The organism is Agrobacterium sp. B1(2019) (assembly GCF_008274755.1).
GTDB classification, from domain to species: domain Bacteria; phylum Pseudomonadota; class Alphaproteobacteria; order Rhizobiales; family Rhizobiaceae; genus Agrobacterium; species Agrobacterium salinitolerans.
In genome coordinates, this window is record NZ_VTPB01000001.1 from 451557 (window position 1) to 507266 (window position 55710).

52 protein-coding genes (2 of these 52 running past the window's edge) are annotated in these 55710 nt (G+C 59.2%); 22 read left to right on the forward strand and 30 right to left on the reverse strand.

The window, feature by feature from the left end:
• The 5 genes from AGR1_RS02210 to lgt form a co-directional block, all read right to left on the reverse strand.
• Window positions 1-401, reverse strand: the 5' portion of a protein-coding gene (locus AGR1_RS02210) for a hypothetical protein (RefSeq protein ID WP_149146062.1). Its footprint begins 334 nt before the window's first position; 401 of the gene's 735 nt are visible here — the first part of the coding sequence; it begins with the start codon at window positions 399-401; its stop codon lies off the left edge, out of view.
• Between the two features lie 89 nt (window positions 402-490).
• Window positions 491-1642: a Xaa-Pro peptidase family protein gene (locus tag AGR1_RS02215; protein ID WP_149146063.1), complete on the reverse strand. Its 1152-nt coding sequence runs from the start codon at window positions 1640-1642 to the stop codon at window positions 491-493.
• Between the two features lies 1 nt (window position 1643).
• The gene (pgeF, locus tag AGR1_RS02220) at window positions 1644-2438 is read right to left on the reverse strand and encodes a peptidoglycan editing factor PgeF (protein ID WP_080790157.1); all 795 of its coding nucleotides are present in this window, start codon (window positions 2436-2438) and stop codon (window positions 1644-1646) included.
• Between the two features lie 150 nt (window positions 2439-2588).
• Window positions 2589-3689, reverse strand: coding sequence for a class I SAM-dependent methyltransferase (locus AGR1_RS02225; protein ID WP_149146064.1), 1101 nt, complete (start codon window positions 3687-3689; stop codon window positions 2589-2591).
• A 15-nt stretch (window positions 3690-3704) separates the two neighbouring features.
• Window positions 3705-4517: a prolipoprotein diacylglyceryl transferase gene (lgt, locus tag AGR1_RS02230; protein ID WP_162927498.1), complete on the reverse strand. Its 813-nt coding sequence runs from the start codon at window positions 4515-4517 to the stop codon at window positions 3705-3707.
• 309 nt (window positions 4518-4826) lie between these two features.
• Between lgt and AGR1_RS02235 the strand changes: the two genes are divergently transcribed.
• The 4 genes from AGR1_RS02235 to AGR1_RS02250 all read left to right on the forward strand — a co-directional run bounded on the left by AGR1_RS02235 (window position 4827) and on the right by AGR1_RS02250 (window position 7191).
• On the forward strand, window positions 4827-5090 hold the full coding sequence (locus AGR1_RS02235) for an accessory factor UbiK family protein (RefSeq protein ID WP_003522871.1): 264 nt from the start codon (window positions 4827-4829) through the stop codon (window positions 5088-5090).
• A 426-nt stretch (window positions 5091-5516) separates the two neighbouring features.
• Entirely contained in the window at window positions 5517-6017 is a 501-nt protein-coding gene (locus AGR1_RS02240) for a YbjN domain-containing protein (protein ID WP_052818067.1), read from the forward strand.
• 1 nt (window position 6018) lies between these two features.
• On the forward strand, window positions 6019-6837 hold the full coding sequence (proC, locus tag AGR1_RS02245; RefSeq protein WP_080790167.1) for a pyrroline-5-carboxylate reductase: 819 nt from the start codon (window positions 6019-6021) through the stop codon (window positions 6835-6837).
• Between the two features lie 12 nt (window positions 6838-6849).
• Window positions 6850-7191, forward strand: coding sequence for a tRNA-binding protein (locus AGR1_RS02250; protein ID WP_149146065.1), 342 nt, complete (start codon window positions 6850-6852; stop codon window positions 7189-7191).
• A gap of 15 nt (window positions 7192-7206) precedes the next feature.
• Here the strand turns inward: AGR1_RS02250 and AGR1_RS02255 are convergent, their stop codons facing one another.
• The 4 genes from AGR1_RS02255 to AGR1_RS02275 form a co-directional block, all read right to left on the reverse strand.
• Window positions 7207-8586 (reverse strand): ATP-binding protein, encoded by a 1380-nt coding sequence (locus AGR1_RS02255; protein ID WP_149146066.1) that lies wholly within the window; start codon window positions 8584-8586, stop codon window positions 7207-7209.
• A gap of 31 nt (window positions 8587-8617) precedes the next feature.
• Window positions 8618-9331 carry a response regulator transcription factor gene (locus AGR1_RS02260; protein ID WP_077983101.1) on the reverse strand — a complete coding sequence of 238 codons (714 nt, stop codon included), beginning with the start codon at window positions 9329-9331 and terminating at the stop codon, window positions 8618-8620.
• Window positions 9332-9333: 2 nt separating this feature from the next.
• A complete protein-coding gene (locus tag AGR1_RS02265; RefSeq protein ID WP_077983063.1) occupies window positions 9334-9834 on the reverse strand; it encodes a MarR family transcriptional regulator in 501 nt (166 codons plus the stop codon).
• A gap of 240 nt (window positions 9835-10074) precedes the next feature.
• Entirely contained in the window at window positions 10075-10674 is a 600-nt protein-coding gene (locus AGR1_RS02275; RefSeq protein ID WP_142911723.1) for a DUF1236 domain-containing protein, read from the reverse strand.
• A gap of 231 nt (window positions 10675-10905) precedes the next feature.
• Between AGR1_RS02275 and AGR1_RS02280 the strand changes: the two genes are divergently transcribed.
• A complete protein-coding gene (locus tag AGR1_RS02280) occupies window positions 10906-11550 on the forward strand; it encodes an MBL fold metallo-hydrolase (protein WP_149146067.1) in 645 nt (214 codons plus the stop codon).
• A gap of 152 nt (window positions 11551-11702) precedes the next feature.
• Here AGR1_RS02280 and AGR1_RS02285 read toward each other — a convergent pair whose 3' ends face one another.
• The 4 genes from AGR1_RS02285 to AGR1_RS02300 all read right to left on the reverse strand — a co-directional run bounded on the left by AGR1_RS02285 (window position 11703) and on the right by AGR1_RS02300 (window position 14801).
• Window positions 11703-11918 carry a cold-shock protein gene (locus AGR1_RS02285; protein ID WP_003494703.1) on the reverse strand — a complete coding sequence of 72 codons (216 nt, stop codon included), beginning with the start codon at window positions 11916-11918 and terminating at the stop codon, window positions 11703-11705.
• A gap of 444 nt (window positions 11919-12362) precedes the next feature.
• On the reverse strand, window positions 12363-13265 hold the full coding sequence (locus AGR1_RS02290; RefSeq protein ID WP_149146068.1) for a DMT family transporter: 903 nt from the start codon (window positions 13263-13265) through the stop codon (window positions 12363-12365).
• A 151-nt stretch (window positions 13266-13416) separates the two neighbouring features.
• Window positions 13417-13728, reverse strand: a complete 312-nt coding sequence (locus AGR1_RS02295; protein WP_149146069.1) for a hypothetical protein — start codon at window positions 13726-13728, stop codon at window positions 13417-13419.
• A gap of 146 nt (window positions 13729-13874) precedes the next feature.
• Complete coding sequence (locus AGR1_RS02300; RefSeq protein WP_149146070.1) at window positions 13875-14801, reverse strand: EAL domain-containing protein; 927 nt, start codon at window positions 14799-14801, stop codon at window positions 13875-13877.
• 211 nt (window positions 14802-15012) lie between these two features.
• On the opposite strand from AGR1_RS02300, the gene AGR1_RS02305 reads away from it, so the two are divergent.
• The gene (locus AGR1_RS02305) at window positions 15013-16215 is read left to right on the forward strand and encodes a pyridoxal phosphate-dependent aminotransferase (RefSeq protein WP_149146071.1); all 1203 of its coding nucleotides are present in this window, start codon (window positions 15013-15015) and stop codon (window positions 16213-16215) included.
• 58 nt (window positions 16216-16273) lie between these two features.
• Here AGR1_RS02305 and AGR1_RS02310 read toward each other — a convergent pair whose 3' ends face one another.
• Window positions 16274-17380 carry a calcium:proton antiporter gene (locus AGR1_RS02310; protein WP_149146072.1) on the reverse strand — a complete coding sequence of 369 codons (1107 nt, stop codon included), beginning with the start codon at window positions 17378-17380 and terminating at the stop codon, window positions 16274-16276.
• 193 nt (window positions 17381-17573) lie between these two features.
• On the opposite strand from AGR1_RS02310, the gene AGR1_RS02320 reads away from it, so the two are divergent.
• Window positions 17574-17840 (forward strand): DUF2188 domain-containing protein, encoded by a 267-nt coding sequence (locus tag AGR1_RS02320; protein WP_077983072.1) that lies wholly within the window; start codon window positions 17574-17576, stop codon window positions 17838-17840.
• A gap of 62 nt (window positions 17841-17902) precedes the next feature.
• On the opposite strand, the gene AGR1_RS02325 is transcribed toward AGR1_RS02320, so the two are convergent.
• Complete coding sequence (locus AGR1_RS02325; RefSeq protein WP_149146073.1) at window positions 17903-18847, reverse strand: LysR family transcriptional regulator; 945 nt, start codon at window positions 18845-18847, stop codon at window positions 17903-17905.
• An 88-nt stretch (window positions 18848-18935) separates the two neighbouring features.
• Here AGR1_RS02325 and AGR1_RS02330 point away from each other — a divergent pair, with 88 nt between their 5' ends.
• Entirely contained in the window at window positions 18936-19973 is a 1038-nt protein-coding gene (locus AGR1_RS02330) for an NAD-dependent epimerase/dehydratase family protein (protein ID WP_149146074.1), read from the forward strand.
• Window positions 19973-20362 (forward strand): DUF6220 domain-containing protein, encoded by a 390-nt coding sequence (locus AGR1_RS02335; RefSeq protein ID WP_149146075.1) that lies wholly within the window; start codon window positions 19973-19975, stop codon window positions 20360-20362. Before AGR1_RS02330 ends, AGR1_RS02335 begins: the two co-directional genes overlap by 1 nt.
• Before the next feature lie 54 nt (window positions 20363-20416).
• Here AGR1_RS02335 and AGR1_RS02340 read toward each other — a convergent pair whose 3' ends face one another.
• The 4 genes from AGR1_RS02340 to trxB all read right to left on the reverse strand — a co-directional run bounded on the left by AGR1_RS02340 (window position 20417) and on the right by trxB (window position 24441).
• Window positions 20417-21529, reverse strand: coding sequence for an alkene reductase (locus AGR1_RS02340; protein ID WP_080790195.1), 1113 nt, complete (start codon window positions 21527-21529; stop codon window positions 20417-20419).
• 127 nt (window positions 21530-21656) lie between these two features.
• On the reverse strand, window positions 21657-21947 hold the full coding sequence (locus tag AGR1_RS02345) for a metalloregulator ArsR/SmtB family transcription factor (RefSeq protein WP_080790196.1): 291 nt from the start codon (window positions 21945-21947) through the stop codon (window positions 21657-21659).
• A gap of 598 nt (window positions 21948-22545) precedes the next feature.
• Window positions 22546-23442: a LysR family transcriptional regulator VtlR gene (locus AGR1_RS02350; RefSeq protein WP_020011327.1), complete on the reverse strand. Its 897-nt coding sequence runs from the start codon at window positions 23440-23442 to the stop codon at window positions 22546-22548.
• Between the two features lie 24 nt (window positions 23443-23466).
• On the reverse strand, window positions 23467-24441 hold the full coding sequence (gene trxB / locus AGR1_RS02355; protein ID WP_080790198.1) for a thioredoxin-disulfide reductase: 975 nt from the start codon (window positions 24439-24441) through the stop codon (window positions 23467-23469).
• A gap of 250 nt (window positions 24442-24691) precedes the next feature.
• On the opposite strand from trxB, the gene AGR1_RS02360 reads away from it, so the two are divergent.
• Window positions 24692-25159, forward strand: coding sequence for an Lrp/AsnC family transcriptional regulator (locus AGR1_RS02360; RefSeq protein WP_004430414.1), 468 nt, complete (start codon window positions 24692-24694; stop codon window positions 25157-25159).
• Window positions 25160-25193: 34 nt separating this feature from the next.
• On the opposite strand, the gene AGR1_RS02365 is transcribed toward AGR1_RS02360, so the two are convergent.
• Window positions 25194-26249 carry a glycosyltransferase family 4 protein gene (locus AGR1_RS02365; protein ID WP_149146076.1) on the reverse strand — a complete coding sequence of 352 codons (1056 nt, stop codon included), beginning with the start codon at window positions 26247-26249 and terminating at the stop codon, window positions 25194-25196.
• A 91-nt stretch (window positions 26250-26340) separates the two neighbouring features.
• A complete protein-coding gene (gene greA, locus AGR1_RS02370; RefSeq protein WP_003522847.1) occupies window positions 26341-26817 on the reverse strand; it encodes a transcription elongation factor GreA in 477 nt (158 codons plus the stop codon).
• A 221-nt stretch (window positions 26818-27038) separates the two neighbouring features.
• On the opposite strand from greA, the gene AGR1_RS02375 reads away from it, so the two are divergent.
• The 3 genes from AGR1_RS02375 to AGR1_RS02385 all read left to right on the forward strand — a co-directional run bounded on the left by AGR1_RS02375 (window position 27039) and on the right by AGR1_RS02385 (window position 31010).
• Entirely contained in the window at window positions 27039-28271 is a 1233-nt protein-coding gene (locus tag AGR1_RS02375) for a putative DNA modification/repair radical SAM protein (protein WP_149147262.1), read from the forward strand.
• The gene (locus AGR1_RS02380; protein ID WP_149146077.1) at window positions 28271-29719 is read left to right on the forward strand and encodes a UdgX family uracil-DNA binding protein; all 1449 of its coding nucleotides are present in this window, start codon (window positions 28271-28273) and stop codon (window positions 29717-29719) included. Before AGR1_RS02375 ends, AGR1_RS02380 begins: the two co-directional genes overlap by 1 nt.
• A 151-nt stretch (window positions 29720-29870) precedes the next feature.
• Window positions 29871-31010, forward strand: coding sequence for a GGDEF domain-containing protein (locus AGR1_RS02385; protein WP_080790210.1), 1140 nt, complete (start codon window positions 29871-29873; stop codon window positions 31008-31010).
• A 79-nt stretch (window positions 31011-31089) separates the two neighbouring features.
• Here the strand turns inward: AGR1_RS02385 and AGR1_RS02390 are convergent, their stop codons facing one another.
• From AGR1_RS02390 to AGR1_RS02400, 3 genes are all read right to left on the reverse strand, one after another.
• The gene (locus tag AGR1_RS02390) at window positions 31090-31278 is read right to left on the reverse strand and encodes a hypothetical protein (RefSeq protein WP_149146078.1); all 189 of its coding nucleotides are present in this window, start codon (window positions 31276-31278) and stop codon (window positions 31090-31092) included.
• Window positions 31279-31577: 299 nt separating this feature from the next.
• Window positions 31578-35066 carry a carbamoyl-phosphate synthase large subunit gene (gene carB / locus AGR1_RS02395; RefSeq protein ID WP_149146079.1) on the reverse strand — a complete coding sequence of 1163 codons (3489 nt, stop codon included), beginning with the start codon at window positions 35064-35066 and terminating at the stop codon, window positions 31578-31580.
• Between the two features lie 158 nt (window positions 35067-35224).
• The gene (locus AGR1_RS02400; RefSeq protein ID WP_149146080.1) at window positions 35225-36046 is read right to left on the reverse strand and encodes a LytTR family DNA-binding domain-containing protein; all 822 of its coding nucleotides are present in this window, start codon (window positions 36044-36046) and stop codon (window positions 35225-35227) included.
• Window positions 36047-36138: 92 nt separating this feature from the next.
• Here AGR1_RS02400 and AGR1_RS02405 point away from each other — a divergent pair, with 92 nt between their 5' ends.
• A complete protein-coding gene (locus AGR1_RS02405) occupies window positions 36139-36627 on the forward strand; it encodes a DUF2306 domain-containing protein (RefSeq protein WP_149146081.1) in 489 nt (162 codons plus the stop codon).
• Window positions 36628-36725: 98 nt separating this feature from the next.
• Window positions 36726-37655: a neutral zinc metallopeptidase gene (locus tag AGR1_RS02410; RefSeq protein ID WP_149146082.1), complete on the forward strand. Its 930-nt coding sequence runs from the start codon at window positions 36726-36728 to the stop codon at window positions 37653-37655.
• Window positions 37656-37694: 39 nt separating this feature from the next.
• Here AGR1_RS02410 and AGR1_RS02415 read toward each other — a convergent pair whose 3' ends face one another.
• Both AGR1_RS02415 and AGR1_RS02420 read right to left on the reverse strand, forming a co-directional pair.
• The gene (locus AGR1_RS02415) at window positions 37695-38174 is read right to left on the reverse strand and encodes a DUF2938 domain-containing protein (RefSeq protein ID WP_149146083.1); all 480 of its coding nucleotides are present in this window, start codon (window positions 38172-38174) and stop codon (window positions 37695-37697) included.
• 122 nt (window positions 38175-38296) lie between these two features.
• On the reverse strand, window positions 38297-40387 hold the full coding sequence (locus tag AGR1_RS02420) for a methyl-accepting chemotaxis protein (protein WP_149146084.1): 2091 nt from the start codon (window positions 40385-40387) through the stop codon (window positions 38297-38299).
• 329 nt (window positions 40388-40716) lie between these two features.
• Here AGR1_RS02420 and AGR1_RS02425 point away from each other — a divergent pair, with 329 nt between their 5' ends.
• Window positions 40717-42114 carry an MATE family efflux transporter gene (locus AGR1_RS02425; protein WP_080790222.1) on the forward strand — a complete coding sequence of 466 codons (1398 nt, stop codon included), beginning with the start codon at window positions 40717-40719 and terminating at the stop codon, window positions 42112-42114.
• A 37-nt stretch (window positions 42115-42151) separates the two neighbouring features.
• Here AGR1_RS02425 and carA read toward each other — a convergent pair whose 3' ends face one another.
• Window positions 42152-43357, reverse strand: a complete 1206-nt coding sequence (gene carA / locus AGR1_RS02430; protein ID WP_149146085.1) for a glutamine-hydrolyzing carbamoyl-phosphate synthase small subunit — start codon at window positions 43355-43357, stop codon at window positions 42152-42154.
• A gap of 335 nt (window positions 43358-43692) precedes the next feature.
• On the opposite strand from carA, the gene AGR1_RS02435 reads away from it, so the two are divergent.
• The 4 genes from AGR1_RS02435 (at window position 43693) to AGR1_RS02450 (ending at window position 50168) form a co-directional block, all read left to right on the forward strand.
• On the forward strand, window positions 43693-44145 hold the full coding sequence (locus AGR1_RS02435) for a GatB/YqeY domain-containing protein (protein WP_080790226.1): 453 nt from the start codon (window positions 43693-43695) through the stop codon (window positions 44143-44145).
• Between the two features lie 475 nt (window positions 44146-44620).
• Window positions 44621-46606, forward strand: coding sequence for a DNA primase (gene dnaG, locus AGR1_RS02440; RefSeq protein WP_080790229.1), 1986 nt, complete (start codon window positions 44621-44623; stop codon window positions 46604-46606).
• Window positions 46607-46999: 393 nt separating this feature from the next.
• Window positions 47000-49054, forward strand: coding sequence for an RNA polymerase sigma factor RpoD (gene rpoD / locus AGR1_RS02445; protein ID WP_080790231.1), 2055 nt, complete (start codon window positions 47000-47002; stop codon window positions 49052-49054).
• A 196-nt stretch (window positions 49055-49250) separates the two neighbouring features.
• Complete coding sequence (locus AGR1_RS02450; RefSeq protein ID WP_187772161.1) at window positions 49251-50168, forward strand: DUF930 domain-containing protein; 918 nt, start codon at window positions 49251-49253, stop codon at window positions 50166-50168.
• A 31-nt stretch (window positions 50169-50199) separates the two neighbouring features.
• Here the strand turns inward: AGR1_RS02450 and AGR1_RS02455 are convergent, their stop codons facing one another.
• The gene (locus AGR1_RS02455; protein ID WP_080791142.1) at window positions 50200-51162 is read right to left on the reverse strand and encodes an IS110 family transposase; all 963 of its coding nucleotides are present in this window, start codon (window positions 51160-51162) and stop codon (window positions 50200-50202) included.
• A gap of 410 nt (window positions 51163-51572) precedes the next feature.
• Window positions 51573-54125 (reverse strand): HWE histidine kinase domain-containing protein, encoded by a 2553-nt coding sequence (locus tag AGR1_RS02460; protein WP_149146086.1) that lies wholly within the window; start codon window positions 54123-54125, stop codon window positions 51573-51575.
• Between the two features lie 252 nt (window positions 54126-54377).
• Between AGR1_RS02460 and AGR1_RS02465 the strand changes: the two genes are divergently transcribed.
• Together AGR1_RS02465 and AGR1_RS02470 are read left to right on the forward strand one after the other, a co-directional pair.
• Window positions 54378-54800, forward strand: a complete 423-nt coding sequence (locus AGR1_RS02465) for a secondary thiamine-phosphate synthase enzyme YjbQ (protein ID WP_149146087.1) — start codon at window positions 54378-54380, stop codon at window positions 54798-54800.
• 151 nt (window positions 54801-54951) lie between these two features.
• Window positions 54952-55287 (forward strand): hypothetical protein, encoded by a 336-nt coding sequence (locus AGR1_RS02470; RefSeq protein ID WP_080790234.1) that lies wholly within the window; start codon window positions 54952-54954, stop codon window positions 55285-55287.
• Between the two features lie 167 nt (window positions 55288-55454).
• Here AGR1_RS02470 and AGR1_RS02475 read toward each other — a convergent pair whose 3' ends face one another.
• A protein-coding gene (locus AGR1_RS02475) for an SIMPL domain-containing protein (RefSeq protein ID WP_149146088.1) crosses the window boundary here: on the reverse strand, window positions 55455-55710 show its 3' end. The gene runs 488 nt beyond the window's last position; 256 of the gene's 744 nt are visible here — the last part of the coding sequence; its start codon lies off the right edge, out of view; its stop codon occupies window positions 55455-55457.

Sequence of the window (55710 nt, forward strand, 5' to 3'; positions counted from 1 at the left end):
CCGATGATCGGCAGGAAGCGGATGGAATTACCGGAGGCCGCAGGCGCAAGTGACGCCGTCTGCTGTGCGGGTGCGGGTTGAGCGGCGGCGGTCTGGCTCTGGCGAAGCGGTTCGCCATATTGGCTGCCATTGGACAGGGCTTGCGCCTGCGCCTGCAACGAGTTCTGCGGTGCGTAGGCAGGAACGGATGTCGCGGTTGCCGGAGCGCCAGCGGGCGCGCGGTCGGCGGCAGCTGCCAACTGGTCGAGGTCGCCCTGCGTTACCGGCGTCGATTGCGACGTGTTATGGCCGACATCGACCTGCGGTGTCAGCGCTTCCGTCGTGTTGCAGCCTGACAGGGCCAGCATCATCGCTGGAACAATGATGGCCGGAAAAAGGGGGGGAAACCCCGTCCGGCTCATGCGATTTTCCCTCTCATGTTCCGCTCCTTCTTGCCCAAGGTGGCGCAATGTAAGGGCGGTCTTCCCGCTCTGTCAAACCCGGCGGCGATTTAAGCTGTGAGAAGATCGAGGTTGTGGCGCGAGAGCGGCTCCGGCGCGCCATCGGTGGTAAGATAGGTCTGGCCGAGCGTCATGGCCGTACCGGAATCGGAATCCATCACGATCATATGCACGAAGAGCGTCATGTCGGCGGTGATCTCCTGCGGATTGCCGGTATGGAACATCTGATGCTCCATCCAGGATGGCGAGAAGCGCGCGCCCAGCGAATAACCGCAGGAGTTCAGCCGATGACGCGTCAATCCGCGTTCATCCATCACGCGGGCATGGACGTCGAAGACATCGCCGAAGGTTTTGCCCGGTCGCAGCACCTCTTCGATGGCGGTGAGGTTTTGCAGGCAGGCGCTGTAAAGCTCCTTCTGGCGGAAATCCTGTTCGCCGATTACCAGCGTGCGCATCATGGCGGCATGGTAATGGGCGCTGACACCGGCCCATTCCAGCGTCAGCTGGTCTTTGGCGTCGAGCCTGCGGCGGCCGGCCTTGTAGCGGCACAGCAGCGCATCCGCGCCGGAACCGACGATGAATTCATTGGCGGGGTAATCGCCGCCGCCGGCCAGAACCGCGCCCTGCATCGCTGCCAGGATCGCGGCCTCGTCCGCGCCGGGCCTTATGAGCGGAAGCGCCGCGTCGAGCGCGGCATCGGCGAGTTGGCCCGCCTTGCGCGCATGGGCGATCTCGGCGGGGCTTTTGACCAACCGCAGGGTGCTGACCAGATAGGAAGCGTCGCTCATCTGGCAAAAGCTGGCGAGCTGGTTGTCCAGCAGGCGGGCGACGCGGCCGGTCATGCCGTGTGTGTCGTATTCGACGCCGATCTTTGCACCCAAAAGGTCAAGATCGCTCAGCAGGTTCTTGAGATCGAGCGTCGGGTCGGCATTAGGCCGGTCGGCCCAGATCTGGATATTCTCGATGATGGAGGTATTGCGGGCCTGGCGCAGATCCGCCGAGCGGGTCAGAAGCGTCATGGAGCCGTCCGATTTGACCACCAGCGTCTGGAAGAAGCAGTAGCCGAACGTATCGTAACCGGTCAGCCAATACATGCTTTCCTGTGCGAAAAGCAGAAGGGCGTCCAGCTTCTCCTCGGCCATTTTTGCGAGTAGCCGCTCGCGGCGGGCATCGAATTCCGAAAGCTCGAAATGCAGGGCCATGTCAGTCCTCCAGAATTGCGATTGCGGAAATCTGCCGGCCGTAATCGGGTTCGGCGCGGTGGGTGGTGCGGCGGTAGGAATAGAAGCGATGTTCGTCGGGATAGGTGCAGAGGCCGAGATTCTCCGCTTTCACGCCGGCTTTCGTCAGGCGGTCGACGGTGAATTGCTTGAGGTCGAACAATGCGTGGCCTTGCCTTTCCGTCCCGGCGAAATAATCCGCATAGGCCGGATCGATATCGGTGAAGCGCGCCACATATTCCGGTCCGACCTCATAATTATCCTGGCTGATAGAAGGACCAAGCGAGGCGGCAATGCGCTCGCGGCTGGCGCCGAGCTTCGTCATGGCCTCGATGGTGTTTTCGAGCACGCCGAAGAGCGCGCCCTTCCAGCCCGCATGGGCCGCACCCACGACGCCTGCTTCCGCATCTGCAAACAGGATGGGCCCGCAATCGGCGCTCAGCACGCCCAGCACGAAACCGGGGGTTGCCGTGACCATCGCGTCGGCCTGCGGACGGTTGCCGTCGTAATTGTCATCGACAACGACGACGTCGGGGGAGTGGACCTGATGCACGGTGGCGAGGCGCCCCGGCGGCAGGCCGAACCATTGCGTTACGCGCCGGCGGTTTTCCTGCACTTTTTCGGGTTCGTCATGGGAGCCGAGGCCGACATTGAGGCCCTGATAAAGCCCTTCCGAGACGCCACCCTGCCGGGTGAAGAAACCGTGGCGGACACGGTTTTCGCCTGACGCGGCGAGCAGGGGGGACTGGAGCGGGAGCGGCAGCGTTGCGTTCTGCATGGTGTGGGAATTCCTTGGAGAATGTCGCTGTTGGCCAGTGGAATAGGGTTAAGCGAGATGTTTCCTGTTGCCGCGGCATTGCGCGGCGGTGTGATGCAGTGTGCCTGCTTCGTGTGTCGCGGCGATGTTGGCCCAGAGGCTATTGCGCTGTCAATCCACCGCTCGAAACGGCAAAAGATGAAGCGCGGGACTTGAAACGGCGATGACCTTGAAAAGTTCCCCCATCTTGCCTGCACCTTCGCCGGCGAGGCGATTGACCGCTTCGGCAATTTCAAGCGTCTGGTCGTGCGTCGCCTTGGCGGCAAGCGCGCCGGCTCTTTCCTTGAGGCCGAGGCCATATAGGAAATCGCCCTGTCGTAGCGCGCCATTGACATGTACGCCGGTCGCTTCGGCTGTTTTCACGAGGCTTTCGAAATCGACATGGCTGGTAAGATCGGCCTCGCCGGGATGCGCAAGCGCCGGGTCGAAGGCATGGTTGCGCATGGCCTGCAGCGTATCGCCATAACCGGCGACCAGATGGCCGTAGTCGATCGCAAGCGCAGTGCCGCCATGGGCGGAGAGGCGCTGGCAGATCGCCGTCATCACGGCCTCGCGGGCCGGCGAAATCTCGAATATGGTGCCAAGCGGCTGCCGTTCGGGCAGCGGCGGCAGCAGGGACGGGTCTATGCCGGCAAGCCCGGTCGAGAACACAAGTTCGTCATTGGCGTCGAGGCTTACGACCCGTTCGCGGAAACCCTGCGGTGTCCTGACGAATTGACGGATGGGGATGGCGTCAAAGAGTTCGTTGGCGACAAGCAGGAGGAAACCTTCCGGCACATCATCGAAACTGTCATGCCATGTCAGCCGACCTGAATGTTCGGCCAGCGTTTCCTTCTGGATGGTGGAAAGGCGAGGGCTGGTTTCGACCAGATGCACGCGCATCGACTCGTAAAGCGGCGGCGCGATGCGGCGGATGACGCGCAGCATATCCGACATCATGGTGCCGCGACCGGGGCCGATTTCCACCAGCTGCGTTTGTGCGGGAGCGCCATGCCGTTGCCAGGCATGCACCACGAAGACCCCGAGCATTTCGCCGAAAAGCTGGCTGACCTCTGGCGCGGTGATGAAATCACCCGAACGACCGAAGGGTTCGCGACTCTTGTAATAACCGTGTTCAGGATCGGCGAGGCAGAGCGAAAAATAGTCGGTAACGCTGAGCGGACCGTTGAGCCGGATAAGTGATTTGATACGTTGCGCAAGCGGTGTCGTCATGGGCAATCATACCGCTTAGGCGCTTTTTGTCGCGCTGCGAGCCCGCAGGACCGCCCAGAGGCCCAGAAGGAACATCGGCGTGGACAGCACCATGCCCATGGTCAGCCAGTTGCCGGCGAGATAACCGATCTGGGCGTCTGGTTCGCGGAAAAATTCCACGAAGATGCGCGATAGCGCATAACCGCAGACGAAGATGCCGGTGACGGTGCCGGGCGTCTTCAGCGCCCTGAAGGCATAGATGGCGATTGCAAGAACGATGACGAGCACGAGCCCTTCGAGGCCCGCTTCATAAAGCTGGCTCGGGTGCCGCGCAAAGGGGCCGCCGGTCGGGAAGACGACCGCCCATGGCACATCGGCAATGCGGCCCCACAGTTCGCCATTGATGAAATTGGCGATGCGGCCGAACAGCAGACCGATGGGGGCTACGGCCGCGACGACGTCGAACATGCTCCAGACCGGAATGCCGTTCTTGCGGGCGAAAAGGATCATGGCGATGGTGGTGCCGATCAGGCCGCCATGGAACGACATGCCGCCGTTCCAGATCTCGAACGCCCTGATGGGATTGGCAGCGACAGCGGCGAGATCGTAAAACAGGATGTAACCGATGCGGCCGCCAAGCACGATGCCGCCGGCCGCCCAGAGGATGAAATCGTCAAGATGCTGCGCCGAGATCGGCGACGTTTCGTTCGGCCACAGCCGATCCGTACGGGCGAGGCGGCGGGCGTAGAACCAGCCGAGCATGATGCCGGCGACATAGGCGATGCCGTACCAGTGGATCGAGAGCGGGCCGAGGGACAGCGCCACCGGATCGATATCGGGGAAGGGCATGATGGCGAGTTGGGTGGGAGCGGCTATCAATCCGTATATATTCCGTCATCGTTGTTGGGAGGACAACGGAACGAGCCATTGTCTCAAGGGGCCGGGCGATGATGCTCACCGGTCTCCCTGACGCCAAGGAAAATGGCGATTGCGATGGCGGCGGTCAAGGTGATTCTTCAAGCTCCGGCTCAAGATACCGTAGGTCACGCAAGCCTCGGGATTTTTCGATTTCGCTTGCAAGGCGACGGTGGAGCGCCTACCTGAAGGCTAGCAACAGCGGGCAAGACGATGCCTCTGAACCGACGAAGGATGAGCGCCATGAGCACGACAGGCACCAACCGTTTTCTGGATGAATTCGCCAAGCTGATGACCGATGCGGCAGGTGCCGCGCAGGGTGTGCGCAAGGAAGCCGAAGCGGCGTTTCACGCGCAGGCAGATCGCTGGCTCAACAGTCTGGATGTCGTCCGCCGTGAGGAATTCGACGCTGTTCGCGAAATGGCCATTCAGGCGCGGGATGAAAACGACGCGCTGCGCGCCCGCATCGAGGCTCTGGAAGCGAAGCTTTCGGCAGCGAAGGACTGATTCCTCGTAACTTTTCCAAAAAGCCCCGGATCGCAGGCGATTCCGGGGCTTTTTGTTTTTCGGCTCCCTTTGGCCGACTTGACCTCCGGTTGCCGAAAGTCGTGCCCGGACGCGAATTTTTTGGGCCTGTGGACACTTCCAAAAAACACAATCGGCAGAGTCGCTTAAGACTCTCGCCTGAGGTGATGGGGGAGGAGATATCCACTGTTCAAAAGGCAAAAATGGCGGGGAAGGGGTGGCAGCAGGACTCGGCCATTATACACTGATTTTAAATGATGATTCGAAAAGACCGGTAAGCTCCAGACAGGGTCAATGCGTAATTCTGGTGGTGTCGGGCAATCGTCTCAAATGTTTATCCCGGTTTGTATGTGCGTTTTGTGCCCGGCGTTCAAAACAGGACATCCCTACCGGCTGAGAAGGTGCCGCATGAGTCTGATAGAATTTGAAATTGAGCGTCAGTCCAATCCAGTCGATATGATCGAGATTGTCGCTGCCTCGAATGACTGGTCGTTCGAGCGGTCGGGCGAGGACGAGATTGCCATGACTGTGGCGGGCCACTGGGCCGACTACCATGTTTCCTTTGCGTGGATGGAGGATTTCGAAGCGCTGCATCTTGCCTGCGCCTTCGACATCAAGGTGCCGGACCAGCGGGTCAACGAAGTCATTCGCCTGCTTTCTCAGGTCAACGGTCAGGTGCTGATGGGGCATTTCGATCTGTGGCGCCAGGAAGATGTGGTGATCTTCCGCCAATCCCTGCTTCTGGCGGGCGGCGCCGAGCCGAACAACCAGCAGGTGGAAGTGCTGCTTTCCAGCGCGCTGGAGGCCTGCGAACAATATTATCAGGCATTCCAGTTCGTCGTCTGGTCTGGGCTGGATGCAAAAAGTGCAATCGAAGCGGTGATGTTCGAGACCGTCGGAGAAGCGTAAGATGGCGTATAAGGCATCCGGGCCGCTCGTCCTGGTGGGCGCCGGCAATATGGGCGGCGCCCTGCTTTCAGGCTGGCTGAAAAAGGGTGTGCCGGGATCGCAGGTCATAGTCATCGATCCGCGCCCTTCCGACGCCATGCGGACGACGATTGCGGAAGCCGGAGCCGCCCACAGCGAAAGCGTGCCCGAGGGCGTGAAAGCCGGTATTCTTTTCGTGGCGGTGAAGCCGCAGATGATGGAAGCCGTGCTGCCCTCGCTGAAACCCCTGCTCGGCGCGGATACTGTCGTTGTTTCGATTGCGGCGGGTACGACCATCGGGACGTTCGTTTCGCATTTCGGCAAGGTTGCCGCCGTGCGGGCCATGCCCAACACACCGGCCATGGTCGGCCGTGGCGTCACGGGTGCCTATGCCAACGAGCTGGTGACGCCGGAGCTTAAAACGGTGGTGGACGGGCTGCTGAAAGTCAGCGGCCCGGTCGAATGGGTGGATGCCGAAAGCGATATCGACGCGGTGACTGCGGTTTCGGGTAGCGGCCCGGCCTATGTCTTTTATCTGGTGGAATGCATGGCCGAAGCCGGCCGCAAGGCCGGTCTGCCCGCGGATGTGGCAATGCGTCTGGCGCGCGAGACTGTGGCCGGCGCTGGCGAGCTGCTGCATCAGTCCTCCGACGAGGCGGCGCGCCTGCGCCAGAATGTGACCTCACCGGGCGGCACCACGGCTGCGGCGCTTTCCGTATTGATGGCCGAAGACGGCATGCAGCCTCTGTTCGACAGGGCGGTCGCTGCCGCGAAAGCCCGCGCCGAAGAGCTGGCGGGCTGAAGGGGCAAGGCCATGAGCGGTGAAATTTCCTACGCCGATTTCGAGAAGGTCGATATCCGCGTCGGCACCATCATCGAAGCCGAGCCTTTTCCCGAAGCGCGCAAGGCTGCCTTCAAGGTGAAGATCGATTTCGGGCCGGAGATCGGCGTCAAGAAGTCGTCGGCGCAGATCACGGTGCATTATACGCTGGAAAGCCTTGTCGGCCGGCAGGTTCTGGGTGTGGTGAATTTTCCGCCGCGCCAGATCGGGCCCTTTCGGTCTGAGGTCCTGACGCTCGGTTTTGCCGATGCGAATGGCGATATCGTGCTTGCCGCCGTTGAGCGGTCGGTGCCGAACGGCGAGAAAATGTGCTGACCGGCGCGTTTGCTGCTAAGCCGGAATTTTGACGATTACCCGCAATCCGCCCATCGGGCTTTCATCCAACGATACGTCGCCGCCATGGCTGCGAGCGATGTCGCGAACGATGGAGAGGCCAAGGCCCGTGCCCGAGGCATTGAGGTTGCGCGCTTCGTCCAGCCGGAAGAACGGCTTGAACACATCCTCGCGTGAATTCTCCGGTATGCCCGGCCCGTCATCGTCAAAGGTCATGATGATGGAGCGTGGCGCCTTGCGGATATCGATGTGGAGATTACTGGCGTAGCGCCTTGCATTTTCCGCCAGATTGGCGACGAGCCGGGACAGTGCATTGGGCCGCGCGATGATCCTCTCGATATTATAGAGTTCGTAGCTGAATTTCTTGCCGTGCAGCTCGAAATCATGGCCGATTTTTTCAAGAAGGGCTGGAAGCTCCAGCGTGCCGACATCCTCTTCGACATCGGTGCGGGCGAAGGTCAGATAGGCCTCCAGCATCGACTGCATGTCCTCGACATCCTTGTCGAGCCCCTCGAGATCGGGATTTTCGCCTGCGAGCGCCAGTTGCAGCTTGAAACGGGTGAGAATGGTGCGCAGATCGTGGCTGACGCCGTTCAGCATGGCGGTGCGCTGCTCCATCTGCCGCTCGATACGCTCGCGCATCAGGATGAAGGCGAGGCCGGCGCGCCGCACCTCGTCCGCGCCGCGCGGGGAATAACCGCTGATCTTCTGACCCCTGCCAAAGTTTTCGGCCGCCTTGGCAAGGGCTTCGATCGGCTTGATCTGGCCGCGGAGGAACAGGATCGAAATGGCGATCAGCACCAGCGATGCGCCGACCATCCAGACAAGGAAGATATGTGTGTTCGAGGCATAGGCCGCGCTGCGGCTGGTAAAGACGCGCAGTGTCTTGTCTTCCAGCTGTACGCGGATTTCCACGAGTGAACCGTTGCCATAAGTGTCGATCCAGAAAGGCCTGCCGATCTGCTGGGTGAGTTGATCTGCCAGGATTCTGTCAAGAATGGAAAACAGCGGCTCCGGTCTCGGAGCAGGCAGATCCGTCTTCGGTTCGATATAGACGCTCAGCCCCAGCTTGTCGCGGGCAATGCGGATGACGCGCTGATAGTCGTCTTCCTCCGGGTCCGTCTGCAGGAGCTCGATGAGCGCGGCGATATCGCGCGTCACGGCGGAGGAGAGGCGTTCCGTCACCAGCTGCCAATGCCGTTCCATGAAGACCGCAGCGACCACGCCCTGAAGCAAGATCATCGGCAGGATGATGATGAGCAGAGAGCGTGTGTAAAGGCCGGTTGGCAGCCAGTGGCGCAACCACCTGCCGGAAAGGCGCCAGGCCCTGGCCACGCCGCTTTTTTTGACCGTGCTCAGAAAATCGAGGCTCGCCATGACCGTGCGTCCGCCCTTCGTTGGTTGCTCGTCAGTCCACGCTCAGGCGGTAACCGATGCCGCGTACCGTTTGCAGATAGACAGGATTGGCAGGGTCGTCCTCGATCTTGCGGCGAAGACGGTTGATCTGCACGTCAATGGTTCTTTCGCCCACTTCCGATTCCGCTTCCACCAGTTCGTGGCGGGGAATGGTATCGCCGGCGCGCAGCGCAAAAAGCAGCATGATCTCCTGCTCGCGATCCGTCAGGCGGATTGTTTCGGGGCCGCGCCGCAATTCCTTCTTGGGGATGGAGAAGCTGTAGGGGCCAAACATGATCTGTTCGATCTTGGGCGTATCGGGCGAGGTATTGCGCCGCAGGATATTGTTGATGCGCAGGACGAGTTCGCGCGGGTCGAAGGGTTTCGCGAGATAATCGTCCGCTCCCGCTTCCAGCCCGGCGATGCGCGAATCCGCTTCCGAACGGGCGGTCAGAAGGATGACCGGCACGGATTTGTTCTCGTTCAGCGAGCGGGTCAGCGAAAGCCCGTTCTCGCCCGGCATCATCACGTCGAGGATGAGCAGGTCGAAACGGATGCCCATCATTTTGCGCCGGGCTTCGGCCGCATCGGCCGCCACGGAGATACGATAGCCCTTGTCGCCCAGAAAGCGCTGCAGGAGATCGCGAATGCGGGCGTCATCGTCGACGATCAGGAGATGCGCCGCATCGTCATCCGCCGGTGGACGTTTTGTCGGTGCTTGCGCCATCGTCACTCGTCCTCCACGGTCGTCGTCGGGCTGCGCATCTGCGCCAGAAACTTGCGCACGCAGGCGCGGGCGTCCGGCCCGAGACCTTCCAGCGCGCGGTCGATGCGGCGCGATTGCGGCTCGCTTAGCGCCAGCGCCAGTTCGCGGCCCGTCAGCGTGGGGTAAAGCCTGCGCTGGCGACGGTCTTCCGGGCCCGCCATCTGGCGAATGTAACCGTCATCGATCAATTGCTTCAGCACACGGGCAAGGCTCTGCTTGGTGATCTGCAACGTATCGAGCAAATCCGCCACCGTCATGCCCGGCTGCCGGCTGACGAAATAGACCACCCGGTGATGCGCCCGCCCATATTCCAGTTTCGATAAAATGACATCGGGATCGGAGACGAAATCGCGATAGGCGAAAAACAGCGCCTCGATCGTGTCGAAGTCGATCTTGCCGTCGTCAACCTTCGGGAGTGCCGGTGTTTGCCTGGAGGCGGCGGTTTTGAGCGATTGCGGTGGCACTGCGGTTCCTTCATATCCTGCGGCTGTCTGATCATAGGCTGACAGGCGTCGATGCGCCAATATTCTGTAAACATAGCCGAAAATGCGTCCGCTCGGGAGAATGCCGCCGATCATTTTCTGTTGCGGTGGATAATATGGCGCGGGTGCGGGTGCAACTGGAATCCTGAGTGACACTTACCTGAAATAGAAAAGAGCGCGGAAACTCCGCGCTCTCCTTCATTTTTTGTCGTAATGACGATGTTACTGGTAAACGTAGACAATACGGCGGGTTGAAGGCTCTACGAGAACAGGCACGTCATTCACCCGGACATAGCGGTACTGATAGTCAGGGACCTCCACAAGGCGGGTATCGGCCGGCAGGACGCTACCTATGGCAATATCGCCGTCATAGGTGACGGTATCGGCAGGGTGTTCATCAATATAGGTAATGACCGACTGCGGCGGATCGACTTCACCGACACGGCCAAGGTTCGGGTCACCGGGGTTAGGCTCCGCCTGAACGCTTGAGGTCTTTTCATAGGTTACGACCGGCACGCTCAGTTCCGCGCGGCGTTCCTTCAGAATGACGGGCGAACCTTCATACATGACGTTCAGGTAGTCCGCATGAGCCCAGCCGCGCAGGCCGTTCACCTCAATGCGGCACCAACTGCTGCCATCCATGCAGCCATCAAGCACGGCGTTGCTGCCGCGCGTGGCAAGGCCGATTTCGGGATAATCCTCACCGGGGCCGGAACGAACAGAAATATCCGAGGCGGTTGTTGCGACCATGGCGGCATTTGCATAGCCTGCCATCAAGGCAAAGGCGCCACCAGCGATCAGCATTTTAAGCGTCTTGTCCATGTGTCTCACTCCTTTCAAGACTGGTGCTACAACGTCGCAACCATCCGGGCGTTCCACATTTTTCGGCGAGATGATGCCTACAGACAGGGCGTGTTCGTGCTATCTGCCTGTATGGCATAGGGATTTTCTTAACGAATTCGTGGGCTGAAAATGGGCGTCACCTGTCGCCATTGTGCCGCAACCGGTCGCGGGCTATAGGAGGCGGGAGCTTTCAGGCAGGAGACGCAGGATATGGGAAAGTTGCAGGCGGGCATTATTCCGGTTACGCCATTCGAGCAGAATTGCACTATCCTGTTTGATCAGGACACCAAGGAGGGCGTCGTTGTCGATCCCGGTGGGGATGTGGACGTCATTCTTCAGGTCGTCGCTGAAAATGGCGTCACGCTGAAGGAGATCTGGCTGACGCATGGGCATCTTGACCATGCCGGCGGTGCTGACGAACTGCGTGAAAAGCTGTCGCTACCGGTCATCGGGCCGCATGAGGACGACCGTCCTTTGCTAGAAAGGATTGAGGCGCAGGCCGAAAAATACGGCGTTGGCGGTCTTCGGAATGTCGCGCCCGACAAATGGCTCAAGGACGGCGACAGGGTATCCTTCGGGGACAACGTCTTCGAAGTCTATCATTGTCCGGGCCATGCGCCCGGCCATGTCATATATTATAACCGCGACCAGAACTTCGCCCATGTCGGGGACGTGCTGTTTTCGGGATCGGTGGGGCGGACAGACCTGCCGGGCGGAAACCACGAGCAATTGATGGCGTCCATTCGCGACAAGCTCCTGCCGCTGGGCGACGATGTCGGTTTCATCTGCGGCCACGGCCCGGGTGGACGGCTGGGTGAGGAACGGCTCACCAACCCCTATCTTAAAGGGCTCTGAGCGCCGGCCTACTAGAACTCTTTGTTTTGGCGCATTTCCGGACGGAAAACCGGATTCCACTTTTCCTGGAAATGCTCTAAGACCCGCGGGACCGCACAAAAAAACCCGGCATTCCTGCCGGGCTTCAACTAGAAAAGAAAGCCGTTTTAGGGTCAGCCAGCAATCTGCAGATTGACTGCCTTCGGCCCCTTGCCGCGACGATCCGGTTCCGTGTCGAAGCTCACTTTCTGATTTTCTGAAAGTCCGGACAGGCCGGAAGCCTGTACGGCAGAGATGTGAACAAAGATATCAGCGCCACCATTATCTGGCTTGATGAAGCCGAAGCCTTTGTCTGTATTGAAGAATTTTACGGTGCCAGTTTCGGCCATGCATTAGGTCCTTTTCGCTCTGCCCGCGTTCAGCTACAGGCAGCATTACAGTTTTGCCCCGCGTGGGCGTTGGCAGGCAGTTTTTGACTATTGAGAAAAAGGACCTTCGCAGCGGGAAGTAATGGCGTTCTCATCCAACGTTTTTCGTCCCACCGCCCGAGGTTTATAGCGTCCCCAGTGCGCAAATTTATAGGCCTTCCCATGCTCGCAAATTGCCCGAACCGCGGTAGAGTGATGCGTTTATCGAAAATTGGCAAGCAAAAGTTTTCACGGGCTTTTTGTCAGATAAAAAACCTGCGGTAGAATAACGGCGCGTAATCGCATAATTTTTCCGCAGAAGTGATAATCGATGAAATAATTGCCGTTCTCCGCAGGATTTTGCGGCAAAATTTGAGTGCAGCGCCCGGATTTAGGACGGGATGAGAAAAATGAGTTCTTTTTGCGTCAGGCCGCTCCGGCCATGGATTTTTGCCGTTTTCGCGTCAGTTCCGGCACCAGTTCGACGATCAGGATCGCGACGAATATGATCAGGCAGCCGACATAGCCGGCGCCGGAAATGGTTTCATTCAGGAAAATCGAGGCCAGCAAAGCGCCGAAAAGCGCCTCCGATGACAGGAATATCGCGGCCTGAGGGGCGGTGGTGTAACGTTGGCCGATGACCTGCAGCACGAAGGCGAGGCCGGATGAGACGAGGCCGACATAGAGGATTTCCGCCAGCGACGCTTCGATGGAGGCCAGGCTGATCGGTTCGAACACGACACCGATCATGCAACTAAGAAGGGAGCAAACGGCGAACTGGGTGCAGGAAAGCACGAGCGGCCTTCCGCTTTCGGAGACGAAGCGCCCGGCCAGCGTGATCTGGATCGCCCAGAAAAAGGCGCAGATGATGCTGAGAATATCGCCCGTGGTCAGCGCCTCGAAAGCGCCTCCGGAGAGCAGGAATATGCCGCCCAACATCATCAGCGCGCCCGGCCAGACGATCCAGTGGGGATGGCGGCGGTAAAGCACGACGGCGATCACGGGTACGAAGATGACGTACAGACCGGTCAGGAAGCTGGAATTGGTGACGGTCGTGGTCAGAAGCCCGACCTGCTGGGTGGTGGCCCCGCCGAACAGGGCAAGTCCCACGAGGATGAAGCTGCCGATTTCGCGCCGGCGCGGCGGCGATTTCAGCGATCGTGTTTCCATGAGCGCGAAGGGCAGTACGGCGATGGCGGCGATGGCGAAACGCAGGCCGACGAACCAGAAAGGGCCGATCGAGGCCATGGCGGAGGATTGCGCGACAAAGCCGCCGCCCCAGATTGCTGCGGCGAGCAGAAGCAGCATATTGGCCTGAATACGCGTCATTATTTGGCACCAGCACAGCAGGGCCGGAAGATCACTCAGTCGCGGCCGTGGCAAACAGGGGAGTTTTGAAATATCGATCCGCGAAGCGGATGATTGTTTCCGGCTGCTTTAGCAGCAACATGCCGAGGCCGCAAGTCGAGGGGAGGGCCGCTTATTTATAGCGACGGGCCTCATCCTTCAGACTGCGCCGGGTGAGCATCAGGCCGCCGACGCCAAGGCCGATGAAGGCTGCGGCCGAAAGGACGATGAGCAGGATATGAGGCCCCGCCTGCATGGTCGCCGCTACCTGCGGAATGGCGGACGTATGCAGGGTATCGACCGCCTGCGTGGCGGCGTTGGCCGAGGTTGCTATGCCGGCGGCCATGGTGACGATGACGAGAAAAGCCGCAACGGCCATCCAGAGGGAAAACAGCGTTCTCTGCGCCCTTAACCTTTCAACGGAAGTCCGATCGTTGGTAAACATGGCTATCGCCTCTTGTCCCTGTTCTTAAAGGATAAGAGAGGCTTCGAAATGGACGGCTTGGAGACGGAATTCTGGCGTTCTGGGGTATTTATTGCGGCAATATTGTGGCCAAGCCTGATATGGAAGCCGTTTGGTCGCCCATGGCGTCAGAGGCGGCGTTTTCCGAAGGTGCGGGTCTGGCGCAGCGGGTGCGGATCGGCCGGGCGTTCTTCCCCGAAAAATGCCGGTGGCGCAGCACCCCTCTCCGCCCTTGGCGAGGTGAGATATTCACTGCCGAGTTCCGGGAAACGCGCGTCGAAACTGGTGGGGGCAAGTTCGGGCTTTGCCAGCACGTAGCCCTGCATCAGCAGGACGCCGAGTTCCTCGCACAGATCGACCTGCCATGCGGCTTCCAGTCCCTCGAAGACCGGTTCTATGCCATCGGCGCGAAACTGGCTGACGATGACGCGTAGAAGGGCGGCGCCCGCTGAATTCTGCATGAAATCGCGCACCCAGCCGGCTTCGAATTTCACATAGTCCGGCTTGATGAGCTTTACCCGGTCAATGTCGGAATCGCCGGCGCCATAGTCATCGAGCGCGACGCGAAAACCGATATCGTGCATGTGATAGGCGAAGTCAGCGACCATCTGCGTGTCGGAGGCTTTTTTCTCGGAGATTTCGCATACGATGCGGTCCGCCGTCATGCCGGCCTCGTGAGCGGCAAGACGCATGCGCTCCACTTCCTGGCGCATCTTGGCCGGCGTCTGGAACAGGCCCGGATGGAAATTGACGAAGATGCGGGCGCGGGACCGGTTGAGCCTGCCGGTGTTGAGAATGTGGATCGTGCGCAGGATGCTGTCGATATTTTCGATGTCTTCAGACGCCACAAGCGAGAAGAATTCACCTGGCGTCACCGGCTCGCCGTTGCGGTGCGGCCGCACCAGACCTTCGAAGGAATCGATGTCGAGGACGCCGCTTGCCGTGCGGCGGAAAATCGGCTGCAGGGCCGATTTCAGGTTGAAGGTGCGATAGACCGTGGACCATGTGCCATCGACCTCGCGGACAAGACTGGAAAAGATGCTTTTGGGCGCCATTTTTCAACCAGCTATAGAGACACGACCCCTAGGCTCGCCAATGTAGCGTATCAAGCGTTACTTCCGGGTTAAGGAAGGTTTAAATTCTCCGCTGCGGCACATAAGCCGGCTTTTGACCTTGAAAGAAGGCCTGTCTTTCGACATAGAAAATGCCGCAGATGACAAGTTTTCCAACCTCTGCTGATGTCAACCCCAATAGGACCGATTAAAAATGGCCTTCCTTGCCGACATTCTCTCCCGCGTAAAGCCATCCGCCACTATCGCCGTTACCCAGAAAGCCCGTGAGCTGAAAGCGAAGGGCCGCGATGTGATCAGCCTTGGCGCCGGCGAGCCGGATTTCGATACGCCCGAAAACATCAAGGAAGCGGCCATCGACGCCATCAAGCGCGGCGAAACGAAATACACGCCGGTTTCGGGTATTCCGGAACTGCGCAAGGCCATTGCCGACAAGTTCAAGCGTGAAAACGGCCTGGACTACAAGCCGGAGCAGACGATTGTCGGCACCGGCGGCAAGCAGATTCTCTTCAACGCCTTCATGGCCACGCTGAACCCGGGTGATGAAGTCGTCATTCCGGCGCCCTACTGGGTCAGCTATCCGGAAATGGTGGCGATCTGCGGCGGTACGCCGGTTTTCGTCAACGCCACGCTGGAAGACAATTTCAAACTGAAGCCGGAAGCGTTGGAAAAGGCGATCACGCCGAAGACCAAGTGGTTCGTCTTCAACTCGCCCTCCAACCCGTCGGGTGCGGCCTATTCGCATGATGAGCTGAAGGCGCTGACGGACGTGCTGGTCAAGCATCCGCATGTCTGGGTGCTGACGGATGACATGTACGAGCACCTGACCTATGGCGATTTCAAATTCGTCACCCCTGTCGAAGTCGAGCCTTCGCTCTATGACCGCACGCTGACGATGAACGGTGTCTCCAAGGCCTATGCCATGACGGGCTGGCGTATCGGTTACGCTGCCGGCCCGCTGCCGCTGATCAAGGCCATGGACATGATCCAGGGCCAGCAGACCTCGGGCGCGAGCTCGATTGCACAGTGGGCCGCTGTCGAAGCCTTGAACGGCACGCAGGATTTCATTCCGGCGAACAAGAAAATCTTCGAAGGCCGTCGTGACCTCGTTGTCTCCATGCTCAACCAGGCCAAGGGCATCAGCTGCCCGGCTCCTGAAGGCGCATTCTACGTTTATCCGTCCTGCGCCGGCCTGATCGGCAAGACCGCGCCGTCGGGCAAGGTCATTGAGACGGATACGGATTTCGTGTCCGAGCTTCTGGAAGCCGAAGGCGTCGCCGTCGTGCAGGGATCGGCTTTCGGCCTCGGCCCGAACTTCCGCATCTCCTACGCCACGTCGGAAGCGCTGCTGGAAGAAGCCTGCAAGCGCATCCAGCGCTTCTGCGCCGATTGCCGCTGATCGGTTGTGATCTTAACTGAAGAAGCCCGGCAGCGATGCCGGGCTTTTTTCGTTTCGGTCAAAGCCCCAGAAACAGAAGCATGATGAAGGTGGCGAAGAGAATGAAGTGCGTCATCCCCTCGATCGCATTGGTTTCACCGTCATTGAGGTTGATGGCGGCGGCGATGAGGGTGATGAAAACCATGACGGTCTGAACCGGCGTCATGGCCATAATGAAGGGCTGACCGGTGTAAAGCGCGATGCCCTCCATCACAGGCACGGTCAGGATGACCGTCGACAGCGATGCGCCCATGGCGATATTGACCACGGCCTGCATGCGGTTGCGCAAGGCGGACCGGAGCGCGGTGAGGATTTCCGGCGATGCCGAGATCGTGGCCACCACGACCGCCATCAGCGCCGGCGGCGCGCTTGTGCCCTCGAGGCTTTCGCTTAAGAAGGCCGCCATGAATTCCGCCAGCACACCGATCAACACCACGCCGGCGATGATAAGGCCGATGGAGAGCGGTACGCTGCCCTCGTCCTCCTCTTCCGCATGGCCGTCAGATGCCTGGCCGGCCGGATGTGACTTCCGGGGATAGGCGTAGCTGAAGAAATAGCTGTGCGGGCCGACCTGCATTTTGAGGAAAAGGGCATAAAGCGCGATCATCGCGACGATGGTGAAGGCGGAGTAGACATGCCAGCTTTCCTTGGGAATGAATTCCGGCACGATCATCGAAATACCCATGGCCGTGAGGATCATTACGCCATAGGTCTTGCCGGAATCGTCATTGTAGGGCTGCTCGCCGTGGCGAAGACCGCCGAGCAGCGCCGCGAGACCAAGAATACCGTTGATGTCGATCATCACGGCGGAGTAAATCGTATCCCGAACCAGAGTGGGTGAACTGGACTCGCTCATGATGATGGCGAGGATCAGCACTTCGACGGCAACCGCCGACAGCGTCAGGATCATCGTGCCGTAGGGATCTCCGACTTTGGCCGCGAGGATTTCGGCGTGATGGGCAACCCGCATCGAGATGAGGACGATGAGCCCGATCAGCGCTATCGCGGCAATCAGCGCCGCCGTCTTTCCAGCTTCGAATATTGCATGTTCGGCCAGATAGGCGAGGATTGCCGCCGGTATCGCCAGCAAGAGCATCCGCTCCCGTTTCAAAATAGAACCCACCATTGATTTCCCTTCCCCTTGTCGTCGCAGGCTGTGACGTATCGTCCCTCAGTTCAAGCAGGATTTGCGCTTGAATGCTTTTGGTAGGATAGTGGTGTCGCAGGACATGCTGCTCATGCCGCGCTGTCCCATCGGGTGCAATGCTTGAAACGCGGTTGTGGTTGCCATGTCGCCTACCGATACAGGAGGACCATGCATGACCAAAGTGGTGTACGAGATCGTCGAACATGACGGAGGCTTCGCCTACCGCATGAACGGCGCTTATTCCGAAACATTTCCCACCTATGCCGATGCCCGTGAGGCTGCGCGTATTGTCGCTGCAGAACAGCAGGTGGGCGGCGATGACGAGGAAATCAGCTATCAGGATGAAAGCGGCCACTGGCATGAGGAATACAGCCAGGGTGGCGACCGGCCGGAAGCCGAGGTGGTCGACAAGACGACGCAGCAGGCTAGACCGTTTTGATGAGCGTGCGCGGGATACCCGGTGAGACGAGCCTTACGTGCGACATCGATGCCAAGTCGGCATTAACGCCGTTTGGGCGGAGCACTCGGGTCGGTTTCCTTAAGATGACCCTTGAGGCCTTCGACGAGGGCGCTGAACGCGGCACGGCATCGCGGCGAGGTCTTGAGGTTCTCGTGCATCGCGACCCAGGTATGGAGCGGGATGTCGATGTTTGGGAGAACCTGAACCAGCCGTGGGTCCTTGCGGGCCAAGCCAATCTGACAGACACCGATGCCCGCGCTGGCGCGGATCATGGCAAGCTGGGCGAGATTGCTGTCGGCGCGGATTTCAAAGGAAATTTCCTCAATATCGGGTATGTCCGGATCGAGTGAGCGCATCCGTTGGATAGCTGCCCGGATAAAAGGCGTTTTGCGGTCGAAACCGACCATCCGGTGGCGGTTCAGATCTTCCATGCTCGTCGGGGTGCCGGCTCTTGCCAGATAGTCGCGCGTCGCGTGAAATCCCAGGCGGAAATTGCCGATGTAACGCATGACGATTGCATCCTGCAGCGGCTCGGTCATGCGGATGGCGATATCGGCTTCACGCCTCAAAAGATCTTCAAGTGTATCGGACAGCGAAAGCTCGATCTCAAGCCGGGGGTGAACCTCCTGCATGGCGGTAATGATTGGCGGCAGCATTTCCACGCCGATGATGTCAGAGGCGCTGATGCGCACCGTGCCTTCGATCTTGCCGACTTCGCCGGAGGCCGCGCGCATGAGGGCGGCGGTCGTCGCTGCCAGATTTTCCGCATAGGGACGAAGCGCAAGTGCTGCTTCCGTCGGCATCAACCCATGGGGCGAGCGGATGAACAGCGGAAAACCAACGGCCTCCTCCAGTGCCCCGATATGGCGTCCTGCCGTCGGTTGGGTGATGCCAAGCTCGCGCGCGGCGGCAGACAATGAACCGTCGCTCAGCACGCTGAGGAAGGTGCGGTAGAAATCCCAGCTGATATCGCGGTTCTTCGTCATAATATTTTGTATAGCCGCTCCACTGATTTCGACAATTTCGTATATCGCACATCGGGTCGATACTCCAGACACACAAAGGAGTATGACAATGTCAATCGAGAACGATGCAAGTGCAGTGCAGGATGGGCGGCCTCTGGCTCTCGTCTTGGGAGTGAACGGCGGTGTCGGTGGTCAGGTTTCGCGAATGCTGCTGCAAAGGGGCTGGCGGCTAAGGGCGATGACTCGCCGAAGGCCAGCGTCTGAAGTCGCTGGCGACATCGAATTCGTGACAGGCGATGCGATGAACCGGCAGGATGTTCTCAACGCGGCGCAGGGCGCTCAGCTCATCGTCCATGCCGTTAATCCTCCCGGCTATAGCGATTGGGAAAAGCAGGTCGTGCCGATGCTGGACAACACGATCGCCGCCGCCGAAAGCTGCGGCGCCAGGATAGTCTTTCCCGGTACGGTCTATAATTTTGGTTCGGACGCCTTTCCGTTGCTGACCGAAGAGAGCCCCCAAACGCCGTTTACGCGCAAGGGCGCGTTGCGTGCGGAGATGGAGCGGCGGCTGAAAATGGCGTCGACGCGTGGCGTGCCTATGCTGATTGTTCGGGCGGGGGATTTTTTTGGGCCGGACGCCAGAAACAACTGGTTTTCGCAGATGCTGGTGAAGCCCGGAAAGCCGGTTCGCAGCGTCCAGAATCCCGCCGCCCCTCGTGCGGGACACCAATGGGCCTATCTGCCTGACGTGGCGGAGACGATCGGTCGGCTGCTGGACCGGGCAGATGAGCTTCCGGCTTTTGCCGTCTATCACATGGAGGGTTTCTGGGATTTCGACGGGCTGCAATTGGTTGAAGCCATCGAGCGGGTTGTCGGTCACCCGGTCAAGCGGCGGCGGCTGTCCTGGGCGGGCATCAAATTGGCTGCGCCCTTCGTTCCCCTGTTCCGCGAAGTGCTGGAAATGCAATATCTCTGGCAGATGCCGATCCGGATGAGCAACCGCAAGCTGACGGATTTCCTTGGAGCGGAACCCAGAACACCGATCGATGTCGCGATATCGACGACATTGGCGAGCCTCGGCTGCCTCGAGCAAAGGCGGCGCGCGGCGAGCCTTGCTCAACCGGCCGATGCCGGGGGCAGGGTGTGATGGCGACGGTCGTGATTGGGGTGTCGGTTTGGCGTCGCCTGTTTGTCGTGATCTCGGCAAGTGTGCCGTTACTGATTTTCGCGCAGGTGCTGCTGGCCGGGCTATCTATCTATTATGACGGATCGCTGATTTTGCTGCACAAGGGGCTCGGTCTTCTGATCTCGGTTCCGATCCTGTCACTGGTAATCCTCGCTCTGCGATACGACGAGTTGCGGCCCAATCTTGGCCGCGCGCTGGTCCTGCTCGGTCTCTATTGTCTTCAGGTGGCGCTGATGAGCATTGGCAGGGAAACGGGCAATGGTTTTCTGCAGGCGCTGCATGTGCCCAACGCTTTTGTCATGGGCGCGTTTTCGGACTTCGTCGCGCGGCAGGCGCGAAGCCCGCGCTGAGAGAAAAACGCCGCATCGCTTTCAGGCAATGCGGCGTCTTTGTTTTATCCTCGATCAGGCGAGCGCCGGATAGTCAGTGTAACCCTCGGCCCCGCCGCCATAGAAGGTAGGCTGGTTCGGTTCATTCAAAGGCGCGTTGTCCTTGAAGCGGCGGACCAGATCCGGATTGGCGATGAAGGCCTTGCCGAAGGCGACGGCATCGACCTTGCCACTTTCCACGGCTTCGATGGCGCTCTCGCGGTCATAGCCATTATTGGCGATCCACAGGCCCTTGCCGCCGGCATTGCGATAGGCGGCCTTGAAGGCGGCGTAATCGAAAGGCTTGTCGCCCTGCTTGAAATCGCGCGGGCCGCCAGTTGCGCCCTCGACGACATGGATGAAGGCGAGATTGCGCTTGCCGAGCTGTTCCACCACGTAATTGTAGAGCGGCTGCGGGTCGGCTTCGAAAATATCGTTGGCCGGGGTAACGGGGGAAAGACGGATGCCGGTGCGACCGGCGCCGATCTCCTCCGCAACCGCATCAACGACTTCCAGCAGGAAGCGGGCGCGGTTTTCGATAGAGCCGCCATAATCATCCGTGCGCTGGTTGGTGCTGGATTTCAGGAACTGCTCGATCAGGTAACCATTGGCGGCATGGATTTCGACACCGTCGAAACCGGCTTCCAGCGCTGCGCGTGCGCCGCTGCGGTAATCCTCGAGGATGAGACCGATATCGTCGATGGTGAGCGCGCGGGGCTCGGAGGTTTCGGCAAAGGCCCCGGTGCCGTCATCATTGATGATATAGGTCTTCGACTTCGCCGGAATGGCGGAAGGAGCAACCGGCTGGCCGCCATGCGGCTGTAGTGAGACGTGGGAAATGCGGCCCACATGCCAGATCTGCGCAACGATCTTGCCGCCGGCCGAATGCACGCCGTCGGTGATCTTCTTCCAGCCCTCGATCGCTTCCCGCTTGTAGAGGCCTGGAACGTCTGCGTAGCCCTGACCCTGCTGGGAAATCGGCGTGCCTTCGGTGACGATCAGCCCGGCCGTGGCGCGCTGTTCGTAATAGGTGGCGTTGAGATTGTTGGGAATTGCGCCCGGCGAACGGTTGCGGGTGAGGGGGGCCATGACGATACGGTTGGCGAGCACGATATCCCCGGCCTGTGCCGGTTCGAAAAGACTGGTCATGCGACTTCACTTTCTGGTCGGTTGGCGAAATTGCGCGGTGGACGCGCTGTCTTTCTGTCTGGGCGCCGGAGTGAAAACCACGCTTCGGTTTCCAGCCCGGCGCCTCGAGGCTCAAAGCTTGGGAGGCTCAGAGATTGGCTTGCAGATAATTGCGGAAAGCGTCGATGGTTTCTTCGTTCCGTTCGAAAAACACCCATTGCCCAACCTTTTTCGACCTGATGAGGCCAGCCGCCTGCAATACCGCCAGATGCGACGAGACGGTGGATTGCGACAGGCCGCTGATCTGAAACTGGTTGGCGCACACGCCCATGCTAAGCGGATGCTCCTGACAGAAGTGACTCTCCGGCCGCTTCAGCCATTCCAGAAATTTCAGCCTTGCGGGGTGCGAGAGGGCTTTGAGGATTTCCTCCGGGTTCATCGATGTTTCTTCAATATCTGCCATGTCCGATATTTATATCGGTCTTTATCGATATACAAGTCACGTCTCTGTGAGGCCCCCCGGGCTTGAACGTTCCCCAAAAAAGAAGGCCGCTGGATCTCTCCGCGGCCTGACAAGTTTGAAGGTCAGAAACCTCCAGAGGGGAACAGCTGTCGCGTGCCTTGGGCGAACGTGACAGCCAACTAAGATATGGGTGTGGGAATAATGCAAAACAAGGTTGCATCGTGCGATATTTCGCCAATTCGGAGAAAATTCTTGCGGGTAAAAAAAGAGGGCCGCCGGATAGATCCAGGGCCCTTTAAGTGTGAAGGTCAAAAACCTCCAGAGGGGAACAGCTGATGCGGTGGAACTGGGAGGAAAAGCCACCGTGTGCATCAGCTGAGTGCGATATGATGCTTATTTGTGCACGAAACAACTCTTTTTTGTGCAGGTCAGGCATGCGCACCACGCACCCCTCGATATTTCCGGTATATTTTATGTGCAAAGCTGAAAAGGGGCGCCTGTGCGCCCCTCTTGCTTTTATCTTTGTAAGGTTTTGAATTTTAAAGGTTATTCTTTGACGCCGATTATTTTAACGTCAGAAGTTCCAGTTCCGGGCCTTGGCGACGATGAAGTCGCGGAAAGCCTTCAGCTTTGCAGCGTTTTTCATTTCGTCCGGATAGCAGAAATAGGTATCGAATGACGGAATATCTGCCGCAAGCGAAAGCTGTATGAGGCCGGGATCGCGACCGACGATATAATCAGGCAAACAGGCGATGCCTATCCCCAGCAGGCAGGCGCGCTTGATCGATGTCTGGCTGTTGATCTGCAGATGCGGCGTGCGCGTGTTGTCGGAAGACCGTCCGGCATTTTCCAGCCAGTTGACATCAAGCAGATAGTTGGGTGCCGGCTCGCCGAAGGAGATGATGCGGTGATTGTCGAGATCCTCGATCGACTGCGGCTCTCCGTGACGGTTGATATAGGACGGCGCGGCATAGACGTGCATATGCACCGTGAACAGCTTGCGCTGAATGAGGTCCGACTGCTGCGGCTGGCGCAGGCGGATGGCGCAATCGGCGTGGCGCATGTTCACGTCCAGCTCCTCATTGTCGAGGATGAGCTGGATCGACATTTCCGGGTAGAGCTGCAGGAATTCCTGCACCTTGTCCGTCAGCCAGCCCTGGCCGAGACCGACGGTCGTCGTCACGCGCAGCTTGCCGCTCGGCTTCTCCGTCGTTTCGGTGAGTTGCATCTTCACCGTTTCAAGCTTCAGCAGCACGTCGTGGGCGGTGCGATACAGTAGTTCGCCCTGTTCGGTGAGGATGAGGCCGCGAGCGTGGCGATGGAACAGCTTGACGCCGACATCCTGTTCCAGCGCGCTGACCTGACGGCTGATGGCCGACTGGGACAAATGCAGCTTGTCGGCAGCATGGGTGAAAGACCCCGCTTCGGCTGCGGCATGAAAAATGCGCAGTTTATCCCAGTCCAATGGCATTGCCATGCCTATCCTGCCTTTCGGTTATTCCGCTGCGACAGCAAGCGGTTGATGCGCGGTGAGATAACGTTCCGCTTCGAGCGCCGCCATGCAGCCCATGCCGGCGGCGGTGATCGCCTGACGGTAAATGTCGTCGGTGACGTCGCCGGCTGCGAAGATGCCTTCCACGTCGGTAGCGGTGGAATCGGGGGCGGTCCACATGTAGCCGTTGTCTTTCAGCTTCACCTTGCCCTTGAACAACTCGACTGCCGGGGCGTGTCCGATGGCGACGAAGACACCGTCGATGGGGGTGTCGCTGATGACTCCGGTCTTGGTGTCACGCAGTCGCACACCCGAAACGGAGGGCGGCATGGGCGGCTTGGCCGGTGCGCCGGTGATTTCGGCGATTTCCGTGTTCCACAGGATCTTGACGTTTTCCTTGGCGAACAGGCGCTCCTGCAGGATTTTTTCCGAGCGGAAGCTGTCGCGGCGGTGCACCACTGTCACGGATTTGGCGATATGGGCGAGATAGAGCGCTTCTTCCACGGCGGAATTGCCGCCGCCGACCACGATCACATCCTTGTTGCGATAGAAGAAACCGTCGCAGGTAGCGCAGGCGGAAACACCGAAGCCCTGAAATTGCTGTTCGCTTTCGATGCCGAGCCATTTGGCCTTGGCGCCGGTGGCGATGATCAGCGTATCGGCCGTCCAGACCTGACCGGAATCGGTCTTGACAACGAAAGGCCGTACGGTGGTGTCAACTTCGGTGACGAGGTCGCTGACGATTTCCGCGCCCACATGCGTCGCCTGCTTCAGCATCTGGTCCATCAGCCATGGGCCTTGGATCGGATCGGCGAAACCCGGATAGTTTTCCACGTCCGTGGTGATCATCAATTGCCCGCCCTGTTCCATGCCGGCAATCAGCACGGGTTTCAGCATGGCGCGGGCCGCGTAGATCGCTGCCGTATAGCCAGCGGGACCAGAGCCTATGATCAATACCTTCGTATGGCGGACAGACATGGAAATATTCCTTCTCAATAACGGGGTCTGCGCTCGAGGGCCTTCCAGCCGCAAGACGGCGGACAGGCCGCAACCCCTTCGTTGCCCGGTATTTAAGGTTGTCTACTGTCTTTATTCAAGGGCAGCCTTGCGTTACCAACAAGGCAGTTGTGGATGCGCGCGCAATTTTGTGACCGGGCGGTGGCATAATGTTGCGAATCCCGTGCCGAATAGTACAAGGAAGTTCTACAGCTTAACGAGGTACTCCTCCGTGACCAGCGTCGAACTCGATGCCATCGATCTGAAAATCCTGCGCGAATTGCAGCGCGACGGGCGCATGACCAATGTGGAGCTGGCCGAAAGGGTCGGTATATCCGCGCCGCCATGCCTCAGGCGCGTCCGCAAGCTGGAAGAGGCGGGTGTGATCGAGGGCTATCACGCCATGTTGAACGCGCCGAAGCTCGGTTTCGATCTCGTCGCCTTCTGCATGATCGGTCTCAAACGCCAGTCGGACAGCAATCTGAAGGCTTTTGCGGCGGCAACCGCTGGCTGGTCGCTGGTGCGGCAGGCGTGGATGGTGTCGGGCGAAAGCGACTTTCTGCTGCATTGCGTGGCCAAAAACCTGACGGAATTTCAGGATTTCGTCATTGAGGTTCTGACGGCGGACGAAAATGTCGATACGGTGCGCACCATGCTCACCATCCGTCAGGTGAAGCGCGTCGGTCTGGTGGAAATCTGATCGGCCGGCTTTTCGTTGACTTCGGAGGGGGGCATTACCTCCGCCGCAACGCCTCGTAGACTTCGCCGAGACTTGTCGCTTCCTTTTCCAGCGGAAAAGTGCTGCGCATGTGCGCAAGTCCGGCACCTGCGTGGGCTTTGGCCAGAGCAGGATCGGCGAGATAGATCTTTATCGCATCTCTCAGCGCGACATAGTCACCCGCATCAACTACCGCCCCGGTCTTGCCGGTGACAATCATTTCCTCGTAGGCGCCGGCATTGCTGGCGACAACGGCCGTTTCCGAGGCCATGGCTTCGAGCGGCGTCAGGCCAAAACCTTCATTGCGGGATGGGGCGACATAAAGCGTCAGCCTCCGGTACCAGGGCTTGATGTCGTCCACCTCACCCTGAAACACGATGCGGTCCGAAAGGCCGGCCGCGGCGACATCGGCCTTGAGCGCATCACCAAAGGCCTTGTGTTCTGCTGTAACGCGGCCGGAAACTACAGCGGTCCATTCCAGGTGGTGGGGCAAAAGCTCTATCATGGCGCGCACGAAGAGGTCGGTGCCCTTCTGGTGACGCACCCGTCCAAAGCAGCCGATGAGATATTGTCCCGGCAGACCGGTCGCGGCGATGGCGTCCTCGGGTCCGGTCGCCGGGTGGAACAGGTCGGTATCGACGCCATGCATGATAACGCGATGGGGTACTTCCAGAAACGAGCCGGAACGGGTGCTGGTCGCAACCACGGCGTCCATCTTCGAAATCAGAAAGCGTGTATAGGCGGAATGCCGTCTCTGCGCTGCGGAGGTGAACAGAAGCTTCACCTTCATGCGCAGCACGTCACGCATGAGAAGACCCGGCAACATTTCGAGGTTGCGACGGGCATGCCAGATGCGCGGGCCGCCCTGCGGACCGTCCTGCCAGAGCCGCCACAGATCACGAAAACGCACACGCGGCAGATGCGGCGGCAGGCCGGGGCCGATGACGGCGACCTGCTGTCCCAGCCGGTTCTGCACCGGTATCAACTGAACGATGGTTGAGGTGACGCCGGAGAGCCTGCGTTTGAAGTTCGGCGCAAGCACCTGCACATCTTTCAGACTGACGTGGGACAAGATGGGCTTCCGTCTTTGCGGCTAATTTGGGGGGGGTATGACAATAAGAGGCAATGCGCCTGCGTGGGGCGCATTGCACGTGGGGGGAGCGTCAGCCCCACTGAACCGCGAGAATCTCATAGCCCTTGGCGCCGCCCGGAGCGTTGACTTCGATGCTGTCGCCGACTTCCTTGCCGATGAGCGCGCGGGCGATGGGCGAAGAAATGGAGATGCGACCGGCCTTCACATCGGCTTCCTGGTCGCCAACGATCTGGTAGGTCTTTTCCTCATCGCTATCCTCGTCCACCAGCTTGACGGTGGCGCCGAACTTGATCTTCGAACCCGACATCTTGGAGAGATCGATGACTTCCGCGCGCGCGGTCAGGTCTTCGAGTTCGGTGATGCGGCCTTCATTGTGGCTCTGTGCTTCCTTGGCAGCATGGTACTCGGCGTTTTCCGAAAGGTCGCCATGGGCGCGCGCTTCCGCAATCGCCTCGATGATACGGGGGCGTTCCTCCTGCTGGCGCCAGCGCAGCTCCTCCTGAAGCTTTACGAATCCACCCTGAGTCATCGGTACTTTTTCTACCATTTTTTTATCCTTCGCATTCCGGTCGCTATACTTGCAGACACAAAAAGAAACAGGTTCCGGAGAGGAACTCCGGAACCATGCCAAAATCAAAACTAAGCCGACTATATCAGAAGACGACAGCGAAATGCCAGCAAATTTGAGGCGCGAATATTTCCCATGATAATCAACGCCTTAATCTATTTCATTGACATTCGTCGACGGAACATATAGTGAACAATTCTATGAAGAAGTCGATCAGGCAACGGCTGGCCATTCTCTCCGACGCGGCGAAATATGATGCGTCCTGCGCATCGAGCGGCACGACCAAACGAAACTCTGCAGCATCAGGCGGTCTGGGCTCCACCGAGGGGTCGGGCATTTGCCACGCTTACGCTCCCGATGGACGCTGCATTTCGCTCCTGAAGATTCTGCTCACCAACTTCTGCATCTATGATTGTGCCTATTGCATCAACCGATCGTCAAGCAATGTGGAGCGGGCGCGTTTCACGCCCGAAGAAGTGGTCTGGCTGACGCTCGAGTTCTATCGGCGCAACTATATTGAAGGGCTCTTCCTGTCGTCGGGCATCATCCGGTCGTCGGATCATACAATGGAAGAGATGGTGCGGGTTGCACGCGAGCTGCGCGTTACCCATGGTTTTCGCGGCTATATCCATCTGAAGTCGATTCCGGAGGCGTCGCCCAGGCTCATCGAGGAGGCGGGGCTTTACGCGGATCGTCTCTCGATCAATATCGAATTGCCGACCGATAGCGGCATTGGTCGTTTCGCGCCGGAAAAGCAGCCCGCCAATATTCGCCGCTCCATGGCCGATATCCGCCTGAAGATTGAGGAGGCGGGGGAGCCGACCGTCAGGACGAAAAAGACCAAGCGCTTTGCGCCGGCCGGGCAGAGCACGCAGATGATCGTGGGGGCGGATGGCGCTGACGATAACACCATTCTCTCCACCAGTGCCCGGCTTTATGGCAGCTACGGTTTGCGGCGCGTCTATTATTCGGCCTTCAGCCCCATTCCGGATTCATCGAAAAACCTGCCGCTCATCAAACCGCCGCTGATACGGGAGCACCGGCTTTATCAGGCGGATTGGCTTTACCGCTTTTACGGCTTCGACATTGGCGAGATAACGGCGACCGGGGGTGACGGCATGCTCGATCTCGATATCGATCCGAAACTGGCCTGGGCGCTGAAACATCGCGACCGTTTCCCGGTGGACGTCAATGCGGCGGATCGGGAAATGCTTCTGCGGGTGCCCGGTTTCGGCACCAAGACGGTGGCCTCCGTTCTCTCGTCACGGCGGTTCCGGCGGCTGCGGCTGGAGGATATCGCGCGTTTCGGTGTTTCCCTGAAAAAGGTGAAGGCTTTTATCGTCGCAGAGGGCTGGACGCCGGGCAAGTTGACTGAGCGGCCGGATTTGCGGGCGATGTTTGCACCGCAGCCTGAACAATTGTCGCTGTTGTGATGTATGGTCCGGTTCTGGAAGGACGGGGCGATTTCGGCGAGTGGCGCGATGTCGCGCGTGCGGCCCTTGCCGCCGATATTCGACCGGAGATGATTGATTGGCGGTTGCAGGATGACGGGGCAGGGCTGCTGGATTTCGCCGGTGAGCCATTACCGACGGTCGATGCCGGCAAGGGGCAGGTTTCCGTTCCTGCCTCGTTCTTGGCGCTGGCGCAGGCCGTCATCTGCCATGGCAATCCCGGCCGGTTTGCGCTGCTTTACCGATTGTTGTGGCGGCTGAAGCGGGATCGCGCCCTGTTGCAGTTCAAATCCGATCCGGATGTTGCAGAGGCCCGCTTGCTCGAGAAATCGGTGCGTCGGGATTGTCACAAGATGACGGCCTTCGTCCGTTTCAAGGAGTTATGCTTGCCGCAGGGGCAGGGCGGGCGACGGCGGTTCGTGGCCTGGTTCGAGCCGGATCATTTTATCGTCGAGCGAACGGCAGCGTTTTTCCAGCGACGGTTTACCGACATGGACTGGCTGATCGCCACGCCGAAAGGGTCTGCCCGATGGGATGGAAGCGAGCTGCAAACCTCACGGGGGTCGGCGGCGAAGCCCGATCTGACGGACGAAACGGATGAGCTCTGGCGAACCTATTATGCCAATATATTCAATCCGGCCCGCTTGAAGATTAAGGCCATGACGGCGGAGATGCCAAAGAAATACTGGAAGAACCTGCCGGAAGCCGATCTCATTCCCGACCTCATTCTCGGTGCGGAGGCGCGAGTGCTGGAAATGGCCGCCAGAACGGCGAGCCAGCCGCAGCCCTTTCATCATCGCCTGCAGGCTGCGGCCGCTGCACGGGAGATGCCGCAACTGGCGCCAGACGGAACGCTTGCGTCGCTGGCGCGGGAGGCTGGCCACTGTACCCGCTGTCCCCTGCATTGCAGCGCCACGCAAACGGTTTTCGGTTCTGGGCCGGAGGATGCGGAAATCATGATCGTTGGCGAACAGCCGGGCGATCATGAAGATCTCGCCGGAAAGCCTTTTGTCGGCCCGGCTGGCCAGCTTTTCGACCGGACTCTTACCGATGTCGGTATCGAGCGTAAAAAGCTTTACGTCACCAATGCCGTCAAACACTTCAAATATGAAACGCGCGGCAAACGGCGCATCCATCAACGGCCGAATACGGGAGAAGTGGAGCAATGCCGCTGGTGGCTCAATCAGGAAATCGCGCTCGTCCGTCCGAAATTGATCATTGCCATGGGCGCAACGGCGCTTTACGCGCTGACGGGGAGCAAGGAAAAGCTCTCGGAGGTTCGGAGCCGTCCTTTGCCGATGGACGGGGACCGAACGCTTTTTATCACCATGCACCCGTCCTACCTCCTTCGTCTTGCCGAAGGGCGGGTGAAAGAGGTGGAAATGGAGCGGTTCAAAAAAGATATTAGTTATATTAGAATATTCGAATGAATATCCATTTGTATATTAGGGATTTATTTGTTTTACGATTCATAAATTGCATTTCTTTTATTTATTGATTATTTATATGTTGTTCTTATTGAAATTTTATACTTAATATTATAATCAATTTCCTCAATTTTATTTACCGTATGGACAAATCATGTTGGGTGAACTCGACCTTGCGACAGTCATACTGATGCAAAAATGTTCTTACATCGTTGGGCTTTTGAGTTTCAGCTATCTGAAAATGACCAATCGCGGCTTGCGTGGTCCCACCCCCCTTGCGGCGGGTTTCGCGTCGATGGCGATTGGCTCCACGCTCGCCGGTTACGGAGAATGGGGAATACTGTCGCCGGCTTTGTGGCGGCTCGGCAGCGTCGTTTTCGGTATTGTGGGTTACGCGCTGATATGGCTCGGTTTGAAGGTGTTGAGTGATGGGCGTTCTGTCGACCGACGGACCGTATCCATTATCTGCCTCATCTCCGTGCTGGCGATAGCGGTCGCGCAGCAGGTGGCGGACAATAATGCGTATCGTGCGGCGCTCTTCAACGGCTGTGCATCGCTGGCCTATCTCGGTGGGGCATCTGTGCTTTTCGCCGGATGGCGCAGGGAGCCGCTGTTGTCCCGCCTGGCGCTGGGCGCTATTACCGGCGTCTCCGGTCTCATTTCGCTATCGGTGGTGAAAAGCGTGTTTTTTCCCGATATTGCCACCATCAATCTGGTCAATGCGTTTTTCTTCATCATCATGCTGAACTTCGCCATTGCCCTGTTCGTATTGATGTTCGTGGCCGAACGGTCAGAACGGAAACTGCTGGTTCTTGCGAATACCGATCCGCTGACGGGGGTCAAGAACCGACGTTTCTTTTTTCAGACCATGCCTGCGACGCCCGATCCCGCCGATGCGGCCATGTTGCTGGATATCGATCACTTCAAGTCGATCAACGACCGTTTCGGCCACGCCGTTGGCGATAGCGTGCTGCAGGAAGTGGCGAAGCGCATCGGCGGCAGCATCCGCGGCGGGGACGTGCTGGCGCGTTATGGCGGAGAGGAATTCATCATCTACCTGCCGGGCGCCGGCGTTCGCAAGGCCTGCATGATCGGCGAACGCATTCGCGATGCAATTGCGGTAACCGAGGTCGATTGCGGCGGTCTGCGTGTCGGCGTCACCATCAGCATCGGTGTTGCCGCTACTGGCGAGATGCGCTGCGACCTCCAGACGCTCGCGGAAATGGCGGATCGCGCACTTTACCGCGCGAAGATGGAAGGGCGCAATTGCGTTCGGGAAGCGCAGGCGGCGTAGGCGGGGCTGCGGGCCGGCGATCTTTCCGCAGGACTACCCCGCATCTTTGTGTCTTGTAGCGTTGTTGTCACCCTTCGGTCTAAAAGGGCGGCTTGTCTGCTTTATCCGTCGCGGCGCGGCGGGACAGGGCCTCTTTCAGAAGAACCTCGATCTGGGCATTGACGCTGCGCAATTCGCCGCTCGCGGTGTGCCGGATCATATTCAATATTGCGGGTTCGATCCGCAGCGGAAAAGCCACCCGCTCCGGTCCCGGTGGACGTCCAGCCATGATCAGGTCCTCAAGGCAGTGCTTTGGCCCATCAGGGCCAGGTGTTCCCATCGCTGGGACCCTGTGGCGAGGCGCTTCAGCATCTTCATGGAGCGTTTGACCTGAGCTTTGGCAACGGCGCGGCGAATGGCTGCGGGCGATCCGTCATGGCGGAATAGGGACATCATGGGCCTCGTTCGAACTGATGTTTTGATACCGGCAATGAATTGCAGCAGGATTACGCAATGCAAAACGCCGCGGGCATGGTGACCCGCGGCGCTTTGTTTTCATTCAACGTTGGAACCTGCGGTTCCCGCAGCTTACTGGAAGTAGCTCTGCAGCGGCTTCACTTCCAGATTGCCGGCCTTCAGCGCCTGGATGGCAAGCGCTGCCGCTTCCGCACCGGCCATCGTCGTGTAGTAAGGCACCTTCTGCATCAGCGTGGCGCGGCGCAGTGACTTCGAGTCCGAAATCGCCTTGTTGCTGTCAGTGGTGTTGATGACGAGCTGGACCTGACGGTTGCGGATGGCGTCTTCGATATGCGGACGGCCTTCCTGCACCTTGTTGATCTTTTCGGCGTTGATGCCCTTTTCGGCGAGGAAACGCTGGGTGCCGCCGGTGGCCAGCACCTTGAAGCCGCTTTCCACAAGAATGCGGATGGCCGGCAGAACGCCTTCCTTGTCCTCATCACGCACCGAGACGAAGACCGCGCCGGAGCGGGGCAGGTCGACGCCGGCGCCGAGCTGGCTCTTGGCGAAGGCGAGCGCGAAATCCGTGTCGAGGCCGATGACTTCACCGGTCGAGCGCATTTCCGGTCCGAGCAGGATGTCGACGCCGGGGAAGCGCGCGAAGGGGAAGACGGCTTCCTTGACGGCGATATGCTTGAGGTTGCGCGGGTCGGGCTTTTCGCCATAGGCGGCAATCGCCGGATCGAGCTTCTCGCCGGCCATGACGCGGGCGGCGATCTTGGCGATCGGCGCGCCGATGGTCTTGGCCACGAAAGGCACGGTGCGCGAGGCGCGCGGATTGACTTCGAGAACGTAGATCGTGCCGTCCTTGATGGCATATTGCACGTTCATCAGGCCGCCGACATTGAGAGCCTTGGCGAGCGCCGTTGTCTGACGCTCCAGCTCGTCGACGATTTCCTTCGACAGCGAACGGACCGGCAGCGAGCAGGCCGAGTCGCCCGAATGGATACCGGCTTCTTCGATGTGCTCCATGATGCCGGAGACGAAGACGCTTTCGCCGTCGCACAAAGCATCGACGTCCACTTCCACGGCGTTGGTCAGGTAGCTGTCGAACAGCAGCGGGTTTTTGCCGAGTAGGGTGTTGATCTGACCGGTCTTGTCATTCGGGTAACGCTGCTTGATATCCTCGGGTACGAGGCCCGGAACCGTGTCTAGCAGATAGGTCTGGAGCTGGCCTTCCGAATGGATGATCTGCATGGCGCGGCCACCCAGAACGTAGGACGGGCGAACCACCAGCGGGAAGCCGATTTCAGAGGCGACGAGGCGGGCCTGCTCGACCGAATAGGCGATGCCGTTGTTCGGCTGGGCAAGATCGAGCTTCATCAGGAGCTTCTGGAAGCGGTCGCGGTCTTCGGCAAGGTCGATCATATCGGGCGCTGTGCCGAGGATCGGGATACCGTTCTTTTCCAGCGCTTCGGCGAGCTTCAGCGGGGTCTGGCCGCCGAACTGCACGATGACGCCGACGAGTTCGCCCTTTTCCTGTTCAGCGCGCATGATCTCGATCACGTCTTCGGCTGTCAGCGGTTCGAAATAGAGACGGTCGGAGGTGTCGTAGTCGGTGGAAACGGTTTCCGGGTTGCAGTTGATCATGATCGCTTCGAAGCCGGCATCCTTCAGCGCGAAGGCGGCATGGCAGCAGCAGTAGTCGAACTCGATGCCCTGGCCGATACGGTTCGGACCGCCGCCGAGGATGACGACCTTCTTACGGTCGGAAACCTGCGCTTCCGAGCGGGCGGCGCCGACGAAGGGAATTTCATAGGTCGAATACATGTAAGCGGTCGGCGACGCGAATTCGGCCGCACAGGTGTCGATACGCTTGAAGACCGGGCGGACGTTCAGGCTGTTGCGCAGCTCGGCCACTTCCTTCGGGCGCTTGGAGGTCAGGCTGGCGAGGCGGGCATCGGAGAAGCCCATGGCTTTCAGCATGCGCAGGTTCTCAGCATCCTGCGGCAGGCCGTGCTCGCGGATACGGGCTTCCGTATCCACGATGGCCTTGAACTGGGCGATAAACCAAGGGTCGATCTTCGAGTTTTCGTGGACTTCCTCTTCGGTCATGCCCATGCGCAGCGCCTGGGCGACCATGCGCAGGCGGTCTGGCGTCGGCGTGCCGATGGCGGCGCGGATCGCGTTCTTGGAGCCTTCGCCCTCTTCGTAACCGGGGATTTCGATTTCATCGAGACCGGTGAGGCCGGTTTCGAGGCCACGCAGCGCTTTCTGCAGCGATTCCGCAAAGGTACGGCCGATGGCCATGACTTCACCGACCGACTTCATGGCGGTGGTGAGGATCGGAGAGGCGCCCGGGAACTTTTCGAAGGCGAAACGCGGGATTTTGGTGACGACGTAATCGATCGACGGTTCGAACGAAGCAGGGGTCGCGCCGCCGGTAATGTCGTTTTCGAGTTCGTCCAGCGTATAGCCGATAGCGAGTTTGGCGGCGATCTTGGCAATCGGGAAGCCGGTTGCCTTCGATGCGAGAGCAGACGAGCGCGAGACGCGGGGGTTCATTTCGATGACGACGAGGCGGCCATCCTTCGGATTGACGGCGAACTGCACGTTCGAGCCGCCGGTTTCGACGCCGATCTCGCGCAGCACCGCAATCGAGGCGTTGCGCATGATCTGGTATTCCTTGTCGGTCAAGGTCAGCGCTGGCGCAACGGTGATCGAGTCACCCGTGTGGACACCCATCGGATCGATGTTTTCGATGGAGCAGATGATGATGCAATTGTCCGCCTTGTCGCGGACCACTTCCATCTCATATTCCTTCCAGCCGAGCACCGATTCTTCGACCAGAACTTCCGTCGTCGGCGAGGCGTCGAGACCGCCGGAGACGATGTCGAAGAATTCCGAGCGGTTATAGGCAATGCCGCCGCCGGTGCCGCCGAGCGTGAAGGATGGGCGGATGATGGCGGGCAGGCCGACATGATCGATGGCCTGAGCGGCAATGGCCATGGCATGGGCCATGTAGCGCTGCTTGCGGTCGGTTTCGCCGAGATTCCACTGGTTTTCGAGATTGTCCAGCGCCTTGTCGAGATCGGGACCGGAAAGCTTGCCCTTCAGCTCGGTGCGCGCTGCCTCGTGCTTCTTGCGGTCGGCATCCTTGATTTCGGTGGCGTTGGCCAGCATGGAGCGCGGGGTTTCAAGGCCGATGCGGGCCATGGCCTCGCGGAAGAGCGCGCGATCTTCCGCCATGTCGATGGCTTCGGGCTTCGCGCCGATCATTTCGACGTTGTAGCGATCGAGAACGCCCATGCGCTTGAGAGAAAGCGCGGTGTTGAGCGCGGTCTGGCCGCCCATGGTCGGCAGAAGCGCGTCCGGGCGTTCCTTCGCGATGATCTTGGCGACGACTTCAGGCGTGATCGGCTCGACATAGGTTGCGTCGGCAAGGCCCGGATCGGTCATGATCGTCGCCGGGTTGGAGTTGACCAGAATGACCCGGTAACCTTCTTCCTTCAGCGCCTTGCAGGCCTGCGTGCCGGAATAGTCGAATTCACATGCCTGACCGATGACGATCGGTCCCGCGCCGATGATGAGGATGGACTTGATATCTTGGCGCTTCGGCATGGGCTCTCTCGTTCCGCTTTTTGGTTGCGCAAAACACCGGCCAGGGTGGAGGATCACCGGCCGGGGAGCGCAATTCAAATGTTTTCAGGCTAGAAGCGGCTTATAGGCAAATGTTTTTGAGAACGGAACCCCATAAATTCCGGAATCGACAGAAACTCTTAACGGGCAGGGGCATGTGCGGTGAAACGGGCTTGGACCGCTGCACTATAGGAGCGGCTGACGGGGATTTCCGTGCCGTCTTTCGTGATCACGTGCAGGCGACCGGCTCGTTTGCGCAGCAAGGTGACGTCGGCATCGGCAATCCAGTGCGACCGGTGCACCTGCAAGCCTTCCGTATGGCCTATTTCCTTCAGCGCGTCGGAGAAACGCAGCAGAACGAGATGATGCCCGCGCGTGGTGACGATTTCAGTATAGTGGTCCTGCACTGACAGTCGCAGCAATTCTCCGCGCTTTTGCGGCGGCAGGCGCTCCAGCAGCGGCGCGGTGCTCTTCACCTCGCATCCGGTGTTTTTGCCTGTGCCCATTACGGCGATTGGCGCTGTTGCAAGCGACTGGCTGGCGGTGAGATAGCTCAGCAGGCAGAAGATGGCGCAAAGAGGCAGGGATGACAGGCTGCTTTGTAGAAATGGGCCGAAACCCATTTCCGTGCCCGAAAAGATCCGGTTGGTGATGGTAAGCAGGAGCCCTATCGGCAGGGCGGCCGTCAGCGAGCCGATCATCATGCGCGCCAGCATATTCCTGATATTATCGGCGAAGACGCGGTTGGCGATGATGGAAAAGGATATGGCAAGTATCCAGGCGCCGGCCTGTACGATTGTCCAGTAAAGCAGCCGCTCGGCGAAGCTCATGGTTTCGCTCGTGCCGAAAGGCCCGGTCACGATGAAGATCGCCAGCACCGCGAAAAATGTCAGCCATAGCCTGGGCGATTGCAGGACGGCGTGCATTTCACGAAGCGTGGATTGCAGATACGGGTGATCCACGAAGTTTTCCTGCGGTTGGCGTCAATCCGTTTTTCCTGAGCGCATGTTTTGCCGAAATTGCCGGGGATTTCAACCGAGCCGAAACAGCACCCATGTCACTTCAGCCATTGTTAAACGCACCGCTTGCCGTGCAATTCCATGTCGCCACTGTCGTTCCCGCGGCCATTCTCGGCGCCTTCATTTTCCTGCGCCCGAAGGGAACCGCCATTCACCGGCTGCTCGGCAAGGTCTGGGTGATGCTGATGGTGACGACTTCCATTTCAACCTTCTTCATCCACGAGCTGAAGATGTTTTATGGTTTCAGCCCCATCCACCTGCTCTCCGTCGCCACCCTTTATGGATGTTTGCAATCGGTCCATTTTGCGCGCCGCGGCGATATCGCACGTCACATGCGGATCATGCAGAGCGTTTATCTCGGCGGCATCGTGATTGCTGGAGGTTTCACCTTCGTTCCGGGGCGCATCATGCACGAGGTTGCTTTTGGTGATGGCAGAGCCGGATTTGTGGCGCTTTTGGCCGGCGCTGTCCTGTTTACCTTCCTGTTTCTGATCGTGCTGAAACAAAGACGCAGGACCGCGTGAGAGACTCCGTTTGCCCCCTCTGCTTTCTTCCGGAACAAGATGTATTATAGTGCCGTTATAAGGCAGTCTGTTGAGGCGATATCCGCCGGGAGAAGAGCATGGAATGGAGAGGGCGTCGCCAGTCGGACAATATCGAGGACCGGCGTGGGATGTCGGCCGGGTCGGGGCGGTCGGGCAACGATCCCTTTTCCCGAGGCGGGATGCGCATACCTGTCGGGCGTCGCGGCGGCGGTATAGGGATTGGCGGTCTTCTCGTCATTCTGCTCATCAGCTGGGTGCTTGGCATCAATCCGTTGACGCTGCTTTCCGGCGGCGATATTTCGATGGATGGCGGCGGCTCGACGCAATCGGGTACGCAGCAATCCGGTACGCGCCCGCAGGGTGATTCGTCGGATGAGACGACCGCCTTCGTGCGCACCGTGCTGGCCGAGACTGAGGATACGTGGAGCGGCATCTTCCAGTCCGCCGGCGAAACCTATCAGAAGCCGACGCTGGTTCTGTTCTCCGGTCAGGTGTCTTCCGCCTGCGGTTATGCTGCCGCCGCCAGCGGCCCGTTCTATTGCCCGGGCGACCGCAAGGTCTATCTCGATACCAGCTTCTTCAAGGAACTGGACCAGCGTTTCGGCGCGGCCGGCGATTTCGCGCAGGCTTATGTGATTGCACATGAGGTGGGCCACCACATTCAGAACCTGACCGGCGTCCTGCCGGAGTTCAATCGCCGCCGCCAGTCGATGAGCCAGGTGGATGCCAACAAGATGTCGGTGCGTGTCGAGCTTCAGGCCGATTGTTATGCTGGCATCTGGGGCAGATTCACCGAGCAGAAGGGCATTCTCGAAACGGGTGACCTCGAGGAAGCGCTGAACGCCGCCCACCAGATCGGCGACGATACGCTGCAGAAGCAGACACAGGGTTATGTCGTGCCTGACAGCTTTAACCACGGTACCTCCGCGCAGCGCATGGAATGGTTCAAGCGCGGTTTCCAGAGCGGCCGTGTCGAGGATTGCGATACGTTCTCGGCGAATATCTAACAATCAACAGGAGAGGGGGCTTTTCAGCCCCCTTTTCATTTAGCGCATCAAAAGCGCCACGGCATACATGCCGAGGGCGAAAACCGTATGGGCCACAAGGTTGAGGAAGCGGACCTTGTTCGGGTCGGGGGTCTTCGACGCCGCCCAGCCAATGCCGAGCCCCGGCTGCAACAGGAACCAGCCCGCGCCGACCGTTATGATGCCGACGATCCACGGCTCAATGAAGGAAGGATTGGCAAACCACGCGGCCGGGACCACCAGAGCAAGAACGATGCCATAAAGAATGCCGACGGCGTAATGCGAAATCCAACCGAGCGCCAGTTCGTGCTCATAGGGTTCAGCCGTGGCGATGCTGTCGTGAAATATCCGGCCCTTCGGCACATGCCAGAACCAGCGGCCGACCGGCGCCCAGTTCGGCGCGGACTGGCCGAAGAACCGGTGCAGCACGATTGCCCATATATCCATAAACACGGTGCCGCCAATGCCCATGGCAATGCCGCGCCAAATCAGTTCCAGCATGAATCCCTCCGCATGATCATGATCGATCAAGCTCTAGCGGATCGCGCCGGTGGCGGAAACCGGCTATTGCCGGGACGGACAAGAAAATGGCCGGATCGCTCCGGCCATTTCCGTTTTTGCCATCACGCAGCCCGCCCATATTCCGCTTGCCGCCGGGCGGCTGCGGCTAGCTGGAACTGTGCGAGCAGCTCGTTGAGCGCTGCCGCTTCAGAGGCGAGCCCATGGCTTGCGGCCGTCTGTTCCTCGACCATGGCGGCATTCTGCTGCGTACCCTGATCGATGGTGTTGATGGCCGTGTTGATTTCCTGAAGGCCGGTCGACTGTTCGCGCGATGAGGTCACGATAGCGTCGATGTGGCGATTGATCTCCTGCACTTCGCGGACGATGGTTTCCAGCGCCTTGCCGGCATTGCCGACGAGATCCACGCCGGACTGCACCTGCGATGTCGAGGCGTTGATCAGCGTCTTGATCTCCTTTGCCGCATTGGCCGAGCGCTGGGCAAGCTCGCGCACTTCCTGGGCGACGACGGCAAAACCCTTGCCGGCCTCACCGGCGCGAGCGGCTTCAACACCGGCATTCAGCGCGAGCAGGTTCGTCTGGAAGGCAATTTCGTCGATCACGCCGATGATGTTGCTGATCTCGGACGATGATTTTTCGATGCCCTCCATGGCGCGAACCGCATCTTCGACAATGACGCCGGACTGTTCGGCGTTGGTGCGGGCGCGGTCGACCAGACGTCCCACTTCTTCCGCGCGGCGGGCGGAATCCTTGACGGTGGTGGTGATTTCTTCAAGCGCCGCCGCAGTCTCTTCCACGGAGGCCGCCTGCTGTTCGGTGCGCCGTGCGAGATCGTCGGCGGACTGGCGGATTTCGCCGGCGCCGGCGTCGATGGCGCGGGCGTTCTGGCCGACGGTGCTGAGCGCTGCATTCAGCTTGGCAACGGAATTGTTGAAATCATCGCGCAGACGGTCGATGCGGGTCACGAAGGGCGTGTCGATGCGATAGTTGAGATCGCCGTTCGAAAGATGAGCTAGTCCCTTGGCAAGCGAATCGACCGCGAACTGGATGTCCGCCGCATCTTTTGCCGCCAGTCTCTCGCGGTCGCTGCGCTCCTGTTCCGAGAGCGTCCGGTTTTCTTCGGCATCGCCTTCGAGGCGCAGGCGTTCCATGGCGTTCGAGCGGAACACGGCAACGGCTGCGGCCATCGAGCCGATCTGGTCGGTGCGTTCCTGACCGGGAATGGCGACCTCGAGATTGCCGGCGGCAAGGCCTTCCATGGCGAACGTCATCTGCGTGACGGGGCGGACGATGAAGCGGGAAAGGACGGTTGCGAGAAGTCCTATCATGATCGTGGCTGCGAGGATCGTGGCGATGGTTGCCGCCAGCCGGAACTGGCCGATTGCGCTGTAGGCGACATTGGAATCGACGACGAAACCGAGATACCAGTCGACCGAGGGCAGGCCGGCAACCGGGATAAAGCTGGTGATCTTGCCCTTGCCGTCGATCTCGGTCTGGGAAATCGCAGAGGAAATCGCTGGCGCATTGACCTTGAAGAGGTCGGCCATCGGCTTGTCGACGAATTTTGGGTCGGGATGGATGAGGATCTTGCCCTCCTTGCTGACGAGGAAAGCATATCCATCCGTGCCAGCATCCACTGACTTGATCATCTTCACCAGCGAGTCCAGCGAGAAGTCACTGCCTGTCACACCAGCAAGCTTGCCGTCGATGGAAACGGGAATGGCGGCGGTGATGATGAGGCCGCCGGTCGATGCATCATTGTAGGGTTCGGTCAGAACCGTCTTGCCGGCTTTCACGGCATCCAGATACCACGGGCGTTTGCGCGGATCGTAACCTTCAGGCAGCGGCGTTTTCGGGAAGGTGGTGAAGCTGCCGGTGTCGGCGTTGCCGAAATAGGTCGACATGAACTGCGCGGTTAGCACGTCGTTTTCCAGAAAGTGCAGCTTTGCCTCTTCATCCGGAAGCTTGGCGAGCGTCTTTGCCACTGTTTCCGTCAGCATGATGCGGCCGTTAAGCCAGTTGGCGATGCTTTGCGCGGCCTGTTTGCCGGAAGAATCGATATTTTCCGCTACCGCTTCCGTGGTGACGCGGTGCTGAAGGCTGTCGATGTAAAAGGAGAAGCCTGCAAAGGCAGCGACGACGAGGGATGACGCCGCAACCAGAATGCGCGTCATGAGATTTGTTTTCTTCGGCAAGCTACAGATCCTTGAAGCCGGATGTACCGTCGAGGTCATCTTCAACATTGATGGGGGAAACATGCCTCAAAGGCGGGAATATTCTGCGTCATGCAGCTTATGATTTTAAAGAACTATCCGATGTTCTAATAGATAGAGGCGAATGGTAAAATTGGACTAAATTTGTCTTTCGTCAGGGCGCAATACGGTCGGATTTCGCCTGGCTGCCGATCTGCGTAATTTTTAATCATGCACTGCTGCCGGTTGCATGCAGACAGCGATTATTTTATTCATCCTTGTGCTGCCGTTGCGCAATTCGCGGGCAACGGCCAAAGTTCAGGTGAATTACAATGTCTTCGTCGGTTGTTGCAGGAACCGTTCCTTCCGGATCGGGGTCGTGGTTTTCGCATTTTAAGGCTACGCTTGCGCTCGGAATTCCGCTCATCGGTGCGCAGCTCGCACAGCTTGGCATCCATACAACGGATATGGTCATCGTCGGCCAGCTTGGTGCCGAGAAGCTGGCGGCCATGGTGTTGGCCGGGCAGTTCTTCTTCGTCGTCTTCATTTTCGGCTCCGGCTTTTCCGTCGCCGTCGTGCCGATGGTGGCGCAGGCTTACGGGCAGGGCGATGCAACGTCCGCGCGCCGATCGCTGCGCATGGGCATGTGGGTGGCGATCGCCTATTGGCTGCTGGCTCTCCCGATCTTCATGAATGCCGAGCGCATTTTGCTCGCGCTTGGGCAAAACCCTGATGTGGCCGCATTGACAGGTCATTATCTTGCCATCGCCAAATTCGGCCTGCTACCGGCGTTGCTGTTTTATGTGCTCCGCGGGCTTGTCAGCGCTATCGGCCGAGCTGGCGTCATTCTTTATGTAACCATCATCATGCTCGTCATGAATGGTATATTGGCTTACGCGCTCGTGTTCGGCCATTTCGGCCTGCCGGCCATGGGCATGAATGGCGCGGCCGTCGTTGCCGTCATCGTCAACGCTTTCAGCTTCATCTTCATCGTCGCTTATGTGCAGACGCGTGAGGAAACGAAGAAATACGAGCTCTTCGTTCGCTTCTGGAGACCGGACTGGCATGCGCTTTTCGAAGTGCTGCGCCTTGGTTTGCCGATCAGCATCACCATTCTTGCCGAAGTGACGCTGTTTGCCGCGGCCTCCATTTTGATGGGGCAGATCGGCACCGTGCAGCTTGCGGCGCACGGCATTGCCCTGCAGCTCGCCTCCATCGCCTTCATGATCCCGCTCGGTCTTTCCCAGGCGGCAACGGTTCGTGTAGGCGTGGCGCGGGGGCAGGGGGATTTCAAGAACCTCATCCGCGCCTCGATCATGATTTACGCCATTGCCTGCGGCATCGCCATTTGCGGCGGCATCCTGTTTGCGGCCGTGCCGGAATTCCTGGCGAAATGGTTCCTGGATGCGAAATTGCCCGAGGCGACGGAAGTGCTTGCCTATGCCAGCAGCCTCGTGGTGATTGCCGGTATCTTCCAGCTGGTGGATGGCATTCAGGCGGTCACCGCAGGCCTGCTGCGCGGACTGAAGGACGCCCGCATACCGGCGATGCTGGCGCTGATCTCCTATTGGCCGATCGGCCTGGCGCTTGCCTGGACCATGGCTTTTCCGCTCGGTTTCGGCGGGCGCGGTGTCTGGTTCGGCTTTGTGATCGGTCTTTCGACAGCCGCCGTTCTTCTCACCATCCGCTTCGTGTTGCTTGTGAAGCGTGAAATGAAAACGGCCCGCTGAGAAGCGGGCCGTATGTAACTTCCGGATTGGAAAAGTATCAGCGCTCGGCGAGCGCTGCCTCGCCCTTCTTTTCACGAAGCAGGTTGACGAAGCGGCGGAAGAGATAGTGGCTGTCCTGCGGGCCTGGCGATGCTTCCGGGTGGTGCTGGACGGAGAAGACCGGCTTGCCGGTGATGCGCAGGCCGCAATTTGTGCCATCGAACAGCGAGATGTGGGTCTCTTCGACGCCTTCTGGCAGCGACTTGGTATCCACTGCAAAGCCGTGGTTCATCGAAACGATTTCAACCTTGCCGGTCGTGAAGTCCTTGACCGGATGGTTCGCGCCATGGTGGCCCTGATGCATCTTTTCGGTCTTGGCGCCGACGGCAAGGCCGAGCATCTGGTGGCCGAGGCAAATGCCGAAGATCGGCAGGTCAGTCTTGATGAGGTTCTGGATGACCGGCACGGCATATTCGCCTGTCGCTGCCGGGTCTCCCGGGCCGTTGGACAGGAACACGCCATCCGGCTTCAGCGCCACAATGTCTTCGGCCGAGGTCTGTGCCGGAACGACCGTGACCTTGCAATCCAGACCGGCAAAGAGGCGCAGGATATTGCGCTTGACGCCGAAATCGACGCAGACGACGTGGTACTTGGCGTCGGCTTCGCCGAGCGTACCATAACCCTTGTTCCACACCCACGGCGTTTCAGCCCAGGTGGAGGACTGGCCGGAGGTGGCTTCGATGGCGAGATCGAGGCCGACCAGGCCGCTCCACGCCTTGGCTTCCGCCTTCAGCGCCTCGATGTCGAAGACGCCGTTCGGATCATGGGCGATGACGGCGTTCGGCGCACCGTTTTCGCGGATCCATGCGGTGAGCGCGCGGGTGTCGATGCCGCAGAGGCCGATGACGCCGCGGGCCTTCAGCCAGGCATCCAGATGCTTGACGGCGCGGAAATTCGAAGGGTCGGTGATGTCGGCCTTGAAGATGACGCCGACAGCGCCGCAGCGGGCAGCGGGCGTCAGGTCTTCGATGTCTTCTTCATTGGTGCCGACGTTGCCGATATGCGGGAAGGTGAAGGTGACGATCTGGCCGAGATAGGAAGGGTCGGTGAGGATTTCCTCGTAACCCGTCAGCGCCGTGTTGAAGCAGACTTCAGCCTGAACCTTGCCGGTTGCGCCGATGCCCGTTCCTTCAATCACCGTGCCATCGGCAAGAACAAGCATTGCGGTCGGTTTGCGGGTAGTCCAGGGCGCTGTTTCGGTCATCTCGTTCCGTTTCTGCCGCTTCGCACCCCGCCTCTTGAAAGGCAGGGGGTAAGGGGCCATTTTTGTCGCAGGCTTCGTGACATAAAGGGGCGCGCGATAAAGCTCGCGTTCCGACCCTTCGTTAAAATCTCGTGCAGGTGCCGGAAAATAACGAAAGCAGCCCAAGCGGTCAACCGCAGGGCCAAGATTTACGCGGAATTAAACCACCGTATTTTCAAGGTCTTATGCATTTGATTTGCTTGAGCGTGTCTGCTCGTTTATGTCGTTTCGCAAAATGAGGTGGAAAGTTTCCGTATCAAGACGCTGCGGAAAGCGCTTTCCCAAGGAGAAGAAAAATGATGCGCGACACGTTCGCAAACGCTTTGAAGGACGCATTGAAGGGTCGTGATGCACGCCGCACCTCGACCGTGCGTCTCATCCAGACGGCCATCAAGGATCGCGATATCGCCAATCGCGGCGTGGGCAAGGACCCCGTCAGCGACGAAGATATCATGCAGATTCTGACCAAGATGGTGAAGCAGCGGGAAGAATCCGCCAATATCTATGAGGGTGCCGGCCGTCCCGAGCTTGCCGCTCAGGAGCGCGAGGAAATCGTCATCATCAAGGAATTCATGCCGGAGGAAATCCCGGCCGAGAAGGTGCGCGAACTCTGCCAGGCGGTCATCACCGAGACCGGCGCCGCCGGCCTGCGCGACATGGGAAAGTGCATGAACACGCTGAAGGAGCGTTATCCCGGCCAGATCGATTTCGCGAAGGCTTCCGGCGTCGTCAAGGATTTGCTGAAGTAGGCTTGCCACTTCTGAAAAAAGTAAAGGCAGGGTAGCCGTGGCTACCCTGCCATTTTTCTGCCGACGAAAATGCATTTCGGCGGATCAAAATGCTCTCCCGCGCTGGCTTTTTCGGGGGGGGACGTGCCCGCGGGGCGTCGACAGATTTATGGGAATGTTCAATCACTGCCTTTGACTGCGCCTTGTTTTTACATCGCCGCAACTGAACGCTCAAATTACAAAAACATAATTTTTGGTGATGTTGCGCTGCCATAAATTTGCCGGAAGCTGGCGCAATGGCGGCTTGCCGTCGTCAACCCGGCCGTTTTTTGCTCATGTACATAGTGGCGCAGGACGGCATTCATGCGGGCCTGAATTCTTCTGTATATACTCCAATGTCAATGCCGCCTGTGAATAGTGGGTATTGTTTATCTCTCCATTTTGTATTGCGGCTCTTATGCGCTTATATGAAAGACTGGCCTCGAACAGGTAACCCATGCGCTTTTCCAATTCTTTCCTTGATGAGATACGCGACCGCGTGAGCATCTCCGATGTGATCGGCCGACGTGTGTCCTGGGACAAGAAGAAGACCAACACGTCGCGCGGCGATTATTGGGCCTGCTGCCCGTTCCATGGCGAAAAAAGTCCGAGCTTTCATTGTGAGGACCGCAAGGGGCGGTATCATTGCTTTGGTTGCGGCGTTTCCGGCGATCATTTCCGCTTTCTGACCGAGCTTGAGGGCTTAAGTTTTCCGGAAGCCGTCCAGCAGATTGCCGATATGGCCGGCATTTCCATGCCGCAGCCCGATCTGCAGGCGGAAAAGCGGGAACGCGAGCGGACGACGCTGCAGGACGTCATGGAAATGGCGACGCTGTTCTTTCAGGATCAGCTACAGACGGCGCTCGGTGCTCGGGCGCGGGCTTATCTGCGCGATCGCGGGTTGACCGGGCGCACCATCGAGACTTTCCGGCTGGGTTATGCGCCCGATAGCCGCAATGCACTGAAGGAGCACCTGGCAAGCAAGGGTGTGTCTAAGGAGCAGATGGAAGCCTGCGGACTGGTGGTGCATGAGAATGTGCCGGTCTCCTATGACCGCTTCCGCGACCGGATCATGTTCCCGATCCTGTCGTCGCGGGAAAAGGTGATCGCTTTCGGCGGGCGCGCCATGGCGGCGGATGCGGTGGCGAAATATCTGAACTCCAACGAGACCGAGCTCTTTCACAAGGGCAATGTTCTCTATAATTTTGCCCGCGCACGGCGCGCCTCGCAGGCTGCAGGCGGTTCGGTTATCGCTGTCGAAGGTTATATGGATGTCATCGCGCTCTATCAGGCGGGTGTGGAAAACGCGGTCGCGCCGCTCGGCACGGCGCTGACAGAAAGCCAGCTCGATCTTCTCTGGAAAATGTCGCCGCAGCCGATCCTCTGCTTCGATGGCGATGGCGCGGGCATTCGTGCCGCCAACCGTGCGGCCGATCTCGCTTTGCCGCATATCAAGCCGGATCGTTCCGTCAGCTTCGCGCTTCTACCCGATGGCAAGGATCCGGACGATCTCGTGCGGCTGGAGGGGCGCGGGCCTTTCGACCGGGTGCTGTCTGAAGCCAAGCCGCTGGCCGCGATGATCTGGAGCCGTGAGACCTCCGGCGTCACTTTCGATACGCCGGAAAAGCGCGCCCAGCTCGAAAGCCGACTGCGGCAGATCGTGGCCGTGATCGGCGACGAGACCGTGCGCCGCTTTTACCAACAGGATATGCGCGAGAGGCTGAACGGCTTTTTCCAGCCGCGTTTTCAGCAGGGCGGAGCGCAGGGCGGCAATTTCCGTCGCAATGGCGCTCAGCCGGCGGGACGCGGTTTCCAGCGCAATGCGCCGGGGCGGGGTGGGGCGATGGCTGCACCGGCCAGCAGCATTTCAGACCGGCTGGCGCAATCGGGTCTCGTCAGGGGTTACCAGACCAAGCCTTCGCTCCGGGAAAGCGTTCTCGCCATCACCATCGTCAATCATCCCGAATTGCTGCTCGAGGAATATGACGAGATCGCCGCCATCGATTACGAGAACCGTGATCTGCAGCGCCTGTGGTCAACGGTGCTGACATATGCGGCGGAAAGTGCGGCGGATATTTCGCGAGCCGGGTTGATCGAGCGTGTGTCGCAACAGGGTTTCGAGGTGCTTCTGAAGGCCATGGATCAGCAGGTGCGCAATGCCCGCCTGTGGACGGCGACGGAGCAGGCGGCGATGGAGGATGCGCGCGAGGGATACGTGCAGGCTCTTTCCCTGCATAAGAGGACGAAATCCCTGCTCTGGCAGAAAAAGGAACTGGAGCGCGAAATCGCAGAAGCGACAGACGACGAGCGCGGCACACTTCTGGTGCGGGCGCTGGCCGAAGTTCAGCTTGAAATCGGTCGTATGGAAAATCAGGAGGCTATCATCGATGGTTTCGGGGTCATGTCCGGCCGGGTGAAGGGGCCGGCCTTCGGTCATGGCTGAAGCGGCGGGCCAAGAATTGAAAGGCGGGTGGGGTTGCCTTTTGCGGCAGGCGTCCTAAATAGGGGTTAGTCTGGTGATAACCCGCAAAATGCGGCTCTTTTTAAGAATTTCCTTGGCTGTCTCGCCCTTAAAGGCTTGACGGGGCGGGAAATAGCGGGAATCACCATTTCATGAATAGTAAAGTGGAATGAGCCTTGGCGGATAGAAATTGCATGAGCAAGCATTTCCGGGTGCACTGTCTTTGCATTCTGCCTGAGGCTGCCGTGGTTAATCGGCAATTAAAGATCACTCCGTTAGGTGTCTGACAGTGATTCGCGGCAAACGCTGGATGCTCAAGGGGCGAACGGCGATGCGGCGGAACAGGTGTTAGCGTCAGGGAAAGCGACGAGATAGATGGCAACCAAAGTCAAAGAAAACGAAGAAGCAGAAAACGAACGCGACGGTGCGACGGACGGCCCGCTTCTCGACCTTTCGGATGACGCGGTCAAGAAAATGATCAAGGCCGCCAAGAAGCGCGGCTATGTAACGATGGACGAGTTGAATTCCGTCCTGCCGTCCGAAGAGGTGACCTCCGAGCAGATCGAGGACACGATGGCGATGCTGTCCGACATGGGCATCAACGTCATCGAGGACGAGGACGCCGAGGAAGCAGCCGGCGGTGATGACGACGGCGATTCCGATGGTGAGGAATCCGAGGGCGGTGAACTCGCTCCTTCCGGCGGCACCGCGCTTGCGACCGCCAAGAAGAAAGAACCGACCGATCGTACTGACGACCCGGTGCGCATGTATCTGCGTGAGATGGGTTCCGTCGAGCTTCTGTCGCGCGAAGGCGAAATCGCCATTGCCAAGCGCATCGAGGCCGGCCGTGAAACGATGATTTCCGGCCTGTGCGAAAGCCCGCTGACGTTTCAGGCGCTGATCATCTGGCGCGACGAACTCAACGAAGGCACGACGCTGCTGCGTGAGATCATCGATCTCGAGACCACCTATTCCGGTCCGGAAGCCAAGGCGGCTCCCCAGTTCCAGAGCCCGGAAAAGATCGAGGCCGACCGCAAGGCCGCCGAAGAGAAGGAAAAGACCCGCAAGCTGCGTGCACCTTCCGGTGACGATGACGTGACGGATGTGGGTGGTGACGGCCTGCCGCCGGAAGAGGAAGAAGAGGACGACGACGAGTCCAATCTTTCGCTTGCCGCGATGGAAGCCGAACTGCGCCCGCAGGTCATGGAAACGCTCGATACCATTGCTGACACCTACAAGAAGCTGCGCAAGCTTCAGGACCAGCAGGTTGAAGCGCGCCTTGCCTGCACGGGCACGCTGTCTTCCGGTCAGGAGCGTCGTTACAAGGAACTGAAGGATCAGCTGATCACGGCCGTCAAGTCGCTGTCGCTGAACCAGAACCGTATCGACAGCCTTGTCGAGCAGCTCTACGATATTTCCAAGCGTCTGATGCAGAACGAAGGCCGGCTGCTGCGCCTTGCCGAATCCTATGGTGTCAAACGCGACAGCTTCCTTGAGCAGTATCACGGTGCGGAACTCGATCCGAACTGGATGAAGTCGATTGCCAATCTGGCCGCTCGCGGCTGGAAGGAATTCGCGCGCGAGGAAAGCAACACGATCCGGGAAATTCGTCAGGAAATCCAGAACCTCTCCACGGAAACCGGCATTTCCATTGCTGAATTCCGCCGCATCGTTTCGATGGTGCAGAAGGGCGAGCGCGAAGCGCGGATCGCCAAGAAGGAGATGGTCGAGGCCAACCTGCGTCTCGTGATCTCGATTGCGAAGAAATACACCAACCGTGGTCTGCAGTTCCTCGATCTCATTCAGGAAGGCAATATCGGCCTGATGAAGGCGGTGGACAAGTTCGAATATCGCCGTGGTTACAAGTTCTCGACCTATGCCACATGGTGGATCAGGCAGGCGATCACCCGTTCGATCGCCGACCAGGCCCGCACGATCCGTATTCCGGTGCACATGATCGAGACGATCAACAAGATCGTTCGCACCTCGCGCCAGATGCTGCACGAGATTGGCCGCGAGCCGACCCCGGAAGAGCTGGCCGAGAAGCTCGCCATGCCGCTTGAAAAGGTGCGCAAGGTCCTGAAGATCGCCAAGGAGCCGATCTCGCTCGAGACCCCCGTAGGTGACGAAGAGGATTCGCATCTGGGTGACTTCATCGAGGACAAGAATGCGCTGCTGCCGATCGACGCCGCCATTCAGGCGAACCTGCGCGAGACGACCACCCGCGTTCTCGCCTCGCTGACGCCGCGTGAAGAACGTGTTCTGCGCATGCGTTTCGGCATCGGCATGAACACCGACCACACGCTCGAAGAGGTGGGCCAGCAGTTCTCGGTTACCCGCGAACGTATCCGCCAGATCGAGGCGAAGGCGCTGCGCAAGCTGAAGCATCCGAGCCGCTCTAGAAAGCTTCGCAGCTTCCTCGACAGCTAAGGTTTTTGCTTTCTTTAAAATTGAACCCGGCCAGTCACCTCTGGCCGGGTTTTTTGTTTCGTGCACTGGCGAACTCTGCGACAAGCCCTATGTGTGAAAAATAACGCTTTCCGCTTTGCCGGAAATGCTCGGTTTCGATTTGGTTCGATTGATGCAACAGGTTTCGGCAGGCAGGTGGAAAGGGAAGGGATGGGCAGTGCCCATCTCCGTGCTGCTGCATCTGGCCGTTGTCGCACTGTTCTTTTTTGAATTGCCGGAGCGGATAGCCGAGCCGCAGGAGCCGGAGAGCGTCAGCGTCGAACTCGTGCCGCCGCCCGAGGAAAAAAAGACGGAAGAGGCTCCGCCGCCGGGTGAAGAGAAGGCGAAAGAGGAAAAGCCACAACCTCCGCCGCCACCTCCCGCTCCGCCGGCTGAAGAAGCAAAACCGACGCCGCAACCGCAGGCGACGCTACCGTCCATTGCCATGCGGCCGGAAGAGGCTCAGGCAGACCCTGAGGATAAGCCGGGCAAGATGGAGGAAGCGGAAAAGACGCAGCCACCAGCGGAACCAGCGAGCCAGCCGGAGAAAACTGTCGAGGAAAAGCCCGCACCCGCCGCTGCCAACAGCGATCTCAAGGCTTCCGCCGAGCAGGGGGAGATCGCCGTTTCGCCGGTCAAGGAAGAAATGCCACCGGAGCAGCCGCCGGTGCCGCAGGCTAAACCGGCTGAGGAGAAGCCTTCCGAGGTCACGGAAAAGAAGGCCGAAAAACTTCCGGCGGCTAAGAGTTTGCTGTCATCAGCTCTACTGACACCGGCACAGAGACGGCAGATGTTCGGCGATTTACCCCCACGTCGTCGTATCGTGCAACTTTGCCAAGCGGAGGCATTGGCTCAAATAAGGGAAGTTTATGCTGATACCCGTGGCATGTACGGCTTTTCTGATACGGGAGGACGCATATCTGGCAATGTACTTGACGCTACTGGCGGCGCATTCAACGTCGGTGACACCTGGCGCGATGTGACGTTTCAATGCGAGGTGGATGTCGAAAACTACGCAGTGACCGCCTTCAGAATTAAGATGGGGGATGTTATTACGCCGGCTGAAGCAACGAAACGGGGTTTCACGGGGCGGTAGCAGGTCGTTCGCCGGCACGCCCCGGACCTCATCAAGTCAGTCGTATTTTCTCGTTTTGATATTCTTTCAATCTTGCGTTTGCGATGACGATTATGTGTCGCATGATTGCACCAAGAGCTGTTAGCTTTGACTTTCCGGCATGGAGTAATCGCCTATACGTCGCAGCAAGGTGGCTCTTGCTGTGGCTTGCAGCCATAGCTGCGGTAAAGAGCAGCGGTCGTAACTGCCGTCGTCCGCCCGTGGTAAAGCGACGGCCTTTGTGCGCGCCGCTGTCCCGGGGGTGAGGGGCGCATCCGGCGAGGCTTGCTGCCTGCTTGCGATCGATGTGTCCGAGTTCCGGCATGAGCGCCAACAGCATCGGCGCGATCACCTTGCCAATGCCCGGAACGGTTTGCAGGATGGCCTTGCGATCTTTCAGGCGTTTATCGAGGCTGATGATCGTTTCGATCTGTTTGTCGATGGCCTCGATACGGCGCTTGATTTCGGCAATATGGCCGGCAATCTCGCGAGCGATCGGCTTATTGCGCGGCGCCTTCAACCGGTTTTCCTCTTGCACGCGCATGGACACGAGATCGGTGCGGCGCAAGACCAGCAGTTTGACCTTGGCTTCATGTGGAGGGCTTGGCCGCCAGCGTGGGAGGGATTGCGCCCGTGACAGACCATATTGTGCGATATGGCGTGCATCGATGGGGTCTGTCTTGGCATTTGCGCCGCAGGCGCGGATGAAGGCTTTGACCCTGACCGCGTCTGCGCGGTGGGCGGGGATGGCAAGGTCTTCAAGGACATCCAGCAGATCGTCCTCGTAGCCACCGGTGGCTTCGCAGATGGCGAGCATATCGCCACGTCCGGCATATGGCTTCAAGGCGGCCCTGAGCGCGACCTTGCTGTTTTCGACGGTGCCGATCTTTCCGGTACGGGTATCGAAGAATGTGATTGTTGCTTTGGAGACGTCAAATCCCAAAGCGAACTGGATTTGTGCGGTGTTCGGGTCCATGATGGGGCTCCATGCTTGGCATTGTCTGCGGGCGCGGTGAAAGCCGGCCCATTCAAGTCAACAAGCGATGCGAAGCTGGTGCGATTGCAGCCCAGGATGAGGCCGGTCGAGAAGACCCATTCCTGTTCGGGCGTACAACCGCATGGCCTCCGAGGTGGCCGCCTCGGAGGTCATCCAGCGTCCCGAACAATAAAGCACATTTTCGACAGACAATTCCTGTGCTTGTCACAGGAATCTAGCCGATGCGCGTCTGCGCAGCGGAGATAGTCCCTTCAGCCCAAAGACTTGGGCTGGCTAGATCTCTGTGACAAGCACAGAGATGAGGGAGGCATATCGGAAAAATCGGCCGCCTGCCGACACACCAGCCCGACAACTTCGTGCCATACGCGATGCGTCCCGTTTCCTAGCGCTCAAACCCGCTCCGTATCCCCCACCAAAACCCCAATCCCGGCCATCAACGCATCCTCATCATAAGGCTTGCGGATGACTGGCACAGTGCCAAATTCATCCGGCACCATGCTGCCATCGGCGTAACCTGTGGCGAACATGAACGGAATGCCGCGGCGGTGAAGCTCGCGGGCGACGGGAATGGAGGTGTCCGAGCCGAGATTAATGTCGAGAATAGCCACGTCAGGCACATAGGTCTTCAATTTTTCAATGGCCATCGCCGACGAGGTTGCGGTTTCGATCGCCTTGATGCCGTTGTCTTCCAGCATATTCTCGACATCCATGGCGATGAGCATCTGGTCTTCGACGAGTAAGACTTTCAATGGCTCCTCCCGGTTATAGCGTCTGGGCTGCGGCGCAATTTCGAGTTCGGTTCGCGTGTCGGTACTTGCCGTGGCCGATGAGACGTGACGGGAAGGCAGGAAAATTTCCGCCTCCAGCCCATCGGGCAGATAGCGCAACGTGCTGCGCCCGCCGAGATCATAAGGAATGCTGCGGCTGATGAGCGCCGTGCCGAAACCGGCGCGCGAGGGCGGCGGCAGTGTGGTGGGCAGGATTTCGCGCCATTCGATTTCGCAATCGCGGTTTTCATTGATCTGCCAGCGCACATGCAATTGCCCGCCATTTTGCGAAAGCGCGCCGTATTTGGCGGCATTCGTCGCCAGTTCGTGCAGAACCAGCGCCATCACCGAGAAAGCGCGGGAATCGAGTGTGATCTGGGGTCCTTCAAGCTTTACCGTCGTTTCCGGCGAGCGATGGGGCGAGAGTTCGGCATCCAGCAGGTCGCGTAGCGCGCCACCGCCTTCACCACGAATGATCTGGTCATGGGCAAAGGACAATGCCTGAATGCGGCCCTTCAGGGCGGTCACATATTCCTGCAAGGTCTTGCCCTCCTGCGAGGGATTGCCGACCAGCGATTTGATGATGGCGAGAACATTCTTGACGCGGTGGTTGAGCTCCTCGTTCAGCATGCGCTGCCGCACTTCAGCGCGTTCCCTCTCGCCCGCCATCAGCTCGCTGTGATGGAATGCGACCTCGACCAGCGCAATTCTCGCCGCTTCCGCGATCTCCCGGTCGGCTTCCGACCAGGGCTGCGCCTGCAGACGCACCGTCTCTTTCCAGATCGCAAAGCTCTTGCGCGGGGTAAGGCGGTCGCCCATCGGGCCGGTCTCATAGGATTTTTCCGGATTGCCGGCCCAGTTCAGATTTTGCACGATCTCCTTGCGGAAAAACAGCAGATAGTCGTTTTTCACCTGCGACAGCGGAATGGCGAGCATTCCAGCTGCCGTGCCGGCATAGATTTCCGCCTCCGGTATGGCCTGCGATAGCGCATGCGTCGCCCAGACCTTGCCTTCCGAAGCCGAAGCGACAAAACGCGCCAGCCTTGGAATGGCATCATGCGGCGGCGTTGCGCCATGGCCGTGCCAGTTGTTTCCCACCCACAGGCCGACGCCATCGCAGGGCATCAGATCGGCAAAATCCTGAAAGCTGTCGACCAGCAGTTCTTCGATGTTGGCGTGATGGGCGGCAAGCTGAAGGAAGCGGTCAAGAGCGGCATGGGCATGGTTGACGGTATCGAGCCTGCGCTTCTGCTTTAGAACCTGCAAATGCATGGAGAAAAACTCTCCGAACATTTCAGCGGCGATCCGGACTGGCATCGTCAGCACGCGCGGGGAATAATGATGGCAGGCGATCAGGCCCCATAGCGCACCGTCGACAATCACTGAAATCGACATGGAGGCCGCAACACCCATATTGCGAAGATATTCGCAATGGATGGGCGAGACGCTGCGCAGATGCGCGAAGGACATATCGAGCGGCTCGCCGGAGGCATCGACAACCGGCAGGACGGGAACACGGGCGCCGCTGGCATCGGAGATAATGCGCAGCGTGTTCTTGAGATAAAGCGCGCGGGCCTGCTGCGGAATGTCGCTGGCGGGAAAATATTGCCCGAGAAAGCTTTCCAGCTCCGGCTGCTTTGCTTCCGACACGACCTTGCCGGCGCCGTCCTCCTCGAAACGGTAGATCATCACCCGGTCATAGCCGAGCGTCGCCTTTATCAGCCGCGTTGTTCTGGAGATCAGGCTTTCGACGCTGTCCGCCTCGCGGATGCGGTCCACCATCTTGCGCGCGGTGCCGAGCGGCTGCGTCTCGTTGCGGGAGGGTTCGAATTCGATGATCGTGGTGGATTTGTAGCGGTGGAGCGAAATATCGAAGCCGCGACCGTCGCTCATTTCCACGGCGGGCAGCATGGCGGGACGCGTGGTTCTGCCGGTGACGGTGAGCGCATTGCGGAGATCGTGGACGAGTTTTTTGCCGAGCACCTCCTCAGCGGTTCTGCCATTGATATCACCTTCGACGCCCAGCATTTCGCGGTAGTTTTCAGAATGCCGCAGCACCATGCGCATGGCGTTGTCGCAGGCGATAAGGCAGCCATGCGGTTGAATATAGCCTGGGATGTGGATGGGTTCGCGGTCGCAATTGGTCAGATCGACATGATAATCACTGGGCGCCATGAATCAGTCTTTCGCACCCTGTGTTTGTCTTGGACGGGGAACATGGTGTTCGTAGAGAAAAGGGTAAGCCTGGATAATTCATTCTGACAGTGCCAACCCTTCCCCGTTTTTTGCAACTGTGACACCGGTCTTCCGTTCTGCTTTATGGGCCGTCGTCACGCTATTGTCGTATCCCTTAGGTCATCGGATACAAATTGACATGCTGAAACGTTGGCATTGCCGATTTTGTTCCAGCTCAGTGAAGGAAAAAATGTGCCGCAGAGAAAAATCATCGTCGCCACCCGGGGGCAGGGTCTTTATGAATTCACATCCGAGGCCAAGGCGTTTGTCAGCCACGCCGGCGTGGAAGAAGGCTTGCTGACGATCTTCGTCCGGCATACATCCTGCTCGCTGCTTATTCAGGAAAATGCCGATCCCGATGTGCGGCGCGATCTCACGGCGTTTTTCTCCCGCCTCGTCCCGCCTTCCGACGATCCGTCCATGCGCTGGATCATCCATACGCTCGAAGGCCCCGACGATATGCCCGCCCATATCAAATCAGCGCTCACCATGGTTTCCATCGGCGTACCGATGAGCGACGGCAGGCTCGTGCTCGGCACCTGGCAGGGTCTTTATCTTTTCGAACACCGCGATGAGCCGCAGCGGCGCGAAATCGTGCTGCATATCTCGCCGTGATATCCGGATCAGGATCGAGGCGTTCCGCGTTAACCTCCCTGAACGCCTGCTGAACATTCGGTTCTGCTGATATTCAGGCGGGCGGGTATAGGGTCTCGTCAATCGCCGGGGGATGTTCCCCTGTCGGCAAAGCAACAAACGGAGTGAGTTCATGTTCAGCACCTTCGCAAAAGCCGGCCTGGCTGCCCTCATCGCCCTCGGTGGAATTTCCTTTACTGCGCCAGCGGCTTCCGCAGGCTCGGACGTTCAGTTCAGGGTTCAGGTTCAGGATGGTTATGGTCATCGCCCCGGCTGGGGTCGTCCGGATCGCCCGCGCCGTGGCTGCTCGCCCTGGCTTGCGGAAGAAAAGGCAGGCCGCATGGGTCTTCGCCGCGCCCGCGTGGTTGATGTCTCGCCGCGCCGTGTCGTGGTGGCAGGCTTTGACCGTCGCGGCCGTGATCGCATCGTTTTCGCCAATGAGCGCGGTTGCCCGGTGATCCGTCGCTAACAGCTGTCCAGCTCTATCGATCTGCTGATATCCCCGTCCGGCGGAACGATTAAAAATGCCCCTCGCTTGTCCGGAAAGGCAGGCGAGGGGCATTTCGTTTTCTATCATGCCAATGGCTGAATTCAGGATGGGGGAGAGCGGCACAGGAGTGCCGCCCGCCGCCGATCTTACTGCTCAAGAGCGAAGGTGACGTTGACCACCACGCTGTAGCTGTTCTCACCCGAAGCGATCGGCACGCTGTCGGCTTCCTTCATCATCGACGCACGCATCATGCCCGCCGGTACCGGCATCGGGCGCTGCGAGTTTTCGCTGATCTGAATGACACGGCCAAGCTTCACGCCCGCTGCTTCCGTCAGCGTCTTCGCCTTGGCGAGAGCATCGGCGACGGCCTGCTTGCGGGCCTCGGTCACAGTCGCTTCCGGC

What these genes read in the sequence shown, in the direction of transcription:
- AGR1_RS02285 (WP_003494703.1), bottom strand. Translation starts at nt 11,918, where the DNA reads ATGGCCGAAACTGGCACCGTAAAATTCTTCAATACAGACAAAGGCTTC.
- AGR1_RS02410 (WP_149146082.1), top strand. Translation starts at nt 36,726, where the DNA reads ATGGAATGGAGAGGGCGTCGCCAGTCGGACAATATCGAGGACCGGCGT.
- AGR1_RS02320 (WP_077983072.1), top strand. Translation starts at nt 17,574, where the DNA reads ATGACCAAAGTGGTGTACGAGATCGTCGAACATGACGGAGGCTTCGCC.
- AGR1_RS02385 (WP_080790210.1), top strand. Translation starts at nt 29,871, where the DNA reads ATGTTGGGTGAACTCGACCTTGCGACAGTCATACTGATGCAAAAATGT.
- AGR1_RS02425 (WP_080790222.1), top strand. Translation starts at nt 40,717, where the DNA reads ATGTCTTCGTCGGTTGTTGCAGGAACCGTTCCTTCCGGATCGGGGTCG.
- carB (WP_149146079.1), bottom strand. Translation starts at nt 35,066, where the DNA reads ATGCCGAAGCGCCAAGATATCAAGTCCATCCTCATCATCGGCGCGGGA.
- AGR1_RS02390 (WP_149146078.1), bottom strand. Translation starts at nt 31,278, where the DNA reads ATGGCTGGACGTCCACCGGGACCGGAGCGGGTGGCTTTTCCGCTGCGG.
- AGR1_RS02325 (WP_149146073.1), bottom strand. Translation starts at nt 18,847, where the DNA reads ATGACGAAGAACCGCGATATCAGCTGGGATTTCTACCGCACCTTCCTC.
- AGR1_RS02250 (WP_149146065.1), top strand. Translation starts at nt 6,850, where the DNA reads ATGAGCGGTGAAATTTCCTACGCCGATTTCGAGAAGGTCGATATCCGC.
- AGR1_RS02310 (WP_149146072.1), bottom strand. Translation starts at nt 17,380, where the DNA reads ATGGTGGGTTCTATTTTGAAACGGGAGCGGATGCTCTTGCTGGCGATA.
- AGR1_RS02345 (WP_080790196.1), bottom strand. Translation starts at nt 21,947, where the DNA reads ATGAACCCGGAGGAAATCCTCAAAGCCCTCTCGCACCCCGCAAGGCTG.
- AGR1_RS02415 (WP_149146083.1), bottom strand. Translation starts at nt 38,174, where the DNA reads ATGCTGGAACTGATTTGGCGCGGCATTGCCATGGGCATTGGCGGCACC.
- AGR1_RS02330 (WP_149146074.1), top strand. Translation starts at nt 18,936, where the DNA reads ATGTCAATCGAGAACGATGCAAGTGCAGTGCAGGATGGGCGGCCTCTG.
- lgt (WP_162927498.1), bottom strand. Translation starts at nt 4,517, where the DNA reads ATGCCCTTCCCCGATATCGATCCGGTGGCGCTGTCCCTCGGCCCGCTC.
- dnaG (WP_080790229.1), top strand. Translation starts at nt 44,621, where the DNA reads ATGCGCTTTTCCAATTCTTTCCTTGATGAGATACGCGACCGCGTGAGC.
- AGR1_RS02255 (WP_149146066.1), bottom strand. Translation starts at nt 8,586, where the DNA reads ATGGCGAGCCTCGATTTTCTGAGCACGGTCAAAAAAAGCGGCGTGGCC.
- AGR1_RS02335 (WP_149146075.1), top strand. Translation starts at nt 19,973, where the DNA reads ATGGCGACGGTCGTGATTGGGGTGTCGGTTTGGCGTCGCCTGTTTGTC.
- AGR1_RS02455 (WP_080791142.1), bottom strand. Translation starts at nt 51,162, where the DNA reads ATGGACCCGAACACCGCACAAATCCAGTTCGCTTTGGGATTTGACGTC.
- AGR1_RS02435 (WP_080790226.1), top strand. Translation starts at nt 43,693, where the DNA reads ATGATGCGCGACACGTTCGCAAACGCTTTGAAGGACGCATTGAAGGGT.
- AGR1_RS02470 (WP_080790234.1), top strand. Translation starts at nt 54,952, where the DNA reads ATGTTCAGCACCTTCGCAAAAGCCGGCCTGGCTGCCCTCATCGCCCTC.
- AGR1_RS02460 (WP_149146086.1), bottom strand. Translation starts at nt 54,125, where the DNA reads ATGGCGCCCAGTGATTATCATGTCGATCTGACCAATTGCGACCGCGAA.
- trxB (WP_080790198.1), bottom strand. Translation starts at nt 24,441, where the DNA reads ATGTCTGTCCGCCATACGAAGGTATTGATCATAGGCTCTGGTCCCGCT.
- AGR1_RS02235 (WP_003522871.1), top strand. Translation starts at nt 4,827, where the DNA reads ATGAGCACGACAGGCACCAACCGTTTTCTGGATGAATTCGCCAAGCTG.
- AGR1_RS02280 (WP_149146067.1), top strand. Translation starts at nt 10,906, where the DNA reads ATGGGAAAGTTGCAGGCGGGCATTATTCCGGTTACGCCATTCGAGCAG.
- AGR1_RS02290 (WP_149146068.1), bottom strand. Translation starts at nt 13,265, where the DNA reads ATGACGCGTATTCAGGCCAATATGCTGCTTCTGCTCGCCGCAGCAATC.
- rpoD (WP_080790231.1), top strand. Translation starts at nt 47,000, where the DNA reads ATGGCAACCAAAGTCAAAGAAAACGAAGAAGCAGAAAACGAACGCGAC.
- AGR1_RS02340 (WP_080790195.1), bottom strand. Translation starts at nt 21,529, where the DNA reads ATGACCAGTCTTTTCGAACCGGCACAGGCCGGGGATATCGTGCTCGCC.
- AGR1_RS02240 (WP_052818067.1), top strand. Translation starts at nt 5,517, where the DNA reads ATGAGTCTGATAGAATTTGAAATTGAGCGTCAGTCCAATCCAGTCGAT.
- AGR1_RS02305 (WP_149146071.1), top strand. Translation starts at nt 15,013, where the DNA reads ATGGCCTTCCTTGCCGACATTCTCTCCCGCGTAAAGCCATCCGCCACT.
- AGR1_RS02350 (WP_020011327.1), bottom strand. Translation starts at nt 23,442, where the DNA reads ATGCCATTGGACTGGGATAAACTGCGCATTTTTCATGCCGCAGCCGAA.
- carA (WP_149146085.1), bottom strand. Translation starts at nt 43,357, where the DNA reads ATGACCGAAACAGCGCCCTGGACTACCCGCAAACCGACCGCAATGCTT.
- AGR1_RS02300 (WP_149146070.1), bottom strand. Translation starts at nt 14,801, where the DNA reads ATGGCGCCCAAAAGCATCTTTTCCAGTCTTGTCCGCGAGGTCGATGGC.
- proC (WP_080790167.1), top strand. Translation starts at nt 6,019, where the DNA reads ATGGCGTATAAGGCATCCGGGCCGCTCGTCCTGGTGGGCGCCGGCAAT.
- AGR1_RS02375 (WP_149147262.1), top strand. Translation starts at nt 27,039, where the DNA reads ATGAAGAAGTCGATCAGGCAACGGCTGGCCATTCTCTCCGACGCGGCG.
- AGR1_RS02295 (WP_149146069.1), bottom strand. Translation starts at nt 13,728, where the DNA reads ATGTTTACCAACGATCGGACTTCCGTTGAAAGGTTAAGGGCGCAGAGA.
- AGR1_RS02215 (WP_149146063.1), bottom strand. Translation starts at nt 1,642, where the DNA reads ATGGCCCTGCATTTCGAGCTTTCGGAATTCGATGCCCGCCGCGAGCGG.
- greA (WP_003522847.1), bottom strand. Translation starts at nt 26,817, where the DNA reads ATGGTAGAAAAAGTACCGATGACTCAGGGTGGATTCGTAAAGCTTCAG.
- AGR1_RS02225 (WP_149146064.1), bottom strand. Translation starts at nt 3,689, where the DNA reads ATGACGACACCGCTTGCGCAACGTATCAAATCACTTATCCGGCTCAAC.
- AGR1_RS02405 (WP_149146081.1), top strand. Translation starts at nt 36,139, where the DNA reads ATGTCACTTCAGCCATTGTTAAACGCACCGCTTGCCGTGCAATTCCAT.
- pgeF (WP_080790157.1), bottom strand. Translation starts at nt 2,438, where the DNA reads ATGCAGAACGCAACGCTGCCGCTCCCGCTCCAGTCCCCCCTGCTCGCC.
- AGR1_RS02275 (WP_142911723.1), bottom strand. Translation starts at nt 10,674, where the DNA reads ATGGACAAGACGCTTAAAATGCTGATCGCTGGTGGCGCCTTTGCCTTG.
- AGR1_RS02260 (WP_077983101.1), bottom strand. Translation starts at nt 9,331, where the DNA reads ATGGCGCAAGCACCGACAAAACGTCCACCGGCGGATGACGATGCGGCG.
- AGR1_RS02380 (WP_149146077.1), top strand. Translation starts at nt 28,271, where the DNA reads ATGTATGGTCCGGTTCTGGAAGGACGGGGCGATTTCGGCGAGTGGCGC.